42 protein-coding genes, 1 tRNA gene and 2 pseudogenes (1 of these 45 running past the window's edge) are annotated in these 57671 nt (G+C 59.9%); 29 read left to right on the plus strand and 16 right to left on the minus strand.

From position 1 onward, the window contains the following. Window positions 1-243: 243 nt before the first annotated feature. From tssB to FW789_RS13920, 16 genes and pseudogenes are all read left to right on the plus strand, one after another. Window positions 244-750 carry a type VI secretion system contractile sheath small subunit gene (gene tssB, locus FW789_RS13845; RefSeq protein WP_446431607.1) on the plus strand — a complete coding sequence of 169 codons (507 nt, stop codon included), beginning with the start codon at window positions 244-246 and terminating at the stop codon, window positions 748-750. 14 nt (window positions 751-764) lie between these two features. Continuing rightward, on the plus strand, window positions 765-2255 hold the full coding sequence (gene tssC / locus FW789_RS13850; RefSeq protein WP_186699674.1) for a type VI secretion system contractile sheath large subunit: 1491 nt from the start codon (window positions 765-767) through the stop codon (window positions 2253-2255). Beyond that, window positions 2252-2662, plus strand: a complete 411-nt coding sequence (gene tssE / locus FW789_RS13855) for a type VI secretion system baseplate subunit TssE (protein WP_103436940.1) — start codon at window positions 2252-2254, stop codon at window positions 2660-2662. The genes tssC and tssE overlap by 4 nt, the downstream gene beginning before the upstream one ends. A 2-nt stretch (window positions 2663-2664) precedes the next feature. Next, window positions 2665-4431 carry a type VI secretion system baseplate subunit TssF gene (gene tssF / locus FW789_RS13860; RefSeq protein ID WP_340612442.1) on the plus strand — a complete coding sequence of 589 codons (1767 nt, stop codon included), beginning with the start codon at window positions 2665-2667 and terminating at the stop codon, window positions 4429-4431. After that, window positions 4395-5411, plus strand: coding sequence for a type VI secretion system baseplate subunit TssG (gene tssG / locus FW789_RS13865; protein WP_340612443.1), 1017 nt, complete (start codon window positions 4395-4397; stop codon window positions 5409-5411). Before tssF ends, tssG begins: the two co-directional genes overlap by 37 nt. Beyond that, window positions 5408-5977, plus strand: a complete 570-nt coding sequence (locus FW789_RS13870) for an FHA domain-containing protein (RefSeq protein ID WP_446431608.1) — start codon at window positions 5408-5410, stop codon at window positions 5975-5977. The genes tssG and FW789_RS13870 overlap by 4 nt, the downstream gene beginning before the upstream one ends. Next, window positions 5974-6759 (plus strand): type VI secretion system lipoprotein TssJ, encoded by a 786-nt coding sequence (gene tssJ, locus FW789_RS13875; protein WP_446431609.1) that lies wholly within the window; start codon window positions 5974-5976, stop codon window positions 6757-6759. Before FW789_RS13870 ends, tssJ begins: the two co-directional genes overlap by 4 nt. Before the next feature lie 54 nt (window positions 6760-6813). Then, a complete protein-coding gene (gene tssK, locus FW789_RS13880; protein ID WP_103436935.1) occupies window positions 6814-8151 on the plus strand; it encodes a type VI secretion system baseplate subunit TssK in 1338 nt (445 codons plus the stop codon). A 1-nt stretch (window position 8152) separates the two neighbouring features. After that, on the plus strand, window positions 8153-8965 hold the full coding sequence (gene icmH, locus FW789_RS13885; RefSeq protein WP_446431610.1) for a type IVB secretion system protein IcmH/DotU: 813 nt from the start codon (window positions 8153-8155) through the stop codon (window positions 8963-8965). Window positions 8966-9098: 133 nt separating this feature from the next. After that, the gene (locus tag FW789_RS13890) at window positions 9099-9614 is read left to right on the plus strand and encodes an Hcp family type VI secretion system effector (protein WP_103436934.1); all 516 of its coding nucleotides are present in this window, start codon (window positions 9099-9101) and stop codon (window positions 9612-9614) included. Between the two features lie 74 nt (window positions 9615-9688). Continuing rightward, window positions 9689-11854 (plus strand): type VI secretion system Vgr family protein, encoded by a 2166-nt coding sequence (locus FW789_RS13895; RefSeq protein WP_446431611.1) that lies wholly within the window; start codon window positions 9689-9691, stop codon window positions 11852-11854. Beyond that, a complete protein-coding gene (locus FW789_RS13900) occupies window positions 11851-12777 on the plus strand; it encodes a DUF4123 domain-containing protein (RefSeq protein WP_242548619.1) in 927 nt (308 codons plus the stop codon). The genes FW789_RS13895 and FW789_RS13900 overlap by 4 nt, the downstream gene beginning before the upstream one ends. After that, window positions 12770-15762: pseudogene (locus FW789_RS13905) on the plus strand (T6SS effector BTH_I2691 family protein). The gene FW789_RS13900 and the pseudogene FW789_RS13905 overlap by 8 nt, the downstream one beginning before the upstream one ends. Before the next feature lie 3 nt (window positions 15763-15765). Then, window positions 15766-16656 carry a DUF6708 domain-containing protein gene (locus FW789_RS13910; RefSeq protein ID WP_103436931.1) on the plus strand — a complete coding sequence of 297 codons (891 nt, stop codon included), beginning with the start codon at window positions 15766-15768 and terminating at the stop codon, window positions 16654-16656. Continuing rightward, the gene (locus FW789_RS13915) at window positions 16653-16907 is read left to right on the plus strand and encodes a PAAR domain-containing protein (RefSeq protein WP_340612451.1); all 255 of its coding nucleotides are present in this window, start codon (window positions 16653-16655) and stop codon (window positions 16905-16907) included. Before FW789_RS13910 ends, FW789_RS13915 begins: the two co-directional genes overlap by 4 nt. Window positions 16908-17035: 128 nt before the next feature. Beyond that, on the plus strand, window positions 17036-17569 hold the full coding sequence (locus FW789_RS13920; protein ID WP_446431612.1) for a hypothetical protein: 534 nt from the start codon (window positions 17036-17038) through the stop codon (window positions 17567-17569). Between the two features lie 439 nt (window positions 17570-18008). Here the strand turns inward: FW789_RS13920 and FW789_RS13925 are convergent, their stop codons facing one another. Both FW789_RS13925 and FW789_RS13930 read right to left on the minus strand, forming a co-directional pair. Continuing rightward, window positions 18009-20912 carry a hypothetical protein gene (locus FW789_RS13925; protein ID WP_446431613.1) on the minus strand — a complete coding sequence of 968 codons (2904 nt, stop codon included), beginning with the start codon at window positions 20910-20912 and terminating at the stop codon, window positions 18009-18011. A 231-nt stretch (window positions 20913-21143) separates the two neighbouring features. Continuing rightward, complete coding sequence (locus FW789_RS13930; protein WP_446431614.1) at window positions 21144-25490, minus strand: hypothetical protein; 4347 nt, start codon at window positions 25488-25490, stop codon at window positions 21144-21146. A 324-nt stretch (window positions 25491-25814) separates the two neighbouring features. Between FW789_RS13930 and FW789_RS13935 the strand changes: the two genes are divergently transcribed. After that, window positions 25815-28082 (plus strand): autotransporter outer membrane beta-barrel domain-containing protein, encoded by a 2268-nt coding sequence (locus FW789_RS13935; protein ID WP_207073383.1) that lies wholly within the window; start codon window positions 25815-25817, stop codon window positions 28080-28082. Window positions 28083-28354: 272 nt separating this feature from the next. Here the strand turns inward: FW789_RS13935 and FW789_RS13940 are convergent, their stop codons facing one another. From FW789_RS13940 to FW789_RS13975, 8 genes and pseudogenes are all read right to left on the minus strand, one after another. Continuing rightward, window positions 28355-30265 (minus strand): hypothetical protein, encoded by a 1911-nt coding sequence (locus FW789_RS13940; protein ID WP_446431615.1) that lies wholly within the window; start codon window positions 30263-30265, stop codon window positions 28355-28357. Window positions 30266-30377: 112 nt separating this feature from the next. Further along, on the minus strand, window positions 30378-32297 hold the full coding sequence (locus FW789_RS13945) for a hypothetical protein (protein ID WP_446431616.1): 1920 nt from the start codon (window positions 32295-32297) through the stop codon (window positions 30378-30380). 165 nt (window positions 32298-32462) lie between these two features. Further along, window positions 32463-32845, minus strand: a pseudogene (locus FW789_RS13950) (hypothetical protein); the annotation flags it as partial. 228 nt (window positions 32846-33073) lie between these two features. Then, window positions 33074-33149, minus strand: a tRNA-Gly gene (locus FW789_RS13955). Between the two features lie 62 nt (window positions 33150-33211). Further along, entirely contained in the window at window positions 33212-33772 is a 561-nt protein-coding gene (pgsA, locus tag FW789_RS13960) for a CDP-diacylglycerol--glycerol-3-phosphate 3-phosphatidyltransferase (RefSeq protein ID WP_446431617.1), read from the minus strand. 33 nt (window positions 33773-33805) lie between these two features. Further along, entirely contained in the window at window positions 33806-35629 is a 1824-nt protein-coding gene (gene uvrC, locus FW789_RS13965; RefSeq protein ID WP_446431618.1) for an excinuclease ABC subunit UvrC, read from the minus strand. Window positions 35630-35635: 6 nt separating this feature from the next. After that, window positions 35636-36274, minus strand: coding sequence for a response regulator transcription factor GacA (gacA, locus tag FW789_RS13970; RefSeq protein ID WP_101318436.1), 639 nt, complete (start codon window positions 36272-36274; stop codon window positions 35636-35638). Window positions 36275-36400: 126 nt separating this feature from the next. Continuing rightward, on the minus strand, window positions 36401-36727 hold the full coding sequence (locus tag FW789_RS13975; protein ID WP_207073387.1) for a helix-turn-helix domain-containing protein: 327 nt from the start codon (window positions 36725-36727) through the stop codon (window positions 36401-36403). A 449-nt stretch (window positions 36728-37176) separates the two neighbouring features. Here FW789_RS13975 and FW789_RS13980 point away from each other — a divergent pair, with 449 nt between their 5' ends. The 11 genes from FW789_RS13980 (at window position 37177) to FW789_RS14030 (ending at window position 51426) form a co-directional block, all read left to right on the plus strand. Continuing rightward, entirely contained in the window at window positions 37177-38484 is a 1308-nt protein-coding gene (locus tag FW789_RS13980; RefSeq protein ID WP_446431619.1) for a nucleotide sugar dehydrogenase, read from the plus strand. 63 nt (window positions 38485-38547) lie between these two features. Next, window positions 38548-40080, plus strand: coding sequence for a glycosyltransferase (locus tag FW789_RS13985; protein WP_178080758.1), 1533 nt, complete (start codon window positions 38548-38550; stop codon window positions 40078-40080). A gap of 17 nt (window positions 40081-40097) precedes the next feature. Then, window positions 40098-41261, plus strand: a complete 1164-nt coding sequence (locus FW789_RS13990) for a PilZ domain-containing protein (RefSeq protein WP_446431620.1) — start codon at window positions 40098-40100, stop codon at window positions 41259-41261. A gap of 22 nt (window positions 41262-41283) precedes the next feature. Continuing rightward, window positions 41284-42735, plus strand: coding sequence for a sel1 repeat family protein (locus FW789_RS13995; RefSeq protein ID WP_446431621.1), 1452 nt, complete (start codon window positions 41284-41286; stop codon window positions 42733-42735). Further along, window positions 42732-44186 (plus strand): alginate export family protein, encoded by a 1455-nt coding sequence (locus FW789_RS14000; RefSeq protein WP_446431622.1) that lies wholly within the window; start codon window positions 42732-42734, stop codon window positions 44184-44186. Before FW789_RS13995 ends, FW789_RS14000 begins: the two co-directional genes overlap by 4 nt. Window positions 44187-44200: 14 nt before the next feature. Then, a complete protein-coding gene (locus FW789_RS14005; protein WP_101318422.1) occupies window positions 44201-45628 on the plus strand; it encodes an MBOAT family O-acyltransferase in 1428 nt (475 codons plus the stop codon). A 9-nt stretch (window positions 45629-45637) separates the two neighbouring features. Further along, a complete protein-coding gene (locus tag FW789_RS14010) occupies window positions 45638-46732 on the plus strand; it encodes an alginate O-acetyltransferase (RefSeq protein WP_411563473.1) in 1095 nt (364 codons plus the stop codon). A 19-nt stretch (window positions 46733-46751) separates the two neighbouring features. Further along, complete coding sequence (locus FW789_RS14015; RefSeq protein WP_340612463.1) at window positions 46752-47381, plus strand: alginate O-acetyltransferase AlgF; 630 nt, start codon at window positions 46752-46754, stop codon at window positions 47379-47381. Window positions 47382-47405: 24 nt separating this feature from the next. Then, complete coding sequence (locus FW789_RS14020) at window positions 47406-48815, plus strand: alginate O-acetyltransferase AlgX-related protein (RefSeq protein WP_446431623.1); 1410 nt, start codon at window positions 47406-47408, stop codon at window positions 48813-48815. Beyond that, on the plus strand, window positions 48806-49957 hold the full coding sequence (locus FW789_RS14025) for a polysaccharide lyase (protein ID WP_446431624.1): 1152 nt from the start codon (window positions 48806-48808) through the stop codon (window positions 49955-49957). Before FW789_RS14020 ends, FW789_RS14025 begins: the two co-directional genes overlap by 10 nt. Window positions 49958-49971: 14 nt before the next feature. After that, on the plus strand, window positions 49972-51426 hold the full coding sequence (locus FW789_RS14030; RefSeq protein WP_446431625.1) for a right-handed parallel beta-helix repeat-containing protein: 1455 nt from the start codon (window positions 49972-49974) through the stop codon (window positions 51424-51426). Window positions 51427-51429: 3 nt separating this feature from the next. Here FW789_RS14030 and FW789_RS14035 read toward each other — a convergent pair whose 3' ends face one another. The 5 genes from FW789_RS14035 to FW789_RS14055 form a co-directional block, all read right to left on the minus strand. Beyond that, complete coding sequence (locus tag FW789_RS14035; RefSeq protein ID WP_446431626.1) at window positions 51430-51861, minus strand: GNAT family N-acetyltransferase; 432 nt, start codon at window positions 51859-51861, stop codon at window positions 51430-51432. Window positions 51862-51959: 98 nt separating this feature from the next. Beyond that, window positions 51960-52655 (minus strand): glutathione S-transferase N-terminal domain-containing protein, encoded by a 696-nt coding sequence (locus FW789_RS14040; RefSeq protein WP_207073394.1) that lies wholly within the window; start codon window positions 52653-52655, stop codon window positions 51960-51962. Window positions 52656-52776: 121 nt separating this feature from the next. Next, window positions 52777-53550: an OmpA family protein gene (locus FW789_RS14045; RefSeq protein WP_446431627.1), complete on the minus strand. Its 774-nt coding sequence runs from the start codon at window positions 53548-53550 to the stop codon at window positions 52777-52779. A 10-nt stretch (window positions 53551-53560) separates the two neighbouring features. Next, window positions 53561-53956, minus strand: coding sequence for a DUF4398 domain-containing protein (locus FW789_RS14050; RefSeq protein WP_446431628.1), 396 nt, complete (start codon window positions 53954-53956; stop codon window positions 53561-53563). 455 nt (window positions 53957-54411) lie between these two features. Then, complete coding sequence (locus tag FW789_RS14055; protein WP_103436834.1) at window positions 54412-55809, minus strand: amino acid permease; 1398 nt, start codon at window positions 55807-55809, stop codon at window positions 54412-54414. Window positions 55810-56230: 421 nt separating this feature from the next. On the opposite strand from FW789_RS14055, the gene FW789_RS14060 reads away from it, so the two are divergent. Further along, window positions 56231-57481 carry a 2-aminoadipate transaminase gene (locus FW789_RS14060; RefSeq protein ID WP_186701579.1) on the plus strand — a complete coding sequence of 417 codons (1251 nt, stop codon included), beginning with the start codon at window positions 56231-56233 and terminating at the stop codon, window positions 57479-57481. A 3-nt stretch (window positions 57482-57484) separates the two neighbouring features. Here the strand turns inward: FW789_RS14060 and FW789_RS14065 are convergent, their stop codons facing one another. After that, window positions 57485-57671, minus strand: the 3' portion of a protein-coding gene (locus FW789_RS14065; protein WP_101318402.1) for a hypothetical protein. It continues 113 nt past the right edge of the window; the window shows 187 of its 300 coding nt (coding positions 114-300); its start codon lies off the right edge, out of view; the stop codon is at window positions 57485-57487.

The following is a 57671-nucleotide window of genomic DNA, read 5'->3' on the forward strand; positions in this document are numbered from 1 at the left end:
GGATCACTGAGGGAAAGAACACTAATCCAGCGAGAACAAAACATACAGGCAAATATTTCCTTACACTTTTTCGCTCGACCAAAAAGCCATGTTGCGCGCAAGGTTTTAATAAGCCGTCAGTCGCTCACCGGACAACTAAACAGGAATATTGCACTTATGTAGGATGCTTCCTACATAAATAAAATAACTTAACTCTCCAAATGAGAGATTTCCTACAAACATAACAGGAAGTTACGCATTTCTATGGCGAAAAATAACGGTTCCGTCGCTCCCAAAGAGCGCATCAACATCAAATATGTGCCCGCCACCGGCGGCGAGCAGGCCGAAATAGAGCTGCCGCATAAAATGCTGGTCCTAGGCGACTTTGGCCTGGAAGACAATCGCACCGTCGAAGACCGCCAGGTCATGGGCATCGACAAGCACACCTTCAATCATGTGCTAAGAGATGCCGATGTCAGCCTGTGCCTGTCGGTGCCGTCGATGCTCAGCGCCGCCACCGATACCGAGTTGGCGGTGCACCTGCAGTTCAATTCGATCAACGACTTCGGACCTGACCAGGTCGCCCGCCAGGTGCCGGAGCTGAACAAGCTGCTGGAACTACGTGAAGCGTTAGTTGCACTTAAAGGCCCACTGGGCAATGTCCCGGCGTTCCGCAAACAACTGCAGCAACTGCTGACCGACGAGCCGGCGCGCAAGCAACTTGCACAAGAGCTGAACCTGGTGCTCGACGCGCCCAAACAAGACCAATAAGACGGAGCCCGCCGATGCCAAGCAAGACCGACACAGCAATTGCTGCCGAACTCACCACTGAAACCCTGGGCACCGTCACATTACTCGATCAGATCATGGCCGAAACAATGCTGGCGCCAACCCAGGAAGGCTATCAAGTCGCCAAACAGGGGGTTGCGGCCTTTATTGCAGAAATCCTCAAAAGCAATGAGCCAGATCAACTAATCAACAAGCACCGGGTTGATCAAATGATCGCCGAAGTTGACCGAGTGCTGAGCAAGCAGATGGATGCGATCCTGCACCAGCCTGAGTTTCAGCAATTGGAGTCCGCCTGGCGTGGCCTGAAGCTTCTGGTCGACCGTACCGACTTTCGCGAGAACATCAAGCTTGAAGTCCTGCACGTTAGCAAGGACGACTTGCTCGATGACTTCGAGAATGCCGCCGATATTACCTGTAGCGGTATCTACAAACATGTTTACACCGCCGGTTACGGCCAATTCGGCGGCGAGCCGATTGCCGCCATGCTCGGCAACTACAGCTTCGGCCCCTCCTCACCGGACATAAAGCTGCTGAGCTATATGGCCTCGGTCGGTGCCATGTCTCACGCGCCGTTCCTGACGGCACCCGCCCCCGAGTTTTTCAACCTGAGCAGCTTTGAAGACCTGCCCAATCTGAAAGAGGTGAAAGACATTTTCGCCGGCCCACGCCATGCCAAGTGGCGCGCCTTCCGCGACAGTGAAGACTCCCGCCATACCGCGCTGGTTGGGCCGCGCTTCATGCTCAGATCCGCTTACCACCACCTGGAGCAACCGACCGACAGCTTCAACTATGACGAGAACATCGACGGCCGCCACGACAACTACCTGTGGGGCAACTCGGCATTCCTGTTGGCCAGCTGCATCAACGACAGCTTTGCCCGCTACCGCTGGTGCCCGAACATCATTGGCCCACAGTCGGGTGGCGCGGTCGAGGACCTGCCGGTGCACCTGTATGAGTCGCTTGGCCAGTTGCAGGCGAAAATTCCTACCGAAGTGCTGATCTCCGATCGCAAGGAATTCGAGCTGGCGGAAGAAGGCTTCATCGCCCTGACCATGCGCAAGGACAGCGACAACGCCGCGTTCTTCTCAGCCAATTCGGTGCAAAAACCAAAGACCTTCGCCAAGACCCCTGAGGGCCTGCAGGCGCAGACAAACTACAAGCTCGGCACGCAACTGCCGTACCTGTTCATCGTCAACCGCCTGGCGCACTACATCAAGGTCCTGCAGCGCGAGCAGATCGGCAGCTGGAAGGAGCGCAGCGACCTCGAGAACCAACTCAACAAGTGGATCAAGCAGTACGTTGCCGATCAGGAAAACCCCTCGGCTGATGTTCGCAGTCGCCGGCCACTGCGCGCCGCAGCGATTGTAGTCTCCGACGTCGCCGGTGATCCGGGCTGGTACCAGGTCTCGGTGGCCGTGCGCCCGCATTTCAAATACATGGGTGCGAACTTCGAGATCTCGCTGGTTGGCCGGCTCGACACGCAGTGACCGGGTTGTTTGACCGGCTGGGAGTGAAGGCCACAGCCAACGTCCAGTCGTCTCGGCGTGAAGCGCGTGGGCGCAAGTTCGAGGTGATCAAGCAACACCTCGAAACCCTGCTCAATTGCCGTGAGGGCTGCTCGCAAAGCAGCCCTGAACTCGGCCTGCGCGACTTCAACGGCCACGACTTGAGCCGCGGTGACTTGCTGCAGCAGGTCAGCGCCGACATCCGCCACACCATTGACCGTTTCGAACCACGGATCGCAGTGCATGCGCTGCAGGCCGTGCCCGATGCACATGCCCCGCTGGAGCTGCACTTTCATCTGGATTGCCAGGTGCAGGTCAACAACCACGCGGAACAACTGCAGATCGAGTTGCTGGTGAGCGGGCACAGCCGTTACACCCGAGTGAAGTGACCATGTCGTTAAAAGACCGTTTCAGCGAAGAGCTGCGCTATCTGCGCGAACTCGGCACCGATTTCGCCCGAGACAACCCGCAGCTCAGCCGATTTCTCGGCAAGGACAGCAGTGACCCGGATGTCGAGCGCCTGCTGGAAGGCTTCGCCTTTCTGACCGCCAAGCTGCGGCTCAAGCTCGAAGACGACATGCCGGAACTGACCCACCCGATGCTGCAGCTGTTGTGGCCTAACTACCTGCGGCCATTGCCCAGCGCCACCATTGTGCAATTTACCCCGCAGCCGCAATCGCTGACCCAGTCACAAAGGGTAGCCAAGGGTGCGAGGCTTTTTTCCAGAGAGGTAGATGGGGTCGCCTGCGAATTTCGCACCTGCACCGAGGTACAACTACACCCCTTCGCCATCAACGACGTCGACGCGACCCAGACCCTGGACAACTCCAGCGTGCGTATCGACCTGCAGACACTGGTTGATCGCCCGCTGAACACGCTCGACTGCGAACGCCTGGACTTTCATCTGAGCGGCGAGGATCGCTGCGCGCAGACCCTTTACCTGTGGTTGGCGCAGTACCTCAAACATATCAGCGTGAGTATCGATGGCGAAGTGCGCCGCCTGCCGGCCAGCAGCATCGTGTTCCCTGGTTTCAGCCCTGATGAAGCGCTGCTGCCCTATCCGCAAAATGTGTTCGACGGCTATCGCATCCTGCAGGAGTACTTCGTCTGCCCGCAGCGCTTCCACTTTTTCAGCCTGACGGGGCTCGCCAAGCTCTGGCCTGGCCACAGCAGCAAACGTGTACGGCTGGAGTTTCACTTTACCCGCCAGCTGCCCAGCTCGATCCGTGTGGGCAAAGACGACTTCGGCCTGTTCTGCACCCCTGCAGTCAACCTGTTCAAGCACAGCGCCGAGCCTATCGACTTGTCGGGGCGCGACGCCCAGGTAGAACTGCAACCCAACGGCAATCGCGCCGACGCCTACGAGATTTTCAGCGTCGACCGGGTCGTCAGCACGCGCACCACGGGCGAAGGTACGCCGGGTGAGACGCTGCGCACGTTCCGGCCCTTCGAATCATTTGCCCACGAGATCGAGCACGTGCAAGGGCGCACGGCGCTCTATTACCACTGCGAAATCGAGAACTCGCTGCGCGGCAATGGCGTGATTCAGCGCATCGCTTTTGTACGCGGGGATGCCACCGCCTACATCGAACAACTCGAAACCGCCTCGATCGATCTCACCTGCACCAATCGCGACCTGCCGCTGGCATTGGGGATCGGCGACATCGATGTGATCACCGAGATCACGCCACCGCTGGCCAGCTACCGCAACATCTGCCGCCCTACCCGCCCCTATCGACCGGTGCTGGACGGCGACCTGCAATGGGCATTGATCTCCAACCTCTCGCTCAACTACCTGTCGTTGCTGTCGGCCGAACCGCTCAAGGCAGTCATCGGCGCCTACGACTTCGCCGCCTTGCATGACATCCAGCAAGCGCGCGCCACGCGCAAGCGCCTGGACGGTATCTGCGATGTGCAGACGGCGCCGCTGGACTGGCAGATCAAAGGCCAGCCGATCCGCGGGCTGCGCACCCAGCTCAAGCTGAACCAGGACGCCTTCTCCTGCGAGGGCGACCTGTACCTGTTCAGTTGTGTGCTCTCTCAGTTCTTCGCCCTGTACGCCAGCATCAATTCCTTCCACCAGTTGGAAGTGATCAATACCACCAACAATGAGCACTACACATGGCCACTGCTGACCGGCAGACAACCGCTGATCTAGCCGAAGCTCTGCTCGCCCAGGCGCACCAGTACAACTTTTTCCAGTTGCTGGAGCGTTTGCACGGCCTGCACGGCGACGACCTCGAGCCGCGCTGGCCAGACGAAGCGACACGGCTGCGGGTGAGGCTTGGCTGCGATCCGCGGTTGACCTTTCCCGTGTCAGATGTAGTCAAGGCAGAGCGATTTTCCGATCAGGCCGAGCGCTACAGCGTCTGTACCACCTTTATGGGCCTGCACGGCACTGACTCGCCACTGCCAACCTATTACCTCGAGCAGATTGCCTACGACCATGCCCACGACATCGGCGTGCGCCCGGCCTTCTTCGACTTTTTCAATCATTACCTGCTCAGCCTGCTGCACCGTATCTGGCGCAAGTACCGCTATTACATTCGCTTCCAGGCGGGCGCCACTGACGGCTTTTCGCAGTATGTCTTCGCCCTGATTGGCCTGGACAACAAGCAGTTGCGTGGCGATACCGAGCTGCCGTGGAGTCGCCTGCTCAGCTTTGCTGGCGTAATCGCCAGCCGCAGCCGTGCGCCCGGGACCGTAGCAGGCATCATCGCCCACTGCTTCGACTTGAGCAGTGTGCAGATCCGTGAATTCGAGAGCCGGTCAGTGCCTACCGCTATCAGGCAGACGGTCAGCCTTGGTCGAGCCAACGGTTGCCTGGGCAGTACCTTCATGGTCGGTAACCGTACTCGCACCCGCAGCAGCAAGTTCACCATCCTGATCAGCGACCTCGACCAGGCCCAGCTGCGCCAGTTGCTGCCAAGTGGAGTCAATTTCGGTCGCCTGCGCGCCTTGATCGGCTTTCTCCTGCGCGACGGCCTGGCCTACGACCTTGAGCTGCGGCTGAAACAGCACGCGCTGTCTCCGTTCTGCCTGCACCGCAGCCAGGGTGCGCACCTGGGCTGGACCAGTTTCGTCGATGACAAGCATGGCAAAAGCAGCCCAGTGGTCCGCATCAGGGGGCGCGCATGAACACCCTCGACCTGGTAATCGGCAATATCGACCGGCTCGCACACGGCGTAATCGCCCGCCATCGATTCGATCGTAACGGCGGCACCATCGGCAGCGGACCAGCCGACTGGCTGCTATGGGACCGCGCACAGCGTATCCAGCCGCTGCACTGCGAAATTCGCTGGATCGAGGGCAGCTTCTGCGCCGTCGACCTGTGCAACCAGACCTACCTCAATGAGACCCCGCGAAGCCTCGGCGAGCGCTCACCCGTGCGCCTGCAACAAGGCGACCGGCTGCACATCGGCAGCTATCGCGTCCATGTGCATTGCCAGCAGCACCCAGCCGACGAGCAGTCCCTCGAGGAGCTGTTCGCACCTGGCCAGCGACTGCTCGACGCCCTGATCGCCGACGCTCCGGCGGATCCTTGGCAGATCGAAGTTTCAGCGCAACAAGGCACCGTCGATATCTGCACCGCGTTCGACCGGCCGCTCGGCCATGACCCTCTGGCCGCGCTGGACGCGTTGCTGGATACACCGCCAGCAAACGCCGACGCGTTACAGCGCCTTATCGCCGGAGAGCAAGCATGAAACGCCATAAGTCCATCACCATTCTGTGGCTGGCACTGCTTGGCCTGGCCGGATGCACCTCATTGAGCAGAATGAGCCAGGTGGCGCTGGATCACTCATTGCCGATCGGACCGCCTGAGGATCATCCCACTCAGGTCGCCTTCAGCATCAACGCCAGCCCTACCCTCAACGGCAACCCCAACAGCGCACCCACTTACGCCGAGCAGGAAAGCGCGCTTCGACCAAGCCCCTATGCCATCAGCCTGACCGCGGAGGATCCGCAGGCGCTGGTGGAAAAAGTCGGCAGCTTGTTCGACTACCTTCAGCAGCAATATCCGCAAGCGCTAAGCGAGCAAAACCAGAGTGGCAGCCTGGCCTTTGCGGCTGACGACGACAGCACTCTCGGCAGCTATGACGACCCGGCAGTAGTGCTGACCTTGCCCAGTGCCACCGAGGTAACGGCTGAACCAATTGCCACGCCTATTGCGATCAAGATTCTGCAGCTGCGCGATGACTCGCTGCTGCGCAACAGCGTGTATCAGCTGCTGGATGAAGACCCGGCCAAGGTGCTGCGCAGCACCTATATACGCGATGACGACTACGTGCTCGCGCCAGGGCAGTTCAAGTTCATACCTTTCGAACCGATTCACGCCGACACCCGCTTCATCGCCGTGATCGGCGACTACCGCGAGCAGAACGACGCGACCTGGGGGCAGGTACTGCGCATCACCCCACGGGGTCGTCAGGTCGTGCTCTCGGTGCTGCTCAATGACACGCAGATCGTGCTCAAGGAGGAAGACTGATGAGTCTCTCCTGCACCTGCGCCCTGCCTTTTAACTTCTCGATCCGGAGCGCCCATGAGCTCACGTAATCCCGTTCTCTGGCCCGAAGGGCTGTTCGTCAAACCGCAGCACTTCCAGCAGGCAGCACGCGCCAGCGAGGCTGCGTTTCATCAGCGCCTGAGCAGCCTGAACCCCGGTTTTTTTGGCTTCAGCGAACTGCAGCTCAACGATGAATACCTGAGCCTGGGCAAGGTGGCCATCACCCGAGCCCGCGGCATCATGCCGGACGGGACAGTGTTCGATATCCCCGCTGACCTGCCACCGCCGCCACCGCTGGAAATCGACGACGACGCATCGCAAAACGGCGAGATCTACCTGTGCCTGCCGCTGCGCACCGAAGGTGGCCGCGAAGTGAGCTGGCCCGACGATGCCGCCAACTTTCGGTACACCGCGCACGCCGAGGAAATCAAAGACACCCACACCGCAGATGGTGATCTGGTCCAGGTCGAGTTAGCAGTGCCCAATCTGCAGATCAAGCGCAACAGCGAGGACCGCAACGGCTATAGCCGCCTGGCCTTGGCGCGGATTCTCGAGAAAAGCCCGAACGGCGCATTGAAACTGGACGAGAATTTCTATCCGACCAGCGTTTCGGTACGTGCGGTGCCGGCACTGCAACGGTATCTAGACGAGATCAGCAACACCCTGCGTGAACGCGCCCGCAATCTCGCGGCACGGATCGGCGCAGGCGGCCAGTCGGGTATCGCCGACATTCGCGATTTCAATTTGCTGCAAGCCATGAACCGCTGGTGGCCGTGCTTCCAGCATCTGTCACGCCAGCAGCATGTCCACCCCGAGCAGCTCTACCTGAGCATGAGCCAGGCCTGTGGCGAGCTGGTGACCTTTACAGATGAAAGCAGGCTGCCGCAAGACTACCCGGCGTATCAGCACAGCGCCCTGCGGCCATCGTTCAAGCTGCTGGAAGATACCCTGCGTCGGATTCTAAGCACGGTGCTGCAACCCCGCGCCATCTCCCTGCCGCTACATGCCCATGACTATGGTGTGCTGACAACAACCCTGGATGATCGGCGCCTGGTAGACCAGGCCGAGTTCATTCTGGCGGTCCGCGCCAGCCTGCCGCCAGAAACCCTGCGCCAGCAGTTCATCCAGAAAGCCAAGGTCACCTCGCTGGAAGCACTCAACGACCTGGTGCCGCTGCAACTGCCGGGTATCCCGCTGCTACCGCTGCCGGTGGCCCCTCGCGACCTGCCCTTCCATGCCGGTTTTTGCTACTTCGAGCTGGACCGGCGTAACGCCGCGTGGGCGACCATGCAGGAAAGCAACGGCTTTGGTTTTCACATAGCCGGTGAGTTCCCGGGCCTGGAGATGCAATTCTGGGCGATCAGGAGCGAATGAGATGACCTTTGGCAAAGCGAAGCTCGGTAGAGCACCTGATGCTGAACACACCAACCCAGTGCCTGCAGAACAGCCTGACACTGCCGCTGTCAGCAAGCATTACGCAGCCGATCCAGCATTTCAGCTGCGTGGAGGCTTCGCCAATCCCATGGTCGACGCAGCGATGCCGCTGCTGGGCCTGGTGATGCGTCTGCGTAGTGTGGACGAGATGGACAACATCGATGAAGTCCACACCCAGGTGCAGACGCAAGTCAGCAATATCCTCGAGGAGATGCGCCAGCACGCCTACGAGCCCGCCCATCTGCTGGCCTACTCCTACGCGCTGTGCCTGCATCTGGACGAAGCCGTGATGAGCCGGTCGTGGGGCAAGAAGTGCCGCTGGAGCCACGAGCCACTGCTGAGCATCTTCCACCACGAGACTTGGGGCGGCGAGAAGTTCTTCACCGTGCTGTCGCGGATGATGCAGGAACCCAAGCGCTACCAACACGTGCTCGAGTTCATGTACCTGTGCCTGTGCCTTGGCCTCAAGGGCAAGTACGCCATCGCGCCCAAGGGCGACGACGCCCTGCAGACGCTAATCAACAAACTCTACAGCGCCATCCGCGAACTGCGCGGGCCTGTGCCTGAGCAGCTTTGCCAGCCGCTGAGCAACGTCGCCCCACGCAATTACCGCATGAACCGGCAATGGCCATGGTGGAGCCCGCTACTGCTGTGCTCGACCGTGATGGCTGCGGTTTATGGGCTGTACAGCTACCGCTTGCACGTGATCACCAACGAGGTGCTCAACTCGCTCGGCGGGATCCTGCAGCAATAGCCCAAGCCAATCGAACTCAACCGACTCAACCCGTTTAGCGAAGCCTCGGTTTCGTTAGCAAGCCCATCGCTTCCGATGGCCACGTCCTCTTTGGAAGACGTGTTTTATCCACATGGATGCAGGAGATTCTGCCATGCCAACACCCGCTTACATCAAGATCGAAGGCCAGACCCAAGGCAACATCACCGCTGGTGCCTTTACCTCCGACTCGGTCGGCAATGTCTACGTCGAAGGCCACGAAGACGAAATCCTGGTGCAGGAAATAAAGCACCAGGTGACCGTCCCGACCGACCCGCAAAGCGGCCAGCCGTCCGGCCAGCGTGTGCACAAACCGTTCATGTTCACCAGTTCGCTGAACAAGGCCACGCCACTGATGTACCAGGCACTGGCCAGCGGCGAGATGCTGCCCACCGTCGAAGTCAACTGGTACCGCACCTCGGTCGAGGGCAAGCAGGAGCACTTCTTCACCACCAAGCTCGAGGACGCGACGATCGTCAACATCAACACCGTCATGCCTCACGCCCAAGACAAGGAGAACGCCGACTTCACCCAGCTGATCGAGGTCTCGATGGCGTATCGCAAGATCACCTGGACCCATACCACTGCCGGCACCGAAGGTGCCGACGACTGGCGAAAGCCGATCGTCTGACCTAGCTGCATCGCCCCAGCCCAGCGCGCCTGGACTGGGGCATCACCCCCTCGGACGGCAGACAAGGATTTCATATGGCTAGCCAATCTGATCTGCGCTACAGCTTCCAGCCACTGCTCGCGGGTGGCGCCAGCTTCGAAGTGGTCTCGTTCACCCACGACGAAGCCTTGAGCACGCCCTTCGCTCTTCACCTGGAACTGATCAGCTTCAGTCATGACGTCGACTTCGGCAAATTGCTCGACAAACCCGTGTTGTTCACCGTCTGGCGCGGCGAGCAGCCGGTGCGCTACGTGCACGGTTTGGTCAGCAGCTTCAGCCAGGACGAAAGTGGCTTTCACCGGACCCGCTATCGAGCCCTGGTCGAACCGCAACTGGCCCGCGCGCGGTTACGCTCGAACTGGCGCATCTTCCAGCAAAAAACCGTGCCGCAAATTCTGCAACTGATGCTCCAGCGACAAGGCATCACCCAGTTCGACATCGGCACCAGCTTTGATCATCAGGTGCGTGAATTCTGTGTTCAGGCCGGCGAGAGCGACCTTGATTTCATCGCTCGCCTGGCCGCAGAAGAAGGCTTCGTCTACAGCTTCGAACACAGCGCCAAGCAGCACAAACTGCTGCTCACGGACCGCCTGTTATCGCTCGGTTTGATTAGCCGTGGTGCGCTCAAGCACGAAGACGCTGACGCTCGCTATACCGCGCCGGAACCGCTCGCTGCCGACACTGTGCTGTACCAACCCAGCGGCGGTGGCGACCAGGCCATACCCTGCCTGCGCCGGTTCAGCTATAGCGAACAAGTACGCACTGCACGCCAGGTGCAGCGTGACTACACCTTCACCAATCCGGCCTATCGCCAGCAGCACTCGGCAGCCAGCAAAGCCGGGAATCAGTCCAGCGACTACGAGTGCTTCGACTACCCCGGCCGCTACAAGCGCGATGTGGCTGGCAAGCCCTTCACGCAAACCCGCATGACCGGCCTGCGCCACGACGCCTGCCTGGCAGAGGTCAACGGCGACGATGTGCGCCTGCAGCCGGGCCTGTGCTTCAAACTGATCGAACACGAGCGCCAGGACCTCAACGTGCACTGGCGGGTGATCAGCATTCACCACGAGGGCAAGCAGTTCACCTGCCTGCAGGAAGAAGCCGCCGAAGCCGAGCACGGCACTCACTACCAACAGAGCGCGGTGCTGGTTCCAGGCATGAGTGAGTGGCGACCCAAACCCCTGCAGCGGCCCCGCGTCGACGGCCCGCACATGGCCACCGTGGTTGGCCCGCCGGGCGAAGAGATCTATTGCGATGAATGGGGCCGGGTCAAGGTCAGTTTCCCCTGGGACCGAGAAAGCCGCGACAACGAGTTCAGCTCCTGCTGGGTGCGTGTGTCGCAGGGCTGGGCCGGTGGCAGCTGGGGCTCGATGGCCATCCCGCGGATCGGCCAGGACGTGATCATCCAGTACGTCAACGGTGACCCTGACCAGCCGATGATCACCGGCCGCACCTACTGCGGCAATCAACTGCCGCCCTATGACCTGCCACAACACAAGACGCGCATGACCATCAAGAGTCAGACCCACAAAGGGCCGGGCTTCAACGAGCTGCGCTTCGAGGACGAACTGGGCCGGCAGGAGGTATTCATTCATGCCGAGAAAGACCAGAACAACATCGTCAAGCACGACGAAACCACCTTCGTTGGCAACGACCGTGAAGAGCAGGTCGAACACGACGAGACCATCAGTATCGGCCACGACCGCCGCGAAACCGTAGGCAACGATGAACAGGTCTCGATCGGCCAGGACGCGTTCGTCACCATCGGCCGCAACCAGACGATCAAGATCGGCAAAGACCGTGTCGAGTCAATCGGCAACCACCGCCATGATGAAATTACCGTCAACCATCACACCCGTATTGGCGGCAATCAGGAGGTGCAGGTCGAAGGTCATGCAGAACTGTTGGCGAAAGCGGAGATTCGCCGTCGCACCGCTGTGTATGACCTGCAGGCAGCTGATGCCGTGGTGATCAAGGGCCCGGGCGGATCGATCCGCATCGACAACAACAGCATCACTCTGGACACGCCGACTATCCGCATCAATGGCCAACTGCTGAAAACGCCACAAGGCGCAGGCAACTCGTTCTCGATCGCCAGCGCGCCCCTCAGCGGCGAACCCCTGGATAACAGCTGCGGACGCCAACCTGACGGCAGCTGTTCGCTGCCCGACTGCAGGTGCCTGGGGGGCAGAAGCTCATGACTGTCTTCCCCTCCCGATACGTAGCCGAAGGGCCACCAACCAGCGAGCACTTTCGCTACCTGTTGCTGATGACCAACACACTCGAGGACCTGGCTTATCGCCCGGCTGCTCAGGACTCCCGGTTTCTGCCCGCCTACGCCCCGTCGGTGCTGGAGCTGATCGACGAGGTGACCAAGCGCCCACCGCACACGTGGATATGGAAGCGCACGGCGCTGGACGATGAGCACGAGTTTGGGCCGCTACTGGTCGACATTTCCCAGGCGCCCGAGTTGCTGGAGCACGCCGTTGCCGAATGGATGCCGGTCGACGCGGCCATCGCGATCGACTCAGACCTGCCCCTCGTCGAACTTGCAGACCACTTCAGCAGCATGATCCAGTTCGGCATTCGCGGCGCGGAAATCAACAACCACTCGCTTGATCCCAACCACCTCGACGCCTGGCTGGATGCATTGGCGCCAGATAACCGCGAGGCCTGGCTAGGGCCGATGGCTCGCTTGGGCTGGCGGATCAACTGGGGCCCCGCCTTCGAATGGCGACAGCTTGAACGCAGCCCGACAGTTGCGCGGCTCAGAGTCGAGCCGATGTTGATGCTGGAACAGGCTGAAGTGCACAAGCTGGCGTGGGGCCTGCACGACCATTTTGTCCTCAGCCTCGCCCACAAGATCATCGCCATGCCGCAGTACACCACGCGCAGCCTCAGTGAAATAAGGCCGTGGATCGAGGCGCTGCTGCCGCAACTCAGAGACCTCAATTTCGCCAACGAAACGGTGGCAGGCCAGTTTGTCCTGCTTGTGGCTGCGCACATGTGGCTGATGAGCAATCAACAGGCAACCGCTATTTACACCAACCTCGAAGAGTCGCCCGAAGCCCGCCTTCGGCAGATGCAGGCGCTGGTCCTGAACAAGGAGCCCCACCATGACTGACCCCGCTGTCACCCGTGCGTCCTCAGGCCCTACCTGCAGCGGCCGCGTGCCCATCCTGCCGGTGCGTTACGCCATCGTCCCGCGGCCCGCCGATGCGCCAGCATGTCGCTATGCGGAGTCCGGTTTCAACCTCGAACAAGGCTTTACCCCGCTGCAGCACTCCGCCTACACCCTGCGTGCTCTGCGCCCGGGCTATGTGTATGTGTTCATGAAGGGGACGAAACGCGAAAAGCTGGTCATCCACGAATACGACGGCGACGGCCACTATCAGGAACTGCGCTATCGCGGCCTCGATTGCTACCACCGTCGTAACCGCTATATGGGCAGCCGTACCTTGGGCTGGGTTTGGGCCGACACCAGTGCCGAAGCCGGCAAAGAAGTCTGGATCGCTTACAGCCCGCACCTATGGACCAACGCCATGACCGCCCGCATCTGCCAATCTGCGGCCCTGCGCCAGCGGCATATGCGTTTGCTGGACACCGCTGAACTGGTCGCCGGCAGCAAGCAGCCCTCGACTCAGCCGCACGTACTGCCCGTCAGCGCGCTGAAGGAATGGGTAGAAGACTTCAAGCCCGAAGACCGGCGCATGTCGTTGACCTGGAGCAGCCACCCGATAAAGGAAACCCTGCCGATGGGCACCCTCGGCGCAATGCTCCGCCAGTACCCATATACCCAGCCGAAGATTCCGGCGGTGGTTGCGCTCAATGACGCAGAAGGCATGGCCCTGGACCTGAGCCTGTCGGTTTCGGCCTATCAGCACCAAATGCGCGACCTGATTCCGTCCGAGCAACTGTACCCCCATGAGCCTGAGCCGAATTCCGAGCAGGCCTGCGTGCCCAAGTGCTTTCGGTTGGATACCGAACGCCTGAGCCCACAGAGCCGCGACTTCCACCACCGCAACCTGGTGGCGATGCTGCTCGACAAGACGCTGGTCAGCATGTATCCAGCAAAACCTCGACGCTCAATAGATGCAGCAGCGCGCGCGCTGAGCATGCCAGATGGCCGCCCCTGGCCAACTCCCGCTGAAGCACGCTACCGCGCGCTGACCCACAAGTCCTATTCGGAGCACGGCGCACGGCTCGGCTTGCGGATTGATACGGACAAGTACCATAAATTTCTGGCCGAGCGCGATGAGCTGGAAAAGCGTATTACCGTGCTGCGCAAACAAGCCCTGCAAGCCAGCAACGACCACGACATCTGGCTCGGCACAGCTGAAAAACAGCACATTGAAGACCCCACCAGCCTCGCCGCAGCACTGGCCAGTTACGACCGCGATAACCTCACCTCCGCCCGTGGCCTGGAGATGTCCCTCGCCCTGCTGATCCACCCCATGGGCCAACCCGCGCTCGGCACGGAGGACGAAGATCGGCGCTTCAAGCGATTGGAACAGTGGCTCGACCAACATGACAGCCCGCTGTATGTGGCGCTGGCGCCGTTTAATCCGTTCAAGGACAAAGCTGACTCTGTCGGGAGCTTGTTAGGGGGCAGTGACAATGTAATCCAAGGACTGGCAGGGCGTTTCCCGGCGATGGCCAGTATTACTGACCTGACTGCACAGTCGGTCATGACCACAGTACTCAAGCGCATGGACGGAAAGACTCGCTGGGACGCCAGTAATAAACTTCGCAAACAGGTACTCCTGGCGGCGTCCGAGGCCAACGCTGAGAAAGCATTGGGACTGCTAGCAGCCCGGTATCAAATTACCGACCAGTTCCTTAAGGAAAGTCCATTCAGCCAGGAAGTAGAGCGATATCTTAAAAGTGGGATGGCTGAGGTAGAAGAAGTAAAGAATTTGCGCATCACGGGCAACCGGGGGGTGACATTGGAAATGACAGTAGAAAATAGGTTGAAGCCGACGTTTTCCGGGCTGGCTCTAAACGGCGTAAGCACGGGCTAAATTCCGGAATGTTATTGTTCAATATACTCAGTCTTAACTCCGCTTACAAAAGCGTTCAGAAAAATGATGCACCTGAATACACAGCAGCGTTCGCCAGCTCTATTCTTGGGCTGATAGCGGCCACAGCAGCGACATTGACAACCGTAAGAGCAGCTTACAAATCGCTGATGCTTAAATTTGGATATACACCCCCTGGCCTATTTTTTGGTAATGGTCTCGCAAAGTTTTTAGGAAGTAACTTGTTTGCTCGAGCGTCTGGGTATCCAGCCATAATTACCAGCTTTTATTCCGACTATCAAAAGTCCATCAGGCAAGATTTAAATGGTGACCATACAGCATCAACATATACTTTTTTCGGTGGAGCCGGCACTGCAATCGGGTCGATACTCATGCTGGAAGGTAGTTTAGCAATCGCGGGACCAACCGTAATAATTCCATTCTTCGGGGTAGCGGCAGCTGGCGTCGTTCTGCTCGGCGCAGCAATTTTAGCTGGCGGCCTCTACCTTCATGCAAAATCAGCCGAACGGATCCACAATCCAATTGAGCTTTGGGCAGCCAGATGCGTTTTTGGAAACAGACGCAATGACGGCGAGATAAGAAAAGGCGTAACGCTAGATGTTGATAAAAAATTACCCAGTTACAACAATCTAGCCGAGGAAATAAGATCCTGGCATCTCGCCTCCTACTCGCCAGCCTTATTATCCTCACATGATGCCGAGCGCTTCGGCTTGAAAGGTCTAGATAGTAGAATTTCAGACAATCACACATGGGCACCGCCTAACTGGACAGCAATAGTTTACAACGAAGTTGAGCAAAGCAAAGCCACCGTCGAATTCACTGTGTTGCTTCGCGGCTTTTTCCTTGGCGTTAGCAGCTGGACCGCAGAGCTTTATCTATTCACACCTGACAACGAGCCTCTAATGACTTACACCATTCCTCGATGCCACCTTGTGGCCGAAGGTTTAGTACTCCATTTCAAAACACAAATTCACCAAAATAAATTAGCCAAATTAAATATCAGCTATCTAGCTAAGGTCGGACTGGATGAACATGCTGAGTCCTCAACCACGCTTACACTAGGGGACTGAGAAGTGGCAACGACCTGGATTTTTAACAGCGAAACATCTTCGACACATCCACCGAGGCTGACCTCCCAAGCAGTCAGTATAAATGGAGACGTCCTCGTTCTACGAAACCCATGGGTGACAGACTCAGTATTCATGGCGAAACTGTATCTGGCCCTCACACTGTGCCTTGCAGCACTAATCTATCCAGACATCCTAAATGACGAATACAGAGAGCTTCTTACAAATCCATTTTCCATTGCAAGATATGCATTATCCCCACTTATCCTCATGCCATTTCTGGCATATCGGATATATTACATACGCAACCTTTCTGCCATTTACCTCAACAGGAATACGCAGAGCATCTATTACAAACGCATAAAAAAACTGATAAAACTGGACTGGCACAAAGTTGGCGGCGGAGTCTCAAGACGCACCGAGTTTGGTGGCGCTTCATTTAGCACACACTATGCACTTGCCTTCGCCCAGCGTCGCACAGATGGGAGCTTTAACCAAAGAGACGCGCTCTGGATCGACAGCAATGATTCGACTGAATCAGATGTGAAGCACGTTGCTGAAGCTTGGGAGTACCTTCGTCATTTCATGAATCATGGCCCAGATAAACTACCTCCATTTGGCGAACCCAACTGGCTGTACCGACCTCTGCATGAGATTTGCCTGACTCCGGCTCAAGCGTGGCAGCATTATGCTCCATGGCGTACCGGTGAACCAGGTGAGATGCAAGGGAAGAAAACATGGCTGCTTCCTATATGGGCTGTTCTATTCCCCTACAACCTTTCACTAGCGATATGCTGGTACGTGATGTGTCGAGTTTTTAATATACGTACAGCACCACCTCCCGCAGAGGCGTTTGAACAAGCCCCTGTCAAAGCAGCTAAGAGAGCGCGCAAATGAAACCTATCGTACTTGTCGGCCATCGACATAGCTGTCCTATCCACGGCGAAGGCACTGTGACAACTGGCTCAGATGCTACTTTGGTCGATGGCCGCCCGGTAGCACGTGTCGGGGACAAGATAAGCTGCGGCGCGGTAATCGAAACCGGCGCTGACTGCACGATAATTGATGGCCAACCGGCCGCACGAGAGGGAGATACGACTAGCCATGGCGGAACTCTAATTGAGGGTGATTCAGGCTGGCTGATCTAGTAAACATGAAAGCTCTTATGGAAATTGTCAGTGACACATCCCGAACTCCGCCACGACACAGATGACACTCATCTTAAAGATCGAGTGCAAACTGGTGAGCACGCTAATAAAAATAGAGGAAATTCAAAATGGCCACGCTCTGGCTGTTCAACGCAAATACCAGTTCTGGGCATGTGCCAAAAATACGCAGCCAGCTTTCCGGCATGGATGGTAAATTGCTGACCCTGCGTAACCCTTGGGTCGCTGACTCGGTCTTCATGGCCAAGCTATACACGGCAATGATAGTCGCAACGGCTGTCTTTGTTTACCCATGGACTTTCGACCCCAACAATTCTTTCGAGGGAGCGCACGTACTTTTGGCGATGTATATGACTACCCCATTTATCTTTGCGCCTTTTCTAGATTATCGAATTCTGTACATCAAGAAGCTTTCCAACTTCTACCCGAATCGCTCGACAAAAATGATCTACTCCCAGCGCTTTAGTAAACTCTTTACCTTCAATTGGCGCGAAGTCCACGGCGGACTATTAAGGCGTGTCGAGTTCGGAGGATCTGGATCCAGTACTTGTTATGCCCTGCGATGTCAGCTATGCGAACATTCGCGCAACTCAGCATCACACAGACCTGTAGAAACGCAGATACTTCATCCCGTGTTTCATTAGCGACATAGGCCAGCGTTCACTCTCGCCCAATCTCCGCCTTGCGGCAGATCACGGGGCAAGCCCGCTCCCACAACGATGGGTGACCCTATTTTTCGTACAAAACCTAAGCCAGAAGCTATGCCATTTGGGAACAAGCCACAACAACACGCCTCGGCCTGGCAGAATCAAGGCGTGTCGTTGCGTTGACTCAACGTGCAGCGATCACGCTCTGCCGCTGCTGAGCCATCTATGCACGGCCACGGCTGGAACTTGTCGCATGATACGTTACAAAGGTATCGAGCCGATTGCGAACCGCGGAGTTACCCCCCCCCCCGCTGAGCTGACCCCCAACTGATCACCCGGCCATCCCCGCCGCAACGCGACAAAGCCATTGGCATTGGTGTAAAGCGCCTGGATATCCACCAGCTCACTGACTCGCGGATCCGGCAGCTGGACAATTTCAAGCAATCCAGAACTCAACAGAACGAGAGGACTGTCCTGGCCCAGTGCCCCCCCGCAGGACGTGATAGGTCACGGTGATGTTGCCACCCACATTACCCCGGATCACTTCACCGTCAATCTTGAACCGCTGCTCGCCCGCCCTGGTCACTGGGTGCGTCTGGACGTCCGGATGCGCGCCCGTCACTTCGATACGCACCTTGTCCTGCGGTTGCAACTCGGCGCTGGCGGCGATGAACACCGTTACACCTTCCGGGTAAAAAACGTGGTCAATGACCCAACGAGTCCTATCACGGATGGCCTCTTCAATATGCGGATCCGGCAGCGCTGGCATGACAATTTTAAGCACGGTGAAATCAACAGAATCAGAGGACTGTTCTGGCTCAGCGCCCCCCCGCAGGACGTGATAGGTCACGGTGATTGTGCTGTTCTCATTACGCCGGATCACTTCAGCGCCAATCTTGAACCGCTGCTCGCCTGCCTTGGTCACTGTGTGCGTCTGGTCGTCCGGATGCGTGCCCGTCACTTCAATACGCACCTGGTCCTGCGGCTGCAACTCAGCGCTGGCGGCGATGAACACCGTTGCACCTCCCGTGACAAGAGCGGGGTCAATGATCCCCTCATCGGTGGCCTCTTCAATTTGCGGATCCGGCAGCGCTGGCATGCCAACTTCAAGCACGGTGAAATCAACAGAATCAGAGGACTGTTCTGGCTCAGTGCCCCCCCGCAGGACGTGATAGGTCACGGTGATTGTGCTGTCCTCATTCCCCCTGATCACTTCAGCGTCAATCTTGAACCGCTGCTCGCCTGCCTGGGTCACTGTGTGCGTCTTGTCGTCCGGATGCGTGCCCGCCACTTCGATACGCACCTGGTCCTGCGGTTGCAACTCGGTGCTGGCGTCGATGATCACCGTTGCACCTTCCGTGACAAGGACGGGATCAATGACTCTCTCTTCGGTGGCCTCTTCAATGACCAACTCCGGAAGCTCCGGAAGCTCCGGGAGAACAGCCCCAACTTGCAGATAAAGTTTCGCAGAAGAACTGACCTCTCCATCTACCCTTTGCACACGGTAGGAAGCGACTACTTCATTTCCATCATTGGCGTTGACCAGCGCCTTGCTGATGGTCAGCTCGAACTGTCCGCGGCCTATGTTGGAGTTGGTGATTGTGATGGAGTCTTCCAGCGACGCGGCTTCATCCTTGCCCTTCCAGCTGAAGTGCAAAACGTCTCCCACCTTGATGCGTGCATACTTCAGCACAACCAGCTTGGTACCTGCGGCCGGTACCTTATCCGGATCGAGCACACCGTCTTCGGCGTAGTTCACCGTCGGCTCGGTCAGCTCGGCCCGTGGCTCGCCAACACTGAAGATGATCGTACGCTCCGACATACGCGGCGACTGCCCGTCCCGCTCCAGCCTGTAGAGCAGCACCAACTTGCCACCCTCGATCGCTTTCAGGTGCCTGCCCTCGACCGTGAACGGAATCGGCTCCTTGCGCTGGACCTCGCCGTTGCTGATGTCATGCGGGTCGATCGCCGGGAAGTAAGGGTCCTTGTCTGGCTTCTCCCCCTCCCAGATCAGCGTGATCACATCGCCTGCCTGCATGCTGTCGTCCCAAGGCACTTCGACGGTGGTTGCCAGCAACGCCGGATCCAGCATCCCCTGCTGGGCATCCACTGCGTCCGGTGCGGCGAGGCGCACCGCTTCGCCGATGATGGTGACGAACTGGCCTCGGGACTGGTAAGTCCCTTCGGCCCGCAGCTGCTCATAACTCTTGAATGCCTGCGCGCTCATGGCCTGGCGCGCCGCCACCGACTTGACCAGTTCATAGCTGAATTTCGCCTGGGTCTGGGCCAGTTGGCGCACATCCGCATTGGCGATGGGGATTTCAACTATCCCAGGCACGCTCGAGATAGGCTCGGACAGGTAGGTGACGCTCACCGGGCGGCCGTCCTCGGTCTCGCCGGACAGGTTGGCCTCGATCGTGTCGCCCACCACAAACGGCTCTTTAAACGCCACCACTTGGAAGGTCACATCGGCATCCCCCAGCCCCTCCAGATCGAGGACGTTGCTCTTGGCTTCCTTCACGATGCCAGCGTCAAGGCGTGCATTGCCGGTGTCGACCACCACTCGCTGCTCGGCGCTCCAGTCTTCGGAGCGGTTATCAACCAGATCATAGACTTCATAGGCCAGCGCCAGGCCTTTGTCATCCGAGTCGCCCGCCGCGAGGATGACCGCTTCCTCGACCAGGATCTCAACAGGATGCTCTTCGGGGTTTTGCACCTCGGCCTGGGTCACCTCATGGAAGACAAACTGCCCACCCCAGCTCAGGCGAATCCGGTCGTGCTCGGCCATGACCGGATAGGGCTCGATGGTCACCACCACGCCCTGCTTGGCGCGATCCTTGTCGACCCCGTCCTTGACTACATCGTCTGGCAGGCTGAACTTGAGCTCGGAATGCCCAGGGTTGGAGCCATCCTCGTCCTGGCCACCGGGGCGTTCGAGCTTGATGTAGACCGCAGTCTTAGCCGAAGGCTCCTCGACCTGGCCCAGGCGCTTGACTGCGTAGCTCAGGAGGGCGCTGCCAGTCTGCATTTGCACAGGCGGGACAAAGAGCGTCTGGACCTGGTCGATAAGCTCCTCCGTTACGGTCTTGCTATCGACTTCTTCATCGTTGAACAAGATTCGAACCCGGTCACCGCGGCCCATCTCCGGCCACGCCGGCACGTACAACTGAAGGCCTTTTGTGGGGAAGTTCTCGTGGGCGGCGGCGAGGTTGATGCCCAGTTGACCATCGGGGGGCACAGAGCCGGTATTGCCGGGAATTGAAAGTTCGTCAAGCAGCAAAGGCTTGACACCTGACGAATGAGCGGTGGTACCACCTGCTGGTTGATCGTTATCCAACATTGCGCAGCTCCTTACTGGGTGATGGATCGGTAAGGGCTATTGAGCGCCGTGCGAGGTGAACTCGCTACTGGCAAAAATGATAGGCAAGGCAGTACGAAGTTTTCGCTTATTGCCTGGTCCGAACAAGAAAGCGGCATTGCGGGCCTGAACCCGCAATGCCGTTACAGTAGAAAGCACAAGGACTCCTATTATGAGAATAAGCAATACTTTGTCAGCGCATTTCAACACGCACTAACCTAGCCTAATCCCCGGATACAACGGCCCCGCTTGCATGGACCAACCCTCTCCTCCACCGTTCATATCCTTGTGCGCCGCTTGTTGTCTCGGAAATGGATTCCAGATCAGCCTCTGATCCTGCGCCCAGTAAGTTCCACCCGGCCAGCCGATCTGGCCAAGCCCACCGCCTGCTCTGTACTGATTGAACACCTCGCGCAACGCACCCATGGGAATGCGCTGTTGCCACCCGACGATGTACTGAGCGGACCCCATCAAGTGCATACGGATGACATTCTGCACCGTCACGTTATAACTCGCCGATTGGCCGGCCTGATCCTTCACTGTGATGACAGCACTGCCATTGCCACGCGACCTGACGGTCCCGCTGTTATCGACGCTCGCAACTGCGGGATTGTTGGATGTGTAGCTGTACGGTGGCACCCCGCCACTAGCCTGTCGTTGCCGGTAAGTATTGGCAGGTGGTGAGCTGGGCCCCGCACCATTGTCAGCACGCACGTAGAGTTTGCCGTTGAGAACCATGGCGCTCGTATCGATCGTCAACGGCGGCCTGTTTTCGATTGTAACGACCCACTCTCCAGAAACCGGCTCGTTACCATAAAGGCCTTTTGCTGTGAACGCATGACGCCCGCCAGTAAGCCCCGACAACCCCGACTGCCAGTTGCCACCCGGTGCAGCCACGGGTGGCCGAGGCGTGCCATTGTCCAGCACCTGCACTTGCAGCCCGGTTTGCGCAGTGCCATGGAGTGTGAGCCCCGTTTCATAAGTGCGACCACCATTGACAATCGACGTGCCCTTGCTATCGACCACACGGGTGATGACCGGCGTAGCACCCTGACGAACTTCGAAACTATGGACGCCCGACTCCAGCTTGCTGCCATACAACGCGACAGCCTTGATACGGTGCGGACCAATGCCCAGGGCAGAAACCACAGCGCTCCAGGTGCCGCTGCCATCGGCAGCAGCCGGCCCTTTGGACGTGACGTCGTCAAACAGCTCGACGCGCTGCCCGATACTCGCCTTGCCTGTGACCGTTACACTCGAGTCGAAGGTAAAGCCGTTGTTGCCAACATCCCCCAGGCTATCCCGCACCGAGACGATCGTCGGTGCCACTTCTTCCACTACCGTGAACGTACGGGCATCCGATACCAGGCCAGCGCCATACAATGCCTTTGCCGTCAGGCTGTAAGCGCGACGTTCAAGCCCTGGCAAGTCATGGTGCCAGTTGCCGCTTGCATCGACGGGCAGCTCACCCAAGGACCTGACACCCTCGAACAGCTCGATCTTCTGATTGATGCTGGCCTTACCGGCCAGGCTGACCTGACCATCCACGGTGGTGCCGCCATGTGCCACCTCGCCGTCGCTGTCCCTGACACTGGTGATGCTCGGCTTGATTTCCTCATAGACGGTGAAGGTTCTGACAGCCGATTCTTCACCCTCGCCATACAGAGCCTTGGCCCTGACGCCGTAGACCTTGATCGGCAGATTCTCGAGTTCTAATGTCCAAACACCCGCCGGGCTGACCGTCCGAGCGCCAAGGCTGGCATTGCCATCGAAGATTTCAACCTGTTCATTGGCGCTCCCTTCGCCCGACAGGGTGAGCCTGGTATCGACCGTGGCGCCACCGTCGGGCACATCCCCGCTGGAGTCCACAACACTGTCGATGGTCGGGAAGATATAATCGACCACCGTGAATCGCCGCACGCCTGATTCCTGGCCGCTGCCATAGAGCGCCCTGGCCTTGATGGCATAGCCTTTCACCTGCAGGTTTCGCAAGGTCAAGGTCCAGTCACCAGCGTTATCGGCCCGCACAGTATCGACGGGCACGGTGCCATCCAGGACCTGCAGCGGCTGCCCGATACTGGCCGTGCCCGCCAGCACGATCTCCGTGTCGACCGTGGTCTTGCCGTCGGCCAGTTCACCACGCGAGTCTTGCACGCTGTCCAGGGTCGGCGCCCGCTCGGCGACGACTTCAAAGGCGCGCGGCGCAGACAGGTCCTTGTTACCGTAGGTGGCCCTGGCTCTGAGCTCATAGCCGCGGATGGTCAAGCCACTGAACGTAATGTTCCAGGACCCCGCAGAGTCGACATCCACGCTCTGCAGATAGGTCTCGCCCTCAAGCAGGTCGATTTGCAGGCCGGGGCTCGCAACCCCGGAGACGGCCACGGTTGTGTCGACCGTCGTCGCCCCTTCGGTCAACTCGCGGCGCGAATCCTCGATGCGGGTGATGCTGGGTACAACATACTCCACCACGGTGAATGCCCACGGCTCCGACTCCAGACGCCTGCCGTACTGGGCCCTGGCTTTGATGCTGTACAGCCGTGGTACCAGCCCGGTCATCGGGAAGTTCCATACACCATCGGCATCGGCCCCCGCCGTCCCCACCTCAGCATTGCCATCGAGCATGTCGACGCCGAACTTTGCCCGGGCAGTGCCGCTCAAGGTGACTGCGGTGTCGACGCTGATGCCGCCATTGGCGACGGCACCATAGTTGTCGACGGCTGCGGTGATGGCCAAGGGAATGGGCGTGCCGATATAGAGCTCGAGGTGGTTCGAGATGTCGACCTGCTCGGTACCTGCGCGTTTGACCGTGTAATAGGCGAAGGTCACGGTGGCACGCGAAACCTCCACCACGGCAGGGCTGATACGAAAGTCCACCGGCCGACCCTGTTGCCCCAGGGTGATTTCCAGCCAGTCACTGGACGTACCGGCGGGGTACACGCTGCGCCAGTAGTAGGTCAGGACATCACCCGCAACCAGGCCGGTGTAGCCAACATGCAGGGTAGCGCCATTGGGGACGATCCATTCCGGGTCCAGCACCTCGCCATCCGACTCGCACACTTCAGGAGCCGGCAACGTCTGACGCAACGTGGTCACCCGGTAGTAACTGCGATCGGATTCCCGCAGGTCATAGACCGTCGAACGATCATTGGTGACTCGGTAGTACAGCGCCAGCGTACCGTCGGCGAGCGCCTGGATATGCTCACCTTCGATAAAGAACTCCAAGGTCTCGTCCACCTTGTCCTGGGTGACAACCGTTTCATCTTCATAAACGTAAGGCGTGCCGTCCGCGCGCCTGCCGCGCCACACCAAGGCGACCACGTCGCCGCTGGCCATGCGCGGATAAGGCCCGGCCAGCACCCAGGCCGACTCGGCAGAGCTGTCGATCATATCCTCGACGGCCTCCAGTACGATCGGCGCCGGCAGCTCGTAGATGTTGCCTTCGACCCTGGCAAACGCCCGCTTGGACGACTGCGGCGGCGTGCCATCCGCCGGCCGCAGCACATAGGATGCATCGCCTGAGCCTTGAGCCGTACTACGCATCAGGCGGTTGGGAACCGTGGCTTCGAGTAGCGACGGCACGCTGTCGACCGGCAGTGTCTGACGATGAATCAGCGGCTCGCCGGTGGCCGGTGTACCGACCCAAGTGAACTCGATGCTGTCGCCCTCAGCGATCGGGGCCTGATCGGTGCGGATGTATACCGTCACATCGCTGGCTTCGAGCTGGACCAGGTCGATCGTCCCATTGATCGCTTCTTTGATGATCGGTGCCTCCAGCCGCCACGCGCCCGCCTCGACCTTGATCGTGGTGGGTCGGGAGCGGTCGCTGGCAAAGTTCCAGACTTCATCGTGGGGCCAATGGCTCAGTTGCAACTCGTCGGAGTCGCCTGCGGCAAGGATCACCTCCTGCCCGAGCAGAATCTCCACCGGGTCGCTACCTGCTGCTTCGGCTTCGCTGATCACCCGCGACACTCTTTCGCTGCCCCAGCTCAACACCACCACATCCTGCGCAGCACGGTCAGGGTAGACGTCGATAGTGACCGGCACGCCCTTGGCCGCCCACTCGGCCGTGACGCCATTGTCGATGACATCCTGCGGTACCCCGGGGCGCGGCAACTCCGAATGCCCGGGCAAGTGCGGCTCCTTGTCGACACCACCCGGGCGGTACAGCTTCACTCGCAATGTCAGTGGTGCGGAGGGTTCAGGTACCGTTGCGCCGTTGCGCAATAGCTCGAAGTGCACGTCCTCCACCCACTCGACCTTGGGCCAGTCGACAGGCAGGTAGAAGAACACCCGTTTGCCGACATCGCGCTCCCCAACCTTGATGGGATCAAGCGCCATCCCTTCGATGTAGACCGTCAGCAGGTCGCCCTCGGCCATGTCCAGATAGGGGTCGATGGCAGACAACACACCTTCGGGATCTTCCTCGATCGTAGTGATGTTGATACCGCCATCAGCCGATACCACGGGGGTGGTCATCCCGGCAATCAGCAATGGCCGCAACGTGAGTGGAACAGGACCGTCGGCGAGTGGCGGAAAAAGCCTGGCGGAAAAACGGTTCATGAAGGTACCTCATCGGAAATGATGATCAGTAAGCAACTGTTAGCGAGCGAGCCATTTAATAGTTAACTCCTCCGCGAAATTTTTCCAACTGACAGAATTACTAGTGGATTGGCGCGCTTCCACATTTATTCCTGGCCGTCTACTGGTAAAACTGTCAGGTGGCCACTGATCAATGCTGCTTTACCATGGAGAGCAAAAATCCAACGCTCGCAAGGGACATAAATTGATTTAACCAAGAGGGTGGATTGCTGAATTTTCCTACATACCGCATCAGCATCTTCTTGCTGAAATGCCGCGCAATTCTATTAGCCCATGGAGCTCGCCATGAAAGAAGCATTTGCGGTAAATCGCGCATTCAACCTCAAACCCTTGTATACCGCGATAATTCCACTTTTGATGGGTGCACCTGCGGTTCATGCGGCCATCGTCGATAACGGCAATTCGTTGACCATCGACGACACGACGCCTATCGACGGTTATACGGTGCGCAATGCCAGCACCCTGATCGTCGACGGTGCGACCACCCGATCCTTGTTCATCCAATCCGCTTCAAATGTGCAAATCAGTGGCGGCACCGTGCAGGGCGGCCTTTTTCCGGCCCTGACCGTGACCAATGCTTCCGCCACCGTCGATAATTCGCTGATTGAAAGTGACACCTTGGGTGTTTCCATCAACCGTCAACCAAGCGCCACTACAGGCTCCCAGGCGTTTATCAACAACAGCAGGATTTCTGGCGGCGAGATCGGCGCCCAGGTAACAGGGGCCAGCCGCCTGACCCTGGTCAACACTCAGGTACACGGCACAGGTGTCGGCAGCACAGGCGTCAATCTGCTGGGCGGCGCCCTGGACGCCACTGGCGGCACGATCAGCGGCGATGCCAGCGGCGTGCGCCTGGCCTCCGACGGGGAAGGCATCGGCAACAGCAGTGCAGTGCTTGACGGCACCACGGTGGAAGGCCGCTCTGGCGCGGCATTGCTGGTGGAGGATGGTGCTCAGGCAAGCATCACAGTACGCAACGGGACGCGACTGATCGGTGCCGATGGCACGCTGCTCCAGGTGCGAGAAGCTTCGACCGCACAGGTCGGGTTGAACAATGTCAACCTGGAGGGCGCCGTACGGGTCGAGGCCGGCAGCAGCGCAGACGTCACGCTTCAACAGGCGCGCTGGAATGGCGCATTCGAGGTGGAGGCCGGCGGCAACGGAAACTTGAACCTGAATAACCAGTCGCACTTCACCGGTCGCCTGGCCAATGTCGAGCAATTGAGCATCGGCGGCCAATCCAGCTACACCCTGACCGAAGATACTCAGGTCGGTAGCCTGACCTTGAGCGATGGCACGGTGAACATGGGCAGCGGCAGTCAGTTCTTCACGCTCGACCTGCAGAGCCTGGCAGGCAGCGGCGTGTTCGCGATGAACGTCGACTTCGCCACCAATGCCCACGATACCTTGGTGGTTTCGGGCAACGCTACCGGCAGCCACCAACTGCTGGTGGCCGATTCCGGCAAGGATCCGCTATCACCTGAACAACTTACCCTGGTACACACCGGCCAGGGCGATGCAAGCTTCAGCCTGTACAACGACCGCCCCGTGGCCGTAGGCGCCTGGGCCTATGGACTGGAGTCGCGCCAGGATGGCAGCGGTGGCACCGAATGGTATCTCGACCCGGAGAAAAGGACCGTCAGCCCGGGCACTCGCTCGGTAATGGCGCTGTTCAACACCGCACCCACCGTGTGGTACGGCGAACTCACCTCGCTGCGCAGCCGCATGGGCGAGCTGCGCTTCAATGGCGGCAAGCCCGGCGTGTGGATGCGCACCTACGGCAACCGCTACAACGTCGCCGATGGCAGCGGTACCGGATACCAGCAGAACCAACATGGCGTTTCGTTCGGCGCCGATGGCCGCCTGCCCTGGGGTGACGGCCAATGGCTGGCCGGCGGCATGCTCGGTTACAGCAAGTCGGACCTGGACCTCGATGAAGGCACTTCCGGCAGTGTCGACAGCTACTACCTGGGTGCCTACACCACCTGGTTGGATGCCGAGTCCGGTTACTACTTCGACGGTGTGGCCAAGATCAACCGTTTCCAAAACAAAGCCAAGGTGGCGGTCAACGACGGCAGCCATGCCAAGGGCGACTACGACAACCTGGGCCTGGGCGTGTCCGCCGAATTCGGCCGCCACCTGGCGCTGGACGACGGTTACTTCGTCGAACCCTTCACCCAGTGGTCAGCCGTGGTCATCCAGGGCAAGGACTTCAGCCTGAGCAATGACCTGCAAGCCGACGGTGACCGCACCCGCTCGCTGCTTGGCAAGGCTGGCGTCACAGGCGGGCGAACCTTCGACCTGCAGGGCGGCGGCAAGCTGCAGCCATACCTGCGCGCGGCCCTGGCCCACGAGTTCGCCAAGGGTAACGATGTGCACGTGAACAACAATCGCTTCAATAACGATCTGTCCGGCTCGCGCGGTGAGCTGGGTGCCGGCGTGGCGCTGCAACTTGCCGGAGGGCTGCAGGTTCACCTGGACCTGGAATACGTCAATGGCAAGCATATCGAGCAGCCGTACGGGGCCAACGTGGGGGTGCGTTACGATTTCTGAAAAAGATTGTCTGGCCCCGGTACGAAAAAAATAGGGTCACCCATCGTTGTGGGAGCAGCTTGCCCCACGATCTGCCGCAAAGCGGCAGCAAAGGCTCAATATGCGGTGTTTTTGACACGCTTTGATATCGGATATAGGAGCGCTTCGCACTCCATCGCGGGTCAAGCCCGCCACCCAAAACTTTTCGTACAGATGAAATGGAAAGGGGAGCCACTGGCTCCCCTTTCCCATGCCTATCCATCCTGAAACAAAAGTGCACCTCCCTTCACGCTTCAGCTCTCGCGGCGTACAGGGATCTGACATGCCAGACCGCCTGGCCGTTGAACCTCGACATCGACAAGATGACGTTCCGAAGGGGCTGCAGGCGCACCATCGATATCCACAGTGAAGTGGATACTGCCCCACGCTTGGCGAGTCTCCCTCAGAGCACTCTCATAAGGCAACAGCACGGTGAAACCATCACGCGCCTCATCTTCGTTGGGGGTATAAGTAAAACTATCGCTAGTGTCTGGTATCGCAACATTACCTGACGAGTTAGTCCACCCTTGATAGATGAAGGTCAGTTCCTTGCCAGCGAGTCGCGAGTCACCTCCCGGGACCTTGATCTCGGCATGCAGTGCGCCGTTGTGCACGCGCAACGACGGGCAGTTCAATACATCGAATGTAGGGTCGAGGTTCTGGAAGGCTGGTTCCGGCAGCACGATCCGGATGCCGGAGACATCTACTTCACGCGGCCCCGAGTGATAGACGTTTTCGTTCAAGGTATGACCGACCAGATAACTGACAGGAATGGCTGCACCATTGCCACCGGCCTTGACCACCTCCCACGGGATGGTGAAGGCAATCTCGGTGGAGGCGCTGTTCAGCGCCACCCGCACGCCCGTAGCCTCCACGCCATTCCAGTACAGCTGAGCGTACTGATCATCCCCGACGTTCGGGTAGATGGCGGCCGTTGCGCTGACGTCCTGGTCGGCGTCGGCCTCAGTCAATACGTTGTCGGCCGCCGATACCGCACCTTTGACGGTCAGGATTTTCAGTTCCGGATGGACTTCCTCCGGTGGGTCTTTCGGGTCTGGACCCGGCATCCGCAGGTCGACTTCAAACTCCTTGCCGGTAGGCTCAGCAAAAGCCTTGCCGTTGCGCTCGATGCGGTAGGTAATCCGCGAATCCTTGCTCCCATAGTCGCCGTTAAAGATCAGGTCATAGGGCAATGTAACCTGTGTGCCGTCCTGGCCTATTGCTTGCGGCGCATGGTCATTGCCGTCGAAGGTAACCACCACACGGTCGCTGGAGAACCAGTTGGTGTAGGCGCGGATAACCACCCTCACCCCCTGCACGGCATCGGCATAGTCGATGAGGTCATCATCGGCGAGCGGTACCAGGGGCGGCAGGAGATCGGTGGGCGCGGGGGTTAGCATCACGGGAACAGTTCTGTACGTGGAATGCGGCCCTTCGTTTCCCTTGCGGTCGGCGAGCACGTAGAACAGTGAATGGTCCCCTTCCTGCTTGATATCCTTTTCTAACAGATCAAATTCAATAGTATCGATTAAATTCGGGCGCGGGAAACGCCCGATTTCCGTCGCCAGAGGGATCGACGTCCCGAACATGAGGATGACCTCGTCATCGATCTTGGCATCCGAATAAGTATTTGGAACCGTCACAACTACCTTGCCATGGGCATTGAGGTATTCTCTGGTGATGCCGTCAGCTTCTACTTCAGCTGGCAAATCCACTTGTTCACCGGGCCGATTGTTATTTGGCGCAGTCGTATCGATATTGACAACCAACGGCAATGATGATGTTTCGTTGCCGAGGATATTGACGACGTATGACAGCTCATACTGCCCCTGCGAACCGGTCTCCGAGGCGGGCAGCGTCATTTCCACAGGAAAGGTTATCGGCGTCGTGAACTGTGGTGTCACGGCCTTTGCCACACCGTTCCAGAAAAGCGTGATGATCCCCCGCCGGCCATCGTCACCTTGATCAAATTGCGGTATATCGATTTTCAAGTTGGTACCGCGCAAAGCCTTGGGCAGCTGGTTTTGGGCATCATCTGCTGTATCTGGCAACAGCGGGTTGGCGCTGTTGAATGCGGGCATATCAAGATCGGCCGCTATCCTCAAGCGAAAATTACGCGCAGCCAAGCGCGCCTCCGCAGCGGTAACTTTACCTTTAGCACTCATGGTCGATATCCTCGATCAATATTAAAATGGCCTGGCAACAGCCGTTACTAAACCCCACGCGAGCTGGGTAAGCCGCGTGTTACAACATTCGGTATTCCTGACAACAACGGAATCAAGGCTTGCAGACTTCACCGCTGGGCAGGGTTCTATCGATATAGAACAGCACCCTTTGTGATTTGCCGTAGCCACCTGCCAATTTGGTCAGTTCATAGCTGATAACGGCCGACGCTGCTTTTTCCATGGGTTCGATATGCACGTCGTAGGGCAGCACGGTCACCTCGAAACCGTTTTCCGCTTGCTCCTTGCTCAGGTATTTACGCTCAGTGAAGGCCGTAGACGGGATTGGCTTCAAGCCACCCAGGTCCTCATGCCCAAGCCAGGCGACATCGACGATATCGCCCTCGGCGAAGTTGCTATTCCCTTCGACCCGAATCGTCACACCTTCCCAGATCGGCGGCTTGGTCGCGCAATTCAGGTAGCCTGAAGCATCGGCCTGGGGGATATCCGGGCCTGGCAGACCGGTGATGGGCTCGACGACAACCCGCACCGTCGTGGTGGGGGCAAGTTGTTGATTCACCCCATTGTCGGTGACGTAGTACACCGGCAAGTTCGTGTTGTTCTGGTCCTGCTCGATGATTCGCCAGGGCACCGACAGCTCGAGCAGTTGGCCGCCTACGTCACCTACCTTCACGTCGTAACGATCGGCGGGTTCGGCCACCGCGCCCCAGAATATCTCCAGGAACTCGCCATCCTGGGGGTTTTCGAACAGCGCCAACAGCACCCGGGCATCCTGGCCTGCGTCCTGTCCGGTCAGTTCGTTGGGCAGGTCGGAAACCGCCCCGCGCACTTCCAGCTTCACCAGCTCAGGGTTGAGCAATGCCGGTGCCAATGCGTGGTCCTGCCCGGCAATCGTGAAGTCGAAGGGCGCTGTAGCCTCGGGCGAGGGGTTCGAATAACTGCCGCCATAACGTACCCGGTAGGTCACCGGCAGGGTGTCCGGCCCCAGGCCATTGGCAACCAGGGCCGGCCAAGGCACGTAGGCCTGCAGGGGAAATACAGCCGGCTCGACGGGCAACTCATTGAGCGTCTGCCCGCCCCAGTCGATTTCGATGAAATGGGACGGCTCGGCATTGTCGTAAGCATCAATTTCGACGGTTACCCCGCGCTCCCCGGCAGCCCCCTCGCGGGCATGCTCGCGGTCGATCAGCCCACGGGCCGACAGTGGAATGCGCGGTGGGGGCAGGTTGGCCGGCGCCGGCACCAGGTTGACTTGGATGGGAGACGCATAGGATACAGCGCTCTCATTACCCGCCAGGTCGTACAGACGGTAGTAGAAATAACGAATCCCTCCCCCGCTGGCGCGGATATCCACCTCGCCCATTGCCAGGAACAACCGCCGGTTGTCGATTTCCTCCTTGGAAAACCTGTACTCACCGGCCTCAGGGTGCCCATCGGGCAATGGGTCCAATTCGGACCAAAAGAACACCGCCTTATCGAACTCCCGCATGCCAAGATAACTTGACACTCTGACTTCCACCTTGCCGTGCTGGGTCAGGTATTCATCGGTGATGGTACCGACCAGTTCATCGGGAAACTGCACTGCCGACGGGCGCTGGTTTTCATTCGGCGGTGTCCTGTCGACGGTAATCCGCTTGGGCAATGATTCAGTAAAGTTACCGGCCCGGGTAATCTTGTATGAGAGCGTGAAGTTGCCCTGAACCAGATATTCACGCGGAACGGTGATGGTTTTTTCACCGGGCGCGATGGGCGGCGAGAACTCCTGGCTATTCACCGCGACGAAAGCAGCACCTTCCGCACGCCACCCCACTTCGAGCAGGTCGGAGTACACGGGATTCTGCGAAAAGTCCCATTCGGGTACGATCACCTCAAGGTCATCGTCCAGCGCAGAACGCAACAGGATGCCCTCAGGGTTTTCCTGCCCGGCATCGTTCTTCACGATGGCTGGCACTTCGGGAGGCCGATAGTTGAAGTCGTTCGCCAACCTGGCATGCGCGAGAGCATGAACGTTCATGAGCGTCCCTTCGACTGGATGAATAAGCAACCAGCAACGAAGAGACTGCCGGTCAGTTGTCATCATTGGACACTCAGGTTGAAACTTTGAAAACTGACAGAAATGCTAGGTGTGCCGCGCACCCGCAAAGGGTTTAATAGGCACAAGCCGCAGAAAGGAACAAGGCCCGAGACGGGTCTGCAGCGCGACGCCATACCCGTTAATGGCGTTCTGCAGGTCAGCCAGCTCAGGTAGCCGCAGGAAGGGATTGTTGGTTACAGGCGGCTTGGGCGCAGCCACCACATCAAGGTCCGAGGCCGGGTTGATGGCGTATATCGAAGACTTGCCAAGTTCCGGCAGCACGTCGTTGTTGAAGATACGCTCGATGCTCCAGCGTGCTCTGCCGACCCCGCTTCAGCACACGACCGCGGTGATCAAGCCGCATCGCGTACATCGCATGGAAGGTGTTCTGCTCTGCAAGGTTTTGGGGACAGGCCATCGCTATCGCCGAGGATATAGTCCTTGCCAGTGGCTTTGGCCTGACGGACAGCTGCATCTGAGAGTGCCATGTACGAGCTCCTGAGCATGAAATTCAGGGCTAGCTGCTCGTAACGCTCGACGCTCCTCTCCAGCAACAAATCGACACGGTGGGAGTCCGGATTTCATGGACTAATTTCTGGACTAAAAAAGTCCGGATGCCCATGGGTCGGAGTGGCTTAGACTGAAACGAAAAAAGACGCCGAAGCGTCTAATTTCAATGATTTACAGACTTCCATGGAACTCTGTAGATCTATAACTGGAGCGGGAAACGAGACTCGAACTCGCGACCCCGACCTTGGCAAGGTCGTGCTCTACCAACTGAGCTATTCCCGCTTGGTGATGGCGCTATTCTAGCGATCTACCAAACGCCGTCAACCCCTTGATTCAAAAAAGTTTTATTTCGGCTCCGAACCTTCACGCAGATGCGGCCAGGCGGCGACCAGGTAATTGATCATGGAGATCAACGTCAGCGCTGCAGCCACCAGCAGCAGACCATAGCCCAGCATAACCCAGAAGCCAAAGACCGGCGGGTTGGCCAGCAGGATCACTAGGGATAGCATCTGCGCCGCAGTCTTCCACTTGCCCAGATTGGACACGGCAACATGTGCCCTCGCCCCCAACTCGGCCATCCACTCACGCAGCGCCGAAACAACGATCTCGCGGCCAATGATCACCGCCGCAGGCAAGGTCAGCCAGAAGTTCGCGTGTACCTGTACCAGCAGCACCAGAGCAACCGCGACCATCAGCTTGTCTGCGACCGGGTCGAGGAAGGCACCGAGCGCAGTGCTCTGCTGCAGACGACGGGCCAGATAGCCGTCCAGCCAGTCGGTGGCAGCGGCGATGGCAAACACCGTGCTGGCAGCCATGTAGCTCCAGTGATAGGGCACATAGAACAGCAGAATGAAGATCGGGATGAGCAGGACGCGTAGAACGGTGAGCAGATTTGGAATATTCATCGGTACGACTGGCTGCGAGTTGAACTGGGCATTCTACTCGCTATGCAGGCTGGCATAAATCGACTCGGCAAGCTTTTTACTGATTCCGGGTGCTTTGGCGATCTCGTCGATACTGGCGCGATTGAGCTCCTGCAGTCCGCCGAAATGTTTCAGCAGCTCGCGGCGGCGCTTCGGGCCAACGCCGGCGACGTCTTCCAGGCTGGAGGTGCGTCGGGCCTTGCCGCGCCGGGCACGGTGGCCGGTGATAGCAAAACGGTGCGCTTCGTCGCGGATCTGCTGGATCAAGTGCAGCGCGGCAGAGTCGCCCTTGAGGGTGAACTCGTGGGCTACGTCGTTGAGGTAGAGGGTCTCGAAGCCGGCCTTGCGGGTCACGCCCTTGGCTACGCCGAGCAAGGTCAGGTCGCTGATGCCCAGTTCCTGCATGACGTCGCGGGCCATGTTCAATTGACCCTTGCCGCCGTCGACCAGCAACACATCGGGCAACTTGCCCTCGCCGGCCTGGATCCGGCCGTAGCGGCGCATCAGTGCCTGGTGCATGGCGGCATAGTCGTCACCGCCGGTAATGCCTTCGATGTTAAAACGGCGATAGTCGGACTTGATCGGGCCTTCCGGGCCGAACACCACGCAACTGGCTACAGTGGCCTCACCGCTGGAATGGCTGATGTCGTAGCACTCAAGGCGCTGCGGTACTTCATCAAGGCCGAGCACGCTGGCCAGGGCTTCAAAGCGTGCGGCCATGTGTTGCCGGTTGGCCAGCCGGGCGTTCAACGCCTGCTCGGCATTGGTCACGGCCAGTTGTTGCCAGCGGGCACGGGTGCCACGCACGCGATGGGTAATGGCTAACTCGCGCCCGCGCAAGGTCTGCACGGCTTCGCTGATAGCGGCGAAGTCTTCGTGGACGACGTTGACGATCAGCTCGCCGGGCATCTCGCGTTCGGCATTGCCCAGGTAATACTGAGCGATGAACGCTGCCATGACTTCACTGACGTCCTCCTCGATGCCCACCTGCGGGAAGAAATTCTTGCTGCCAAGCACCCGCCCGCCGCGCACGCTGATCAGGTGCACACAGGCGCCGCCGGGGTTGATGAAGGCCGCAACCACGTCGACCTCACCGGAACCGCCTTCCATGTACTGCTGGTCCTGCACCCGGCGCAACAAGGCGATCTGATCGCGCAGTTGGGCTGCCTTCTCGAAATTCAAGGTCATCGCCGCCTGTTCCATCTCGGCATTGAGCTCATTACCCAACTGCTGGCTGCGGCCTTCGAGGAACATCACCGAGTGACGCACATCCTCGGCATATTCCTCTGGGCTGACCAAGTCCACGCAGGGGCCTTTGCAGCGCTTGATCTGATATTGCAGGCACGGCCGGGTCCGGTTCGCGTAATAGCTGTCTTCGCACTGGCGGACCATGAAGCCCTTCTGCAACAGGCTCAGGCTTTCGCGGATGGCACCAGCACTTGGGTACGGGCCGAAATAACGACCTTTGGCCTTTTTCGCCCCGCGATGAATACCCAGGCGTGGGAACTGGCCGTCAGACAGGAATACATATGGGTAAGACTTATCGTCGCGCAACAGGATGTTGTACGGCGGCCGCCACTCCTTGATCAGGTTCTGCTCAAGCAGCAGCGCCTCGGTCTCGTTGGCGGTGATGGTGGTTTCGACCTGGGCGATGCGCGCCACCAGGGCGGCAGTCTTGGGCGCCAGCCCGGTCTTGCGGAAATAGCTGGCCAGACGCTTCTTGAGGTTCTTGGCCTTGCCCACATAGAGCAGCCGCGCCTCGGCGTCGAACATACGGTACACACCCGGCCGACCACTGCAGGTCGCCAGGAATGCGCTGGCATCAAAAATTGGGGACATGGAAACTCAGAGGCTTGCGTCGACCATACCGTGGCGTACGGCCAGTAACGTCAATTCGACATCGCTGGTGACCGAAAGTTTTTCGAAGATTCGATAGCGGTAAGTATTGACGGTCTTGGGGGACAGACACAACTTATCGGAGATGATCTGCACTTTCTGGCAGCCGACGATCATCAAAGCGATCTGGATTTCTCGCTCGGACAGCGAGTCGAACGGCGAGCCCTGCGGCTGGAATGACTTCAGCGCCAGCTGCTGGGCGATCTGCGGGCTGATATAGCGCTGGCCGGCAAATGCCAGGCGAATGGCCTGGACCATTTCATCCAGCGCCGCACCCTTGGTCAAATAGCCAGCGGCGCCGGCCTGCAGCAGACGCGTCGGGAACGGGTCTTCCTCACAGACGGTGACCGCCACCACTTTGGTGTCCGGATGGCTACGCAGCAGCTTGCGGGTCGCCTCGAGGCCGCCGATGCCAGGCATCTTGACGTCCATGAGGACAACATCGGGTTTCAGCTCACGGGCCAGCTTGAGGGCTGTCTCACCGGAATCCGCCTCACCCACCACCTGCAAGCCGTCGATATCGGCAAGCATGCGGGTGATGCCGGTACGCACCAGATCGTGATCATCGACCACTAGGACCCTAATCAAGCAGACACCTCGTCAGTGGGGCGATTGGATCCCGCCACCATAACAAAAAATTACAGGGTCGACCTAGCCCTTCGCATCACGATTCCAGGCCTTTTGCTCGATCTGAACTGACTATCTGGTCAGGCTTTAGTTGGCGTCACCCAGCAAGCGCTCGGCGAGATACCACAGCGCAGCCTGATCGCTGGCGGACAGGCTGCGAAACGTGCCCAGCAAGCGGGTCTCGTCTTCACTGAGATTGGTTATGGGAGGTGGCGTGCGGACACCACTGAGCACGTATCTGGCGTCAACGCCGCAAGCGACCACCGCGGCGAGGTAGTCAACCCGCGGAGTGCGCTCGCCGCTCTCGTATTTGCCCTGAGCATTGGGCTCGACGCCCCCGATCTCACCAAATCTGCGCTGGGTAAGTGCCAGACGTTCACGCTCTTCGCGCAGCCTAGGTCCGATTCCTTTCATGAGGATGCTTCCTGTGCAGTAAAGGGCGATCGGGCACTTCCAGCACCCGAGGTGTAACCAGGTGCAACTATGCCTAGCACAGCCGCTCGACGCAAGGCGGCACCAGGCGCAGTCAGCAAGATGAAAAATAATACATCGACGACAGTTTACCGACGCCATTTTGTTGCCAATCAAGCGTGATCGGATTTTTGACGCCGAACTTACATCAAACTTTAACTCGTTGTTTTTAAACGGTTTTTAAACTTTAACAGGCGACGATTAAAGTATTTTCACAAAGCCGCAGATCAACGCTTGCGGTTCTAACAGCAACCCCTTTAGGATGAAAAAAGACCAAAAAAAACAGCCTGTATTGCCACTTCCTCGCGGCTTGTTTCTGCGCGTCTGCCTAATTGAAAACTTCTTGAACTGAGCATCTCGGCCGGCCTTGCCGTGTCCTGGGAGAGGGATCTATGAACATCAGCATCTTTGGCCTTGGCTATGTGGGCGCAGTCTGCGCGGGCTGCTTGTCGGCGCGCGGTCATCATGTGTTGGGAGTGGACGTCTCCCAGGCGAAAATCGATCTGATCAACCAGGGCAAGTCGCCAATCGTTGAGCCAGGCCTCGAGCAACTGCTGCAAGACGGCGTCAATCAGGGCCGCCTGCGCGGTACTACCGACGTTCAGGCCGCGGTACTCGCCACCGACCTGTCGCTTCTGTGCGTCGGTACGCCGAGCAAGAAGAACGGCGACCTCGATCTGGTCTATATGGAAGCCGTGTGCCGTGAAATCGGCACGGTCCTGCGCGACAAGCAAAGCCGCCACACGGTCGTGGTGCGCAGCACCGTGCTGCCGGGCACCGTCAAGAATGTGGTCATTCCGATCCTTGAGCAGTACTCGGGCAAGAAGGCCGGCACCGATTTCGGCGTTGCCGTCAACCCTGAGTTCCTGCGTGAAAGCACCGCGATCAAGGACTACGACTTCCCGGCCATGACCGTGATCGGCGAGCTCGACACCCAGTCGGGCGATTTGCTGGCTTCGTTATACCAGGGCCTGGATGCGCCGGTGATCCGCAAGTCGGTGGAAGTCGCCGAGCTGATCAAGTACACCTGCAACGTCTGGCACGCGACCAAGGTCAGCTTCGCCAACGAAATTGGCAACATCGCCAAAGCCTCCGGCGTCGATGGCCGCGAAGTGATGGACGTGGTCTGCCAGGACTACAAGCTCAACCTGTCGCGCTATTACCTGCGCCCAGGCTTTGCGTTCGGCGGCTCGTGCCTGCCCAAGGACGTGCGCGCCCTCACCTACCGCGCCGGCCAGCTGGATGTCGACCACCCCCTGCTCGCCTCGCTGATGGCCAGCAACCGCAATCAGGTCGATATCGCCTTTGACCTGGTCGAGCGCACCGGCAAACGCAAAGTCGCCCTGCTCGGCCTGGCGTTCAAGGCCGGCAGCGATGACCTGCGCGAAAGCCCGCTGGTAACCCTGGCCGAGAAATTGATCGGCAAGGGCTACGACCTGCGCATCTTCGACGCCAACGTCGAGTACGCACGGGTGTTCGGTGCCAACCGCGACTACATCGAGTCGGTTATTCCGCATGTGTCTTCGTTGCTGCAGAACGACCTTGAGCAAGTGATCGCCGAAGCCGATGTGATCGTCCTGGGCAACAACGATGAGCGCTTTGCCAGTGCCCTGCAGAACAACGACGACAAACAAGTCATCGACCTGGTCGGGTTCATGGACGGCGTCAGCGACGAGCAATGCCAAGGCATCTGCTGGTAATCGATGCAGGTCGCACCCCGGCAGTTCGCCGTGGGTGCGGCCGCAGATAGGAGCACACGCTACATGGAACGAACGCAACAGCGACCTTTCGAGGCCCCAGGTTACCTGCGCGCGGCCGCCAGCTTCTGCGCCTGGGCGTGCCTGGCCGGGCTGATCGCGCTGGCGTCGGAGATGATCGCCCCGGCTTATCTGGACCCGAGCCATCATCTGTTCATCTTTGTTATCGGCACGCTTGGGATGTGGCGCTATGGCAATGCCATCGTGCACTACCTGCGCGGCATGTATTTTCTGCATTGGCGGTTCCCACGCATGCGCCGCGAAGTCGAGCGCCTGGGTGATGCGGCACTGCCTTCGCACATGTTCATGGTGGTGACCAGCTTCCGTATCCCGACCTCGACCACCTTCAAGGTCTACCAGTCGGTGTTTCAGGAAGTACAGCGGCTGAATGTGCCGTGCACGGTGATTGCTTCGATCGTGGAAAAGGGCGACGAGAATTTCATCAAGGACATCATGCGCAATGAAGTGCGCGACCGCGACGACATCAAGCTGGTGATCGTCCGCGCCCGCGGCACCGGTAAACGTGATGGCCTGGCCCACGCCTTTCGCGCACTGTCGCGGCAGATGCCGATGGAAGATGCCGTGGTCGGCGTGGTCGATGGCGACACCATGATGCTGCCTGGCTGTGTCGAGCGCGCGGTGAAGATGTTTGCCGTGCTGCCCGACGTCGGCGGCCTGACTACCAACGAGTTCTGCGAAGTCGAGGGTAGCCGCCTGATGCGCCAGTGGCACTCGATGCGCTTTGTCCAGCGGCACATCAACATGTGCTCGATGGCCCTGTCGCACCGGGTACTGACCCTGACCGGGCGGCTGTCTTTCTTCCGCGCCAGCGTGATGATCGACCCGGAGTTCATTCGCGATGTTGAAGCGGACTTTCTTCAGCATTGGCGCCTGGGCCGTTTCCAGTTCCTCACCGGAGACGACAAGTCCAGCTGGCTGAGCCTGATGCGCGCTGGCTGGGACACCTTCTATGTACCCGACAGCCACACCCTGACCGTCGAGCACCCGCCCAGCGACAGCTTCTGGATCGCCACCCGGCAATTGATGTTCCGCTGGTACGGCAACTCGCTGCGGCAGAACTTCCGCGCCACCGCCCTGCTCGGCCGCGCGCGTCTGGGGTTGTTCACCCTGTACGTGCTTTGGGACCAACGGGTGTCGATGTGGACCTGCCTGATGGGCCTGACCGCCTCGGTGGTGGCTGGCCTGGTGTTCGGCATCCAGTACCTGCTGGTGTACCTGTTCTGGGTATTGATCTCGCGCACTCTGGTGACCGTGCTGTTCGTGTTCGCCAAGCACCCGGTCAGCCCGATGTATCCGTTTGTCCTTTATTACAACCAGATCGTTGGCTCGGTAATGAAGGTCTACGCGATGTTCCATATGGACCAGCAAAGCTGGACCCGGCAGAAAACCACCCTGGCTACCGGCAGTGTCGATTTCGACACCTCGCTAAACCGCTGGTCCTCGAAGGCGATGTTGTTCTCCTCCATCGCCATTTTCTTCGGGGTCATCACCGTACTTCTTGAACTCACGCAACGTTAAAGGAAAGGCGCCTGCACATGAGCATGACCAACAGTCCCGCGGCCCCGGGCAAGACATCGGCCAACATCGTTCATGAAGCGGTTGACGAGCGCCAGTACGTACGCACCCGCATCAACGCCCGCGTGCGCCTTGCCAGCGGTGGTCAGACCGTCATCGAAACCACCCTGCAAGACATCTCGCTGGGCGGTATCGGCCTGCTGCATGAAGGCCCGCTGACCATCGGCGCGCTGTATGACGCATCGATCCAGCTGCGCCTGAACCAGGTCGACCTGTCGATCGATGGCAAGGTCAAGATCGTCTCCCAGCGTGGCAACGAAGTCGGCGCGCAGTTCGTCGACCTCGACGCGCAGAAGCGCGACATCCTGCGCTACATCATCACCGCCTACATGTCCGGCGAGATCGCCGACATCAATGGTCTGTTCAACGTGATGCAGCGGGAAAACTACATCAAGGAACGCAAACACAAGTACGCTTCGCCGCGTTCTGCCAGTGCTCGCCTCAAGGCCATGACCGGCACCTTGCTGTACAGCGCTGCTGGCCTGGCTGCCCTGGCATTCGTTGGCTACAAGGGCTACATGCTGTTCTTCCGCATCCCGGCCCTGCAGGCCCAGGTTGCCACCAACGCGCAGATCATCAGCATGCCCGACAACGGCTATGTGAAGTTCCTGCTGCCGGCCGGCACCACCGAAGTCAAAGCGGGTCAGCCACTGGCCAGCATCTCGACTCAGTTGGCCACCAGCTTCACCAGTCCGGCTGACATGAAGGCGGTTGCCGACCTCTCGCCAGGCGACCTGCAAACCCTGCTCGGCCGCGCCACCATCGAGACCGTGATCAACAGCCCATGCGACTGCCAGGTGTACTTCCCAAGCCAGCCACTGGATGGCTATGGCTATAAAGAAGCACCGCTGATGCACCTGCTGCCGAAAGACCAAGGCCTGTTCGTACGCGCCAACGTGCCGTTCGACAAGCTGACCGACGTCAGCCGCATTCGCTCGGTGGACATGCAGGTGTTTGGCCTGGATGAACACTTCAGCGGCAAGGTGGTCGATGCACGGGTTGACGAGGTTAACCGCAACCTGTCCCTGACCATTGCCCCAGACAGCCCATTGCCGGCCACGGCCTACCAGAAAGCAGTGTCGGTAGACCTGTTCCTGGGCCTGCCGTTTACCGGCCAGAACTGAGTTCATCGAGAGAGCTGACGTCATGACCCTGAAGACGCCTTCGCGCCTGCTGCTGGCCAGCATCGCCCTCGCCTGTGCCAGCGCCGCCAGCGCTGGACAGAGCCTGGAGCAGATCCGCTACGCCTTGTACAAGGACCCGAGCGCCGACGTCACTGCCGACCTGCGCGAGCTGGCCGGCCGCGGTGACCTGGCCAGCGCCCTGCTGCTGGGCGACGTACTGGCCGGGCGGCCGGATGGCAAACCGCAAGAATCGGTGGCGCTGTATCACCAGGCCTTTGCCGATGGCCGCGGGTTGATCCCGGCGCTGGCTTCGCTGGCACGCTTGATCGAGCGCCAGCCAAGCCTGCGCCAGCCCCAACAGCCGTGGATGAAACAGGCACTGGAGCGCTACCCGAGCCGGCTCGACCCGCGCAACGCCAGCACTACGCTTGAGGTGTTTCTGGTCTACCCGGAGCTGGTCGACGTGCCGCAGGCCACCGAGCTGCTCGGCCTGTACGAGCAGTCGTGCCTGCTCAACTGCCGGCCGCAGCTGTACAAAGCGGTGCTGGCTGAACGCAAGGGCGATCGCGCCGGCGCCGAGCGCTGGTACCGCGAGGCTGCGCGTTTCGACGTGCGTGCGGTCAACCGGTACTACGCGTTTCTCGGTGAGCAGCAAGACCCCGCCTTCCGCGCCTTCGCCAAAGAGCTCGAGCCGCAGCGCAGCCAGCTGCCGGTAGAAGTCGTGCACGCGATCGCCTCGTTGCTGGACAACATCACCAGCGTGCAACGTGCCGAGCAGGACGCCGACCGCTACGAGCGCGAAGAGGCCAACCCTGCCGCTGCCAAGCTACCGCCAACGCCTGAGCAACTGGCCCGCGACAAGGCTCAGGCCGAGGCGCTGGCAGCGTCGATTGCGCAGGTTCAGCGCTGGCGCGATGACGCCGTCGAGCGCGGGTTTGTGCCGGCGATGGTGTCCAAGGCCAACTACATGATCTCCAACCCGACCGAGCACAACGCCGATGAAACCCAGGCGATGATCGATCTGGTGCAAAAGCGCGACCCGACCCGCGGCAAAGCCCTGCAGGCGTCGTTCTACATGGTCAACAACTGGCTGACGCTGGACCCGGACAAGGCCCTGGCCCTGATCGAAGAGCTGCGCGCCAGCGGTTACCCAAGCGCCGGCCTGTTGCTGGCCGAGTACTACAGCAAGGGCGTGGCTGATCAGCCCGATCAGGAAAAGGCCATGGCGTTGTTCCAGGCCGAGGCCAACAAGGGTTCATCGGCTGCCTGGTACCGCATGGCCAGCCTGCACACCTTTGGCCGTGCCCTGTGCCATGACCGGGTCAAGGCCTACACCTACGCGCGGATTGCTCTGGACATGGGTGAGCGCAGCGCGCGCAGCCTGGTCCGACGTCTGGAAAGAACCTTGCCCAAGGATGATATCGAGCGTGCCCTGGCCGCACGCAACGACCTGTTGAAGGAGGCCACCCTGTGAAAGCGCATTCCCCCCTGTTCGGCGCCCTGCTTGCCCTGGCCCCAATGTCGGCAGCGTTCGCTGCTGAAGAAGTCACCGGACCCGAGTCTGACAGCAACGAACCCGTGCGGGTTGCCGCTGCTGATGGCAGCGAGCCGGTGATCACCTCCGAGTTCTTCAACAAGCTCACCGTGCAAACCGGCTACGGCCCGGAAGACTCCCAGGTCGGCAGCGACCGCGAGATGTTCTACAGCCTGCGCTATGAGCCGTCGTTCGCCTGGTACTCGCCGGAAAAGCGCTGGGCCAAATGGATGGTCTATGGCCGCCTATGGTTGAACTATGACTCCAGCCAGTCGAGCAACCTGACCAACGAAGGCACTACCACCAACGCCCGCGAACAGCCTGAAGGCTGGTACGCCGAGATGCGCGAGTTGTACGTCAAACGTAACTTGATCGGTGATGATCCACGTTTTTCGGCATCGTTCGGTCGCCAGCGGTTCTTTGACACCTACGGCATCTGGTGGGACGACAGCCTCGAGTCGCTGCGCTTCAACTACAAAGACACCTTCTCCGACGCCTTCGTCGCGGTCGGGCAGAAGTTCCACAACTACAACACCGACGTCAACTCGCTGCCGGACAGCGAATCGCGCACCACCTATGTGATGAGCGAGTACGCCTACCGCTGGACTCAGAACAACCGCGCCGGCGTGCGCCTGATGTACGAAAACGACCACAGCGGACATGACGCAGACGATCGCTACGACTTCACTGGCGTGCGCTACGGCCTGTTCTTCAATGGCGACAACCTGCCCTCGCCGCTGGTTAGCGACTACCATCTGGAACTCGCCGCGCTCAACGGCAAGATGGACAACACCGACGGCAACGGCGTCACCAGCACCGGCAACACCAGCAAAGGCTGGGCCGCGCTGGGTGAAGTGGGCAAGCGCTTCGACGACTTGCCGTGGACGCCACGGGTGGCACTGCGCGGCGGCCTGACCGACAAGCCGAGCGATGAAAACGACGGCTTCCGCTTGAACTCGATTCAGTCGGACCGGATCACCCGCACAGGATCCTACAGCACGCGCCTGACCAGCTCGTTCGTCGCCCTCGACCTGCGCAACCTGAGCTACTACGGCATCGCCCTGGAAACCCGGCCGACGCCGCGCACCGCGCTCGATATGCGGGTCACTCAGCTGAACCTGCGTGATGCCGATGCTACCTTGCCGATCCGCATGAACGGTGACCAGCGCTCCCAACGTAACCGCGAGATCACTCAGGGCACGCAGGGCAGTGGCCGTAACGTCGGCCAGATGCTTGACGTCAACTACTACTGGAAGATGTTCCCGGTCGCCCTCGATGGCAAGCACCTCGATATCAACGCCCTGGTCAGCGCCAGCTACCTCAATGCCGGTAGTGCGCTGGAAACCGGCGATGACTATCAGCTGAGCCTCGGCGTAGTTGTCAGCTACTAAGGACGGACCTTGCCATGATCTTCGCCTCCAATGTGTTCCTGTTCCTGTATCTGCCGCTGTTCCTGGCCGTGTACTTCCTGGCCAGGCCGCAGTGGCGCTCGACCGTGATCGTTGCCGCCAGCTACATCTTCTATGCCTGGTGGCGGCCGGACTTCCTGCTGCTGTTCGTCGCGATCACCTACTGGAACTACTGGTTCGGCCTGCGCATCAAGGATCGTCTGGATGCCGGCGACAAACGCTGGGCGCTGCGTCTGCTGTGGATCGGCGTGATCGGCAACCTGTCGACCCTGGGTTACTTCAAGTACGCCAACTTCGGCGCTGAAGTGCTCGCGGTGCTGCTGGCGCCACTGGGGATCAACACCTGGACGCTGGAGAACATTTTCCTGCCGCTGGGCATCTCGTTCTATGTGTTCCACGCACTGAGCTACATCGTCGACATCTACCGCAAGGACGCCACGCCAACCAACCGCTTCATCGACTTCGCCGCCTTTGTGGCGCTGTTCCCGCACCTGGTGGCCGGGCCGATCCTGCGTTACAGCCAACTGGCGCCGCAGTTGCGCGAGCGTACCCACTCTTGGGAACTGTTCTCGCTCGGTGTATGTCGGTTCATGCTCGGCTTCATCATGAAAGTGTTGATTGCCGACCGCCTTGCGCCGATCAACATGCTCTTCGTCGGTGAAGGCACGCTGCAGTTCAGCGATGCCTGGTTTGGCTTGGTGGTGTCGACCCTGCAGCTGTACTTCGACTTCGCCGGTTACAGCCACATGGCGCTGGGCCTGGCGTTGATGATGGGCTTCCGCTTCCCGGAGAACTTCAACCAGCCGTACGTAGCGCAGAGCGTGACCGAGTTCTGGGCGCGCTGGCACATGACCCTGGCGCATTTTTTGCGCGACTACGTGTACATGCCTTTGGTGCGCAAACGCGTCACCGGCGCCCTGCCCGCGCTGGTCTGGACCATGCTGCTGTCGGGCCTGTGGCACGGCGCGAGTTTCGCCTTCATCTTCTGGGGGCTGTTCTTCGGCTTCGCCATGGTCATCGAGCGCAAGTTCCACCTGGCGACCAAGATCAACACGCCGTACAAGCTCGGCCGCAACCTGCGCACCGCGCTGCTGATCGTGCTGAGCATGCCGCTGTTCTTCACCATGGACCTGCGCCACAGCCTGGACATCTACCAGGCGCTGTTTGGTTTCAACGGCTTCGGCTCGCTCGAGCTGTACGTGCTGGGTGCCTCGAAGATGGCCATGGCGTTTGTCTTGGTGGCGGTGGTGTGGCTGCTGCTGGCCGGGATCAACAACGTGCGTTTCTACGCCGGCAACAAGGACGGCTACTTCATGCGCCATGTAGGCGCGCTGCACAGCGTGCTGCTGTGGGGCGGCTTCGTGCTGGCACTGAGCAGCCTGGCGGCGAATTCGTTCTCGCCCTTCCTGTATTTCCAGTTCTAGGAGACTGCCATGTACCCCGTGATGAATTCGGCCAGCAAGGCCAATGGCATTCTCTTCGTGCTGGTGCTGGCGGCGATGTTCGTCTATTCGCTGCCGCCGGTGTTCAGCTTTGCCCGCACCCAGACCGACACCTGGAACCTGTTTGTCGATGGCAAGCTGCTGCGCAAGTTCGAGCAGGTCTACGACAAGCGCTTCTTCCTGCGTGAGCCTTCGGTGGAGCTGTGGGCCGATGCCCAGTTCAAGCTGTTTGGTGAAGGCACCAAAGGCGTGGTCCTGGGCAAGCAGGGCTGGCTCTACACCAACCAGGAATACCGCGTCCCGAACGACCTGCAGGCCAACCTCAACACCCAGCTGGAGCAGATCGCCAAGATCAAGACGCAGCTGGCCGAGCACGGCAAGCAGCTGGTGATTCTGCCGCTGCCGATGAAGCTGGATGTGTATGCCGAGCATGCACAGCACCGTTTCGATCCACGCGTAGTCAGCCTGTACGACGATTTTGTCGGCGAACTGCAAGCGCGTCAGCTCGACGTGGTGCCGCTGCGCGGGGCGTTCCTCAGCAAACTGAACGGCCCGGAGTTGTTCCTCAAATCCGATACCCACTGGAGCCCGGACGGTGCCCGCCTGGCCGCCTTCGAGCTGGCCCGGCAACGCCCGCAACTGGTCGGCGATCAGGCTTACGTGTCGCACAAGGCCGGCGAGAAAAGCGTCAAGGGCGACCTGATGAACTACATCCAGTTCGACCACAACCGCCTCGCGCCGCAGTTCGGCCCGAACCAGATCGACCTGTACGAGACGCTCAAGGCCGAGCAGAGCAGCGACGATTTGTTTGCCGAGCAGGAGCAGAGCCTGCTGCTGGTTGGCACCAGCTACAGCAAGATCGATGACTGGAACTTTGTCGGCTTCCTCAAGGAAGCACTCAACCGTGACCTGGTCTCGATTGCCGTCGAGGCCCGTGGTCCGTTCGAGTCGATGAGCCAGTTTCTCGCCAGCGATCAGTTGAGCAACCCACAGATCGACACCGTGGTCTGGGAATTCCCCCTGCGCACTTTGCTGGCCCATCGCCCGGGCTCGCTCAGCCGTAGCGCCCAGCCGCAGCATTTTTGAAGAATCAAAGGAGTAACTGATGAAACTCACCCACCTGTTTACCGCAATCGCCCTCGCCTTCGGCAGCCACCTGGCGGTCGCCGCCGAAGGCAACGCCGACCTGTACGATGCCGTCGCCCCGGCCGATTCGGCGTTTGTCCGCGTGCTCAACCTGTCGCAGAGCAACATCGACGTCAGCCTCAGCGGCAAGGTCAATCCGCAGAAAGTCGCCGCCGGCCAGCTCAGCGGGTACCGCTTCATCCCCGCCGGCACGCACAAGATCGCCGTCGGCGGCAAGGCCATCGAACCCCAGCTCAAGGCCAATGCCGCCAGCACCGTGGTCTACGACGGCACGCAGCTCAAGTTGATCGCTGACAAATACGTCAACGAGCCGAAAAAAGCCCAGATCGCCTTCTACAACCTCAGCGACAAGCAAGCTGCGCTGAAGACCGTCGACGGCAAGCACGTGATCGTCGATCCGCTGAGCAACGGCCAGACCGGCAGCCGCATGGTCAACGAAATCAAGATTGGTTTCGCCGCCTACGAGGCCGAGCAGAAGGTCGCCAGCTTCGATGAGCTGTTCCTGAAAAAGGGCCGCTCGTACAGCTACGTGCTGCTGCCCGACAATCGCAGCATGAGCATGGCCAACAGCATCGACCCGACCGAGTAATTTCGCTGCAAGGATGAAATGGCAATGAAGATCCTCAAACCCCTGGGCCTCGGCGCCGCCCTCGCCCTGCTCAGCCAGACCGGCCATGCCGCCACGCCTGCGCAAGGCGCCAAGCCCGGCTGCGAAAACCTGCAGTGCATGGTCTGCCCGGCCTTGAGCGATCCTCAGCAGTATGCCGAGGGGCGCATGAAGCTGATGCGCGAGATCGTCCCTGGTCAGGAGCGCTGGCTGTTCCGCTCGGCGGTCGATCTGACCAACGAGTTCGGCATCCCGGCGCCGATGCGCCCGGAGTTTGCCCGCCTGATGAAAACCTTCAATCAGCAGGGCATTCAGGTCGCCATGGCGATCCAGCCGACCCGTGGCCTGATGCACCGCGACCGGTTGATTGGCGAGCATCCTTACGGCTTTGACTACGCCCGCGCCAGCGCCAACCTGGCGGCTTACCTTGGCCAGCTCAAGCAAGGTGGCGCGGTGGTCGCGCCGATGATGCAACTGGTCCAGCAGCCGCCCAAGAGCGAGTACTTCTTCCGCCGCGACCACCACTGGACACCGGTCGGCGCCGAGGCGACCGCGCGCTTGATGGCAGACGAGATCCGCCGTCAGCCGTTCTACGCCGGCCTGACCAAGAAGCAGTACCGCACCGAGCCTGGCGTGATGGTGCCCAAAGACGGCACCCTCAACCTGGCCATGAGTGCGATCTGCGGCAACAACTACGGTTTCCAGTATGTACGCGGCTACCAGACCATCCCGGTCGAGGCCAGCGCCGAAGCCCTGTTCGACGAGGCGCCGGACCCGGAAGTGATTCTGGTCGGTGACAGTAACGCGGCAGCGCGGGAAGACGAGAGCAAGCAGTTCAACTTCGACGGCTACCTCAAGCAGTACCTCAGCGTCGACGTGCTCAACTACGCCCTGCCCGGCGTTGGCGAGGACGGCTCGCTGCTGGAATACCTGCTCTCCGATGACTACAAGGCCGACGCGCCGCCGAAGCTGATCGTCTGGGAACTGCCGGCCAACTACCGGCTTGACTCGCCGTTGATGTATCGCCAGCTGATCCCGGCGGTCAAAGGCGGCTGCGAAGCGTCCCGCGAAGTGCTTGGCAACAAGCTGCAGCGCTCGCCGCTGAAGGTCGGCGAACGAATCGAGCTGTTGTCCAACGCTGGCAGTGACCGCCAGGCGCTGAGCGGGTCGAACGGCTTTCTGGATATCCGCCTGAGCGACAAGAACATCAAGGACTTCTACGTCATCGTCTATTACGACAACGGTGCTCGCGACAAGGTCTGGTTCCGCCGTGAAGCTGCAGTCACCGGCGGCCAGTACTACCTTGAGCTGAGCAAAGATCCGGCCTACGCCGGCGCCAACCTGCTGTCGGTGTTCCTTGAGCCGACCAAGGCCAGCGCTGCGCCTACCGATGTGGAAACCCGTCTATGCCTGTAAACCTGCAACGCGCGACGGCCAGCACTGGCCGCGCGCACGCGCGTCAACTGAGCCTGCTGGCTCTGGCCCTGGCCCTGCTCGCGCCTCAGGTGCAGGCGGCCCAGTCGATCTGGGCTGCGCGCAATACTCCGCAGGCAGCGATGATCGCCGACTATCGTACCCTTGAGTGCAGCAAGGCGCCGCCGCCGCCCTACACCGGCAGCCTGCGCCTGCAAAGCAAATACGACCAGAGCGACGCGAGCAAGTCGACCTTGCGCAGCAGCCCGGATGCCGACAGCGAACGGATCGGCAAGCAGGTCAAGGAGTTCATTGGCGGGCTGATCTATGCCAGCAAGCGCTTCCAGCGGGCGAAAAAACCGCAGGAGGCCAACATGGCCCTGGCCTGCCAGGACCAGTGGCTGGAACAGTGGGCCAGCGCCGGCGCGCTGCTCACCGAGGACGCCAGCAGCACCGGCATGGCGGCACGCAAATGGGCGCTGGCATCGATGGCCGGCGCGGTATTGCTGACCCAGTCGGCCAGCGATGGCAAGTTGCAGCTGACGCCGGTGCAGAAAGACTGGTTCACTCGCCTGGGCGAGCGCGTCATCGCTGAGTACGACCCACGCCGCAGCGCCCGCGGGGTGTACTTCAACAACCACGACTACTGGGCAGCCTGGGCAGTCGCGGCCACCGGCATGCTGGTCGGTCGTGACGATTTCATCCAGTGGGCCGACGGCAACCTGCGCCGCGGACTGGCCCAGGCGGTACGCAACAGCGACGGTAGCTACGCCTATCTGCCGCTGGAAGTCGCACGGGCCAAATTGGCGGCCAGCTACAGCCAGTACGCGCTGGTGCCGCTGGTGCTGCTGGCCGAATCGGCCCGCGCCAACGGCCTGCCGTGGACGGCCGAAGACCAGCATACGCTTGATCTGCTGGCCAACTTCGCTGCCCGCAGCGTGCTCGACCCGGACGACCTGCCAGAACTCAAGGGAAAGTCGCAGGCGGACGTAGCGCCGTACAAGCTGGCCTGGCTGATCCCGTACCTGCAACGCAACCCGGGCAATAGCCTGGCGCGCAAGCTGTATGACAGCGAAGACGGTGAGGTCGACAACTACAGTCAGCTCGGCGGCCCGATCCAGCCTGCTTATTCCCATTTGCGTTGAACAAGGACGTGCCCATGGCCCCCTTCGCCCGTTTTTCCCTGACCTGTCTCGCCGCCCTGCTGCTGGCCGGTACTGTCCAGGCTGGCACGCAGACCTTGCCCGTCAAGCAGACGGTCGACGTGCTGCCAGCCGAGCAATATCAGCAACACTTGCAGCAGCTGCGCCAGCAGGTCCGCCTGGCGGTAACCTTTGCCCAGGCCGAACGCGCACGCCCGGCGGGCCGCGCCAGTGTCAGCCTGCAACCGATGTTCTCGGCCCAGGCCGGCAGCTGGCCGTTCGAGCCGTTCGTCAATAATGGGCTGTTCCGTGCCATTGCTGGCTATCAGGCGCATCACCCGCAAGTGGTGACCCTGCGCGGTGGCAGCATCACCCTTGCTCAGTTGCACGATGCCTTGAACGACTCACGCATTCTCAAGCGCTACAAGGACGGTTATCTGCTCAGCTATCCGCTGATGATCGGTGCCGATGCCGGTCTGGTCCTAGAAGGCACCAGCCTGTATCTGTCGAGCTACTCCGGTACCGCGCTGATCAATCAGGGCTGGCTGGGGCTGAACAAGTCCAACCTGGAGAGCATGGCCGGTGACAAGGCGGGCAATACCGACCGCGCCTGGCGTCCGTTCGTGATCGCCTGGGCCGGCAGCCACACCCAGGTGGTTGGCTCGACCTTGAAGCGTCTGGGCTACAACGCCAACCTGTCGCGTGGCCTGACCACGGCGATCAGCACCCAGCAGCCGGCCAGCAGCCGCCCGGCCACGGTGGTGATCCGCGAAAGCCAGTTCAGTGAGATGTCCAGTGCGGTCGAGCTGCAGCGCAGCCAGGCAACCATCGAGGGCAGCCGCTTCGAGCAGTCCCAGCAATATGCAATCGATGTCCGTGACAGCCAGGTCAGCGTGCGTGACAACCAGCTGCGCGGCATCGACAACAACAGCGGCGTACGTCTGCGTGGGCAAACCCGGGCGCTGGTGGAAAACAACCTGATCCTCGGCGCGGGCAAGGCTGCCATCGAAGTCAGCGAGCAACAAGGCGCGGTGTTGCTGGCCGGCAACCGCATCGGCGACAGCCGTGGCAATGGCATCCAGCTGCGCAGCCTGGCGCCCACCCCGGCAGCGCCACTGGTGATCGACAACAACTTGCTCGGCAGCAGTGTCGGCAGCGCCATCGACGCCAGCGAAGTCGGCGCACTGGCGCTGCTTGGCAACCACATCACCAATACTCCCGAGTACGCGGTGAGCCTGCGCAACGCCACGCCCATGGCCGGCCCGCTGCTGCTCAGCGGCAACCGTCTGGGCCAGGTCGGCAAGGCCATCCTGCGGGTAGAAGGCATGCGCCAGGTTGAGTTGGGTGGTAACAGCTTCGACGGTAAGCCACTGCTGCAGAACCTGTTGATCGGCGACCTGTTGCCGCTGCAGGGCACCCTGCTCGAGTCGACCGTGCGCCAGGGCAATACCGTGCGCGTCAGCCAGCGTTGAGGATCAGGCGACTGCGCGCTGCATGCGCACGAAGCAGTCGTCTTCGCCCATCTCGAGGAAACCCTGGCGCAGGTACAACTGCCGCGCCGGGTTGATCTTGAACACCATCAGCCGCAGCAAGCCCAGCTTGCGCTGCGCGGCCATCGCAGCCAGCGCTTGCAAGGCCCAGGTGCCAACGCCGCGGTTGCGCTGCTCGGGCACCAGGTGCAGTTCGCGAATGAACAGCGCCTGGCGATCCTGACTCAAGCTGCAAAAGCCCAGCACAGTCTCGCCTTCCATGACAAGCCACTGTTCGCGCCAGCCCCAGGCCTGGTCGAAGGCTTCTTCGATCCAGCGCAGGCCGAATGCCTGATAGTACGGCAGCATGGCCTGGCGGGTGAGATCCCGCGCAAAGCTGCGGGAGCTGTCGCTGGCGCGGATCAATTCAAACGCCATTGAACACCGCCGCGGCACGGGCCTGTCCATCGCCTGCAAGCTGTTCAAGGATCCATTTGCCGGCCATCATCGCTCGCTCCTGTAGCACTCAGTGCCGCTCAGCTCGGAATCGTCAAACCGCGCTGTACCGCTGGCCGAGCGAGGAAGTTGTCCAGCACCCGCTGCACGTCCTTGAACTGCTCGAATTGCACCAGTTCGCGTGCGTTATAGCGGTCGACCAGGTTGCGCACCCAAGGAAAGATGGCAATGTCGGCGATACTGTAGTCGTCGACCATCCAGTCCCGGCCGTGCAGATGCCGATCAAGCACCCCGAGCAGCCGCCGCGATTCATTGACGTAGCGATCACGTGGGCGCTTGTCTTCGAAGTCCTTGCCGGCGAAAAAATGGAAAAAGCCTACCTGGCCGAACATCGGCCCGATGCCGCCCATCTGGAACATCAGCCACTGCAGGGTCTGGTAGCGCTGGGCTGGGTTGACACTGAGCAATTGCCCGCTTTTTTCGGCCAGGTACTGCAGAATCGCGCCTGACTCGAACAGTGCCAGCGGCTGGCCGTCCGGCCCGTTGGGGTCGAGGATAGCCGGGATCTTGTTGTTGGCACTGAGCGAGATGAATTCGGGGCTCAGTTGCTCTTCATGTTCGAAGCTGACCTTGTGCGCTTCATAGGCCAGGCCGATCTCTTCGAGCATGATCGACACCTTGACCCCATTGGGCGTTGGCAGCGAGTACAGCTGCAGGCGCTCGGGATGCGCGGCTGGCCATTTGCGGGTGATAGGGAATGCGCTCAGATCGGTCATGGTCGCTAGCCTTTGTGCGGAGGAATGACAATGTAGGGCACAAAGGCCAGCACTGACTATCTCCCGTTGCAGGAGATCGGCTGCATCAGGACGCGGCCGGCAACCGCGCCTGTTGCTGGCATCAGTAACGCGGTGCAACCGCCTGCGCATCGCGCGAGATGATCACTTCGACACGGCGATTGAGCTGACGCGACTGCGCATCGGCATTGGTAGCGACAGGATACTCCTTGCCATAACCGGCAGTGACGATCCGATCGGCGCTGACGCCCTGGCGACGCAAGGCATTGCCTACGGCTGCGGCACGTCGTTCGGACAATTGCTGGTTGAGCGCGTCGCTGCCGGTGGAGTCGGTAAAGCCTTCAACCAGCACCTTGCGCTGCGGGTTGTCTTGCAGGTACTGCGCCAATTGCCGGATATTGCGCTGGCTGGCACTGCGCAATTCAGCCCGACCGGTGTCGAACAACACGTCGCCAAAGGTTACTACAGTGCCTCGCTCGGTCTGCTTGGCTTTAAGGTTATGAAGTGCCTTGAGCTGGGCGGTACGAACATCCAGACGCGCCTGGGTGCGCTGCGCTTCGATGCCTTGCAGGCCGACCTGCGCCTGACGCAGCAGGATGGTCTGTTCGGCAGTCGCGATCTTGCGGTTGGCCAGGTAGGCCAGCTGCTCGACGTCGCTGCCCTTACGGTCCTTCAAAGAGGCCTGCTCGGCCTTGCCCAGAGCCAGATAGGCTTCCTGGGTTTCCAAGGCAGCAATCCGGCTCGATTCAGGCTTGCTTTGCAGCACCGAATAAGCGTCGCGGGCTTCCAGCAAGTGGCTGTTTTCAGGTGTGGTGCTGCAGCCAACCAGCAGCAGGCTCAGGATTGAGACGGTTGGCAGAATGTGCATTTTGGGCATGTTCGGCTCCTTAGCGGGTGGAGGTGGCAGAGGTTGTGTCCGGCGCTTCGAGCATTTCCTGCTTGAGCACTTCGATACCTTTACGGGCATCGAGCAACTGCTCGCTGGTTTTGCGCGCCTGGGCCGTGCGCTCGGCCAGGCGAGCATCGGCCTCGGCCTGCTCGGCCAGGCTGCGTACTGTTTTGAGGTCTTTCTCACCCAAGGCCCGGTCCATGGCACTGAGCTTGTCCTGGGCGGCGCGCATTTCGACCGGCGCGTATTGGGTGGCGTCGGCGGACACCGCACGATTGACGGCGCTGCGAGTCAGCTCGATCTGCTCATTGGGCGCTACCGCACTGGCGCAACCGCCGAGGGCCAGCAGCACTGCGGCGACAGACAGGGTTTTGGGGTTGAATCTGACACGCATGGAACATCTCCTTTAACGCGTTCACAAACAGCCAGAGTCGGTGGCGTATGCCACTGGCTGGGGTCGTTTGCATCAGGGATAACCAACCGGGATGTTCAGGCGACAGCCAACCAAACGGCGCTAGCGCCGCGGTGGTGCGCGTAGAGGGGGGTTAATATGAACATCGCGGAAAGCCTGTGGGGAAAACGCGGCCAGCCTATTCCGATAAGCACGTGCGCCCCATCAGACTAATCTGATTAAACTCGTAGGAAATTCATCGCCTTGCAGTCAGATCATGCTGCGGGCGCTTTGCCCCCTGCAGGAGCGGCCTTGTGTCGCGAAAGGCCAGCGCAGCTGGCCCGACATTCTCGCAGCGCTGCACGAATCGAGGGGCCGCTGCGCGACCCTTTCGCGACACAAGGCCACTCCTACAGGGGCCGCGTTGTGTCGGCGATCGAGGGGCTATTCCAAAACGCTCAATCACCCGAAACCAGAATCGAGGAACGCCCTTGCCCACCTCGACGCCGCGTAACCGCAACCAGCAAGATAAACGCCGTAACCCCAGCAGTCATCAACGTCTCATACCGATAAGCATCACTGAGCAGCATATACCCCAGCACCATCACAATCGTCCCGATCACCAACCAGGTCAGCCACGGGAACAGCCACATTTTCAGTTCCAGCACAGTTCCCAGCCGATCCGCCCGCCCACGCATGCGCAATTGTGAAATCGCAATCACCAGATACACGAGCAAAGCAATCGCCCCGGTAGTGGACAGCAGGAAGCCAAACACCTTCCCAGGGAACACGTAGTTGACCAGACACCCGACAAAGCCCGCCAAGGTCGACAACAGCACCGCTACCGTCGGCACGCCATTACCCGACACACGCCGCACCATAGCAGGCGCCTCCCCCCGCGAAGCCAGCGAGTAGAGCATCCGTGAAGCTGTATACAACCCGGAGTTCATGCAACTGGTAACTGCCACCAGCACCACCAGGTCGACCACCAGTTTCGCCCCCGGCACATTCAGCACCTCGAGCGCCCGCTGGAACGAGCCCACCGCCTTCAGCGCAGGATCGTTCCACGCCACCAGCGACACCACCAGGAAGATCGAAGCGAGATAGAAGATGCCGATGCGGTACACCACTAGGTTGGTCGCCCGGCGAATCTTGTCTTTCGGATTGGCCGTCTCATCCGCAGCAATGGTCACGATCTCGGCGCCAAAGAACGAGAAGATGGTGATCAGCACCCCACCCAGCACCGTGCCGAAGCCGTTCGGCATAAACCCGCCGTTCGCCCACAGCTGGCTCACACCGCGTGTCTCGGCCAATGGCCAGAAACCCAGCACCGCCATCGTGCAAACAACAATGAATGCCACAATGGCGATCACCTTGATCAAGGCGAACCAATACTCGAACTCACCAAAGTTCTTCACGCTGATCAGGTTGGTGCACGACAACACCAACATGATCAGAAATGCGAACAACCATGACGGCACGTCAGGGAAATACGCATGCAGGATGTCTGCCCCGGCAATTGCCTCGACCGGAATGATCAGCACCCAGAACCACCAGTACAGCCAGCCGATGGTAAAGCCAGCCCAAGGCCCGATCGCCTCACTGGCATAGGTCGAGAACGAGCCGCTGTTGGGGTTGGCGATGGCCATCTCACCGAGCATGCGCATCACCAGCAGCACCAGCAAGCCGGTCATGGCGTAGGAAATCAGAATCGCCGGCCCGGCCGTGGCGATTGCGTTGGATGAGCCGATGAACAACCCCGCGCCGATGATCCCGGCGATCGAAATCATCGACACCTGACGCGAGGTCAGACCATGTTGCAAGGACCGCTGTTTGTTGTTTTTTAGCGAAGCCATGGAAAACCCTCGAGTGGGTCGGCCGCCGCTCGGGCGGCTGAACTTGGAGCAGAATTCGTACAATGCAAACGTGCATCTAGTTGTTGTTCTGTACGTACCGGGGCAGGCCTTTTCGTTATCCAGGCCTACCCGGCCGCGATCATTGATCCACGTCAGTATTGATCTTTGGCGGAGCCCCAACAAACGACCTTTTTGCAGCACATGATTCCGCAAAGGAATGAACTCATGCCGAGATGACCTGACTGATCGGCCAAAAAATAAAAACCATCAACCACCTTGAGCCAGCGGTTTACGCCACGGTGCAAACCACCGCTGAAAATTCAGGAATCAGGGGAATGACCGCAATCGAATTATTCGTTTGTGCGTGGGCGATCAAAGCGCTTGGATAGTCAGCAAAATCGAACAAGGTACGCGTGCCCCCATGAATCAGGAAAGTATCAGCCAGTCCATTTCCATCGTTCACCCCATCACACTTTCCCATGGCCTCAATGCGCATGTCTGGGATACCGACGGTAACGGCTATATCGACTTCGTCGGCGGCATCGGCGTGCTCAACCTGGGCCACTGCAACCCGGCGGTAGTTGCAGCGATTCAACAGCAGGCCGGTCGCTTGACCCACTATGCGTTCAACGCTGCCGCCCACGGCCCGTACCTGCAACTGATGGAGCAACTGAGCAGCTTTGTGCCGCTCAGCTACCCCATGGCCGGAATGCTTACCAACAGCGGCGCGGAAGCTGCCGAGAACGCCCTGAAAGTCGCCCGCGGCGCCACCGGCAAGCGCGCGATCATTGCCTTCGACGGCGCCTTCCACGGCCGCACGCTGGCCACGCTTAACCTCAATGGCAAGGTCGCACCGTACAAGCAGCGGGTCGGCGATTTGCCTGGCCCGGTCTATCACCTGCCCTACCCCAGCAATGACACCGATGTCACTTGCGAACAGGCGCTCAAGGCTCTGGACCGGCTGTTCAGCGTCGAGCTGGCGGTGGAGGATGTGGCCGCGTTCATCCTCGAACCGGTACAGGGCGAAGGCGGCTTCCTCGCGCTCGATCCGACGTTCGCCCAAGCCCTACGGCGCTTCTGCGATGAGCACGGGATTGTGTTGATTATCGACGAGATTCAATCCGGCTTCGGCCGTACCGGGCAGCGTTTTGCCTTCCCGCGACTGGGGATCGAACCCGACCTGCTGCTGCTGGCAAAAAGTATGGCCGGCGGTATGCCGCTGGGCGCAGTAGTGGGCCGCCGGGAGTTGCTCGCAGCGTTGCCCAAGGGTGGCCTGGGTGGCACCTATTCAGGCAACCCGATTGCCTGCGCAGCGGCCTTGGCCAGCTTGGCACAGATGACCGATGCCAATCTGGCGACCTGGGGCGAACGCCATGAGCAAGCTATCGTCGGCCGCTATCAACGCTGGAAGGCATCAGGGCTGTACCCGTCACTGGGTCGTTTGACCGGGGTCGGCGCCATGCGTGGCATAGAACTGGTCAATGCCGACGGCACGCCAGCCCCGGCGCAGCTGGCCAAACTGCTGCAAGCGGCGCGCAGCAAGGGTTTGCTGCTGATGCCCAGCGGCAAGGCGCGCCATATCATTCGCCTGCTGGCACCACTGACCATCGAGGCAGAGGTGCTCGAAGCAGGCCTGGATATCTTCGAGCAGTGCCTGGCCGAGCTGGGCTGAGGCTTACAGGCCGAGCTCTTGCGGAGTGAGCATGTCGGACTCGAAGGCGATCCAGCCGCCTTCGAGTTCGGCGTGACCATTGACGATCGGGCCGTAATAAACCAGGCCGTTCTCCAGCGTCACGCAAATGTGCGTGGCAGGTTTTTCCGGGGCCGCCAGTGCAGCGACGAAATGCACCTTCTTCAAGGTC

This window comes from Pseudomonas sp. 1121_17, from assembly GCF_052850745.1.

What these genes read in the sequence shown, in the direction of transcription:
- FW789_RS13930 (WP_446431614.1), bottom strand. Translation starts at nt 25,490, where the DNA reads ATGAACCGTTTTTCCGCCAGGCTTTTTCCGCCACTCGCCGACGGTCCT.
- FW789_RS14035 (WP_446431626.1), bottom strand. Translation starts at nt 51,861, where the DNA reads ATGGCGTTTGAATTGATCCGCGCCAGCGACAGCTCCCGCAGCTTTGCG.
- FW789_RS13985 (WP_178080758.1), top strand. Translation starts at nt 38,548, where the DNA reads ATGGAACGAACGCAACAGCGACCTTTCGAGGCCCCAGGTTACCTGCGC.
- FW789_RS13925 (WP_446431613.1), bottom strand. Translation starts at nt 20,912, where the DNA reads ATGTTGGATAACGATCAACCAGCAGGTGGTACCACCGCTCATTCGTCA.
- FW789_RS13935 (WP_207073383.1), top strand. Translation starts at nt 25,815, where the DNA reads ATGAAAGAAGCATTTGCGGTAAATCGCGCATTCAACCTCAAACCCTTG.
- icmH (WP_446431610.1), top strand. Translation starts at nt 8,153, where the DNA reads ATGACCTTTGGCAAAGCGAAGCTCGGTAGAGCACCTGATGCTGAACAC.
- tssG (WP_340612443.1), top strand. Translation starts at nt 4,395, where the DNA reads ATGGCCACTGCTGACCGGCAGACAACCGCTGATCTAGCCGAAGCTCTG.
- tssB (WP_446431607.1), top strand. Translation starts at nt 244, where the DNA reads ATGGCGAAAAATAACGGTTCCGTCGCTCCCAAAGAGCGCATCAACATC.
- FW789_RS13895 (WP_446431611.1), top strand. Translation starts at nt 9,689, where the DNA reads ATGGCTAGCCAATCTGATCTGCGCTACAGCTTCCAGCCACTGCTCGCG.
- tssC (WP_186699674.1), top strand. Translation starts at nt 765, where the DNA reads ATGCCAAGCAAGACCGACACAGCAATTGCTGCCGAACTCACCACTGAA.
- FW789_RS13945 (WP_446431616.1), bottom strand. Translation starts at nt 32,297, where the DNA reads ATGAACGTTCATGCTCTCGCGCATGCCAGGTTGGCGAACGACTTCAAC.
- FW789_RS14060 (WP_186701579.1), top strand. Translation starts at nt 56,231, where the DNA reads ATGAATCAGGAAAGTATCAGCCAGTCCATTTCCATCGTTCACCCCATC.
- FW789_RS13990 (WP_446431620.1), top strand. Translation starts at nt 40,098, where the DNA reads ATGAGCATGACCAACAGTCCCGCGGCCCCGGGCAAGACATCGGCCAAC.
- FW789_RS14045 (WP_446431627.1), bottom strand. Translation starts at nt 53,550, where the DNA reads ATGCCCAAAATGCACATTCTGCCAACCGTCTCAATCCTGAGCCTGCTG.
- FW789_RS14050 (WP_446431628.1), bottom strand. Translation starts at nt 53,956, where the DNA reads ATGCGTGTCAGATTCAACCCCAAAACCCTGTCTGTCGCCGCAGTGCTG.
- FW789_RS13920 (WP_446431612.1), top strand. Translation starts at nt 17,036, where the DNA reads ATGGCCACGCTCTGGCTGTTCAACGCAAATACCAGTTCTGGGCATGTG.
- FW789_RS13870 (WP_446431608.1), top strand. Translation starts at nt 5,408, where the DNA reads ATGAACACCCTCGACCTGGTAATCGGCAATATCGACCGGCTCGCACAC.
- tssF (WP_340612442.1), top strand. Translation starts at nt 2,665, where the DNA reads ATGTCGTTAAAAGACCGTTTCAGCGAAGAGCTGCGCTATCTGCGCGAA.
- FW789_RS13995 (WP_446431621.1), top strand. Translation starts at nt 41,284, where the DNA reads ATGACCCTGAAGACGCCTTCGCGCCTGCTGCTGGCCAGCATCGCCCTC.
- FW789_RS14025 (WP_446431624.1), top strand. Translation starts at nt 48,806, where the DNA reads ATGCCTGTAAACCTGCAACGCGCGACGGCCAGCACTGGCCGCGCGCAC.
- FW789_RS14030 (WP_446431625.1), top strand. Translation starts at nt 49,972, where the DNA reads ATGGCCCCCTTCGCCCGTTTTTCCCTGACCTGTCTCGCCGCCCTGCTG.
- FW789_RS14015 (WP_340612463.1), top strand. Translation starts at nt 46,752, where the DNA reads ATGAAACTCACCCACCTGTTTACCGCAATCGCCCTCGCCTTCGGCAGC.
- FW789_RS14055 (WP_103436834.1), bottom strand. Translation starts at nt 55,809, where the DNA reads ATGGCTTCGCTAAAAAACAACAAACAGCGGTCCTTGCAACATGGTCTG.
- uvrC (WP_446431618.1), bottom strand. Translation starts at nt 35,629, where the DNA reads ATGTCCCCAATTTTTGATGCCAGCGCATTCCTGGCGACCTGCAGTGGT.
- tssJ (WP_446431609.1), top strand. Translation starts at nt 5,974, where the DNA reads ATGAAACGCCATAAGTCCATCACCATTCTGTGGCTGGCACTGCTTGGC.
- FW789_RS13975 (WP_207073387.1), bottom strand. Translation starts at nt 36,727, where the DNA reads ATGAAAGGAATCGGACCTAGGCTGCGCGAAGAGCGTGAACGTCTGGCA.
- FW789_RS14040 (WP_207073394.1), bottom strand. Translation starts at nt 52,655, where the DNA reads ATGACCGATCTGAGCGCATTCCCTATCACCCGCAAATGGCCAGCCGCG.
- FW789_RS13900 (WP_242548619.1), top strand. Translation starts at nt 11,851, where the DNA reads ATGACTGTCTTCCCCTCCCGATACGTAGCCGAAGGGCCACCAACCAGC.
- pgsA (WP_446431617.1), bottom strand. Translation starts at nt 33,772, where the DNA reads ATGAATATTCCAAATCTGCTCACCGTTCTACGCGTCCTGCTCATCCCG.
- tssK (WP_103436935.1), top strand. Translation starts at nt 6,814, where the DNA reads ATGAGCTCACGTAATCCCGTTCTCTGGCCCGAAGGGCTGTTCGTCAAA.
- FW789_RS13915 (WP_340612451.1), top strand. Translation starts at nt 16,653, where the DNA reads ATGAAACCTATCGTACTTGTCGGCCATCGACATAGCTGTCCTATCCAC.
- FW789_RS13940 (WP_446431615.1), bottom strand. Translation starts at nt 30,265, where the DNA reads ATGAGTGCTAAAGGTAAAGTTACCGCTGCGGAGGCGCGCTTGGCTGCG.
- FW789_RS14020 (WP_446431623.1), top strand. Translation starts at nt 47,406, where the DNA reads ATGAAGATCCTCAAACCCCTGGGCCTCGGCGCCGCCCTCGCCCTGCTC.
- FW789_RS14010 (WP_411563473.1), top strand. Translation starts at nt 45,638, where the DNA reads ATGTACCCCGTGATGAATTCGGCCAGCAAGGCCAATGGCATTCTCTTC.
- FW789_RS14005 (WP_101318422.1), top strand. Translation starts at nt 44,201, where the DNA reads ATGATCTTCGCCTCCAATGTGTTCCTGTTCCTGTATCTGCCGCTGTTC.
- FW789_RS13980 (WP_446431619.1), top strand. Translation starts at nt 37,177, where the DNA reads ATGAACATCAGCATCTTTGGCCTTGGCTATGTGGGCGCAGTCTGCGCG.
- FW789_RS13890 (WP_103436934.1), top strand. Translation starts at nt 9,099, where the DNA reads ATGCCAACACCCGCTTACATCAAGATCGAAGGCCAGACCCAAGGCAAC.